This is a genomic window from Streptomyces sp. TSRI0107 (genome assembly GCF_001905845.1).
Taxonomy (GTDB): Bacteria; Actinomycetota; Actinomycetes; order Streptomycetales; family Streptomycetaceae; genus Streptomyces.
In genome coordinates this window covers 1-57,671 of the sequence record NZ_LIVZ01000016.1, presented here as the reverse complement: position 1 = coordinate 57,671, position 57,671 = coordinate 1, and the positions used below count along the sequence as shown (strand labels likewise).

The following is a 57,671-nucleotide window of genomic DNA, read 5'->3' as shown; positions in this document are numbered from 1 at the left end:
ATGACAGCGACGGACCCCGCACTCACCGCCCTCACCCAGGGCTGGTGCGCCCTCTCCTTGCTCCACGGCCGTATCGAGGCGCACATCGAGCGCGCCCTGCAGGCCGGGCACGGACTGAGCGTGCGCGAGTACTCCCTGCTCAACGTGCTCAGCCGACAGCACGATGGGGAGGGCGGGCACCTTCAGATGAAGCAGGTCGCCGACGCGGTAGTACTCAGCCAGAGCGCCACCACCCGCCTGGTCACACGGCTCGAGGCCCGCGGGCTGCTGGAGCGCTACCTGTGCCCCACCGACCGCCGCGGGATCTACACCAACGTCACCGAGACCGGCCTGAAGCTGCTGGAGGAAGCGCGGCCGACCAATGACGCCGCGCTGCGCGAGGCGCTGGACGAAGCCGCCGAGAACCCCGAGCTGGCTCCGTTCGTGCGAGTCGTGGAGTCGCTGAACGTGCCCGCATAGGGTGCGGGCATGGGAGATCTTGAGATACGTGCCGCAGCCGCCGAGGACGTCCCCGCGATCGTCGCCATGCTCGCGGACGACCCGCTGGGCGCCCAGCGCGAGTCCCTGGACGACATGACCCCGTACCTGACCGCGCTGGACCGGCTCGCCGCCGACCCGAACCAGCACCTGGTGGTGGCCGTCCGAGAGGGCAAGGTGGTGGGCACGCTGCAGCTCTCGATCATCCCGGGCCTCTCCCGGCGCGGCACCATCAGGTCGATCATCGAGGCCGTCCGCGTTCACGCCGAGGAACGCGGAAGCGGGCTGGGGACCCAGCTCATCCAGTGGGCCATCGAGAAGTCCCGCAGCGAGGGCTGCCGGCTGGTGCAGCTGACGTCCGACGCCTCACGTGCGGACGCGCACCGCTTCTACGAACGGCTGGGCTTCACGGGGTCCCACGTGGGCTTCAAACTGCAGCTCTGAACGACTGAACCACTGAACGGAGAAGGGGTTCTGTTTCACGTGAAACAGAACCCCTTCTCCCTTGGTGCCCTTCTTCGTCGGCGCCTCTCTCCGGTGCCTACTTGATCCCTCGCCAGCCTTCGGGGTCCACGCCGCCCGGCACATCGGCCGTCTCGTCGTACGGCTGACGCGTGAAGACGAACGAGCCGAGGTCCAGATGGCTCACCGACCCGTCCGGCCGCCGTACGGCCCGCAGCAGCTCGCCCGCGTAGTAGCCCTCCAGCCCGGTCCAGGTGCCGTCGCCGTTCGCCCGGAACCGCGAACGGCGGCCTGCGGCAGTCAGCGGGCCCAGTGAGACCCCGCCGTCGGCGGTGAGCCGCAGGGCGAACACCTGCGTCCCCCAGTACCACTGGCCCGCCAGCTCCAGCACGGACGGGTCGACTTCGGGCAGCGGACGCCAGGGCTCGGGGATCCTCGGCTCCGCCTCGGCGACGATGCGTACGAGATCGGCTCCCACGGAGCCTGGCAGCGGCCCGGAGGTGCAGTTGGTCAGCACCACCGCCGCCACGTCGTCGTCCACGCTCATGGTGAGGTTGGCCAGGAAGCCCGGCAGCGAGCCCGAGTGGCCCGCCAGCAGTCGGCCGTCCCGGTGCTGGATCTGCAGTCCGAGGCCGTACGTGACCCCGTCGGCGACGTCCGCGGGCTCCGCCGGGGCCGCGGGCGCCCGCATCTCCCGTACGCTCTCCGCACTCAGCACCCGCTCGTCGCCGTACATCAGGAAGGCGGCGAACTTGGCCAAGTCACCGGTCGTGGACCACAGTTGCCCGGCCGCGGCCATCCGGCCCAGATCCTCCAAAGGCTCCGGCAGCAGCACGTCGGCCCATGGATGTACCGCCCAGCCACCGGCGTGCGGGGCGGACGGCTGGGCGCTCGTCCGGTTCAGCCCCAGGGGCTCGAGCACCTCCCGCCGCAGCACGTCCTCCCAGGTCGCACCGCGCAGTTTCTCCACGAGTGCGCCGAGCACGGTGTAGCCGGGATTCGAGTAGTGGTGGCGGCGGCCGACCGGATGCCGGAAGGGCTGGTCGCCGAGGACGTCCGAGAGTTCGGGGCGCAGTGATCCGGGGGTCCGTTCCCACCAGGGCGCGGGGCTCTCGGCGGCCAGGCCACTGGTGTGCGCCAGGAGTTCGGCGATGGTGGCCTCCCCCGCGCCGGTGCCCGGCAGGTGCTTCTCCAGCGGGTCACCGAGGTCGAGCACGCCCTCGTCACGCAGCCGGAGGACGAGGACCGCGGTGAAGGTCTTGGTGATCGAACCGATCCGGTACTGCACGTTCTCGTCCGGCGCGTGCCCGTCCACCGAGGTCCGCGCCCCGTGCCACACGACCCGCCCGCCCCTGACCACGGCCGCCACCAGCGACGGAGTCCGCCCTTCGGCCTGCGCCACGGCGATCCGGTGCAACAGCGCCCGCTGTGTGCCGGGCAGGAGCTCTTCCTGAGTTGTCGTCATGCGCCCAGTCCATACCGCGCGGGACCAGGGGTCGAGTTGATTTCCGCGTTCCGGGCGGGCTCTTCGGCGGCCTCCCGGCTCAGAGCGTCTTCACTGTGCCTCCGTCGATGACGTAGTCGGCGCCGGTGATGTTGCCTGCGACATCGGAGAGGAGGAACGCGATCAGGGCCGCCACCTCCTCGGGCTCGGTGATGCGACCGGTGGTGATGGCGAAGGCCTGCGGGATCTGCTGGAGGAACGCGGCGTGCTCCGCACCGGCGCTCGCCGCCACCTTGCCGCCGAAGCCGTCGGGGTCCTCCCAGATGGCGGTGCGGACCACTCCGGGCGAGACGGTGTTCACACGCACGCCCCGCGGCCCGAACTCCTCGGCCAGGGACTTCCCCAGCGCGGCGAGGGCCGCCTTGGCCGCGCTGTAGGCGACGGGGCCGGCGGCGGGCAGCCGGGAGTTGATGGACGAGACGTTGACGATCGCTCCGCGACGTTCGACGAGGCTGGGCAGCGCCGCGCGGCTGGCCCGGACGGCGCTGAGCAGATTGACATCGAAGATGCGCGCCCACTGGGTGTCGTCGGTGTCCAGGAAGCCGACGGGCTGAACGTCGTCCCCGCCTCCGACGTTGTTCACCAGCAGGTCGATGCCGCCGAGTTCGGCGAGAGCGGTGTCCATGAGGGTGGCGACACCGGCGGCGGTGCTCAGGTCGGCGGACACCGCGCGAGCGCCGGTTTCCTTCAGTTCGGGGGTGATGTTCCGGGCTGCTCCGACAACGCGGACGCCTTCGGCCATCAGGGTCCGGACCGTGGCAAGCCCGATGCCCCGGCTGGCTCCGGTGACGACGGCTGTCTTGGACGCGAGGTCGAGGTTCATGACACTCCAGTTCTTTAACTCGAAGTACAAAACATGTGCGGCAGGCGATCAGGGTGAGGTGCGCCGTGTCCGTGTCTTGCGGGGTACGCGTCGGTCAGAGGGAGTCGATGACCGCGTCGATCACTCGGGCGATCCTCTCAGGCCCTTCCGTGACGCGCGCCATGAGACGCAGACCCACGAGCGTGTTCAGGAGCAGGCTGGCCAGGGCCGCCGGGTCCCGCTCCGGTGCGATCTCCCCGGCACGCTGACCTTCCTCGACCAGGGCACGGAGGGCGTCTTCCGTGCGGTCGAACATGCGGCGGACGAGTTCGGTCGCCGACTCGTCGGTTCCGGCCAGCTCCGCAGCCGTGTTGACGGCCATGCAGCCCCGGCGGTACGGGTCGGCGAGGTCCATGCGGGCGAGGAGTTCCAACGCCTTGCGCAGGCGCGCCTTGACCGGCCCCGGTTCTTCCAGCATCTGGATCAGAGCGACGGCCTGGCTGTCGCGATAGCGCCGCAGGGCCTGCTCGAAGAGCGCGTGCTTGCTGCCGAAGGCGTTGTAGAGACTGCCCTTGCCGATGCCGAGCGCGTCGACGAGGTCCTGGGGGGTCGTTCCGGCATAACCCTTGCGCCAGAACACCTCCATGGCCTGCTCGACGGCGGCATCAGGGTCGAACTGCTTGGGCCTTCCCATGCTCAGGACACTAACACGCTTCTTGACCTATGGGTACAGAATTCTTCACCCGCGCGTGGATCAGGTCTGTGCCATGTCCACGAATCGCGAGTAGTGGCCCTGGAAGGCGACGGTGATCGTCGCCGTGGGGCCGTTTCGGTGCTTGGCGACGATCAGGTCGGCCTCGCCCGCGCGGGGCGACTCCTTCTCGTAGGCGTCCTCGCGGTGCAGCAGGATGACCATGTCGGCGTCCTGCTCGATGGAGCCGGACTCCCGGAGGTCCGAGACCATCGGCTTCTTGTCGGTGCGCTGCTCGGGGCCACGGTTCAGCTGGGAGAGCGCGATGACCGGGATCTCCAGCTCCTTGGCGAGGAGCTTGAGGTTACGGGACATGTCCGAGACCTCCTGCTGCCGGCTCTCGGCCCGCTTCGAACCGCCGGACTGCATCAGTTGGAGGTAGTCGATGACGACCAGCCGGAGGTCGTTGCGCTGCTTGAGGCGGCGGCACTTGGCGCGGATCTCCATCATCGACAGGTTCGGGGAGTCGTCGATGTAGAGCGGCGCCGCGGAGACGTCGGGCATCCGGCGGGCCAGGCGGGTCCAGTCCTCGTCGGTCATCGTGCCGGACCGCATGTGGTGCAGCGCGACCCGGGCCTCGGCGGACAGCAGACGCATCGCGATCTCGTTGCGGCCCATCTCGAGGGAGAAGATCACGCTGGGCAGGTTGTGCTTGATCGACGCGGCCCGGGCGAAGTCCAGCGCCAGCGTCGACTTACCCATGGCGGGACGCGCGGCGATGACGATCATCTGGCCCGGGTGCAGGCCGTTGGTCAGCGAGTCGAAGTCGGTGAAGCCGGTGGGGACACCGGTCATCTCGCCGCTGCGCGAGCCGATCGCCTCGATCTCGTCAAGCGCGCCCTCCATGATGTCGCCGAGCGGCAGGTAGTCCTCGCTGGTGCGCTGCTCGGTGACCGCGTAGATCTCGGCCTGGGCGCGGTTGACGATCTCGTCGACGTCGTCGTCCGCGGCGTATCCCATCTGGGTGATCCGGGTGCCGGCCTCGACCAGGCGGCGCAGGACCGCGCGCTCGTGGACGATCTCCGCGTAGTACTCGGCGTTCGCCGCCGTCGGCACCGTCTGGACGAGGGTGTGCAGATAAGCGGCGCCGCCGACCTTGTTGATCTCGCCGCGCTTGGTCAGTTCGGCGGCGATGGTGATGGGGTCGGCCGGCTCACCCTTGGCGTAGACGTCGAGGATGGCCTGGTAGATCGTCTCGTGGGCGGGCTTGTAGAAGTCGTGGCCCTTGAGGATCTCGACGACGTCGGCGATGGCGTCCTTGGACAGCAGCATGCCGCCGAGCACGGACTGTTCGGCGTTCAGGTCCTGCGGCGGCACCCGCTCGAAGGCCGAGCCTCCGCCGTCCCAGGCACCGTTCTCACTGCCGCGGTCGTGCTGCTCGTCGCGCCCCCGGCCGGCGTCGGGACGGCGACGGGAGGGCAGGCGATCGCTGGGACCACTGTCGGCCCACGGATCGTCCAAGGGCTCGGAAATGCTCACCGAGCCACCTCCTCCCGTCCGCGGAGCGGACCTCGCCGCGCCTCTCTTTTCTACGGCACGGCACTGACAAAACGAGAGGCCCAACTCCGGTTCTGGCCCGCCTGTTTTGTGACGGTTTCCCGGTCGGCGGGTGGAGTGGGCGCCGGACCACGGTAGGGCCCCGGGCACCGTCAGCCAATCTGGTTATCCACAGGCCATGTGGACGACGGGCCCGATGCTGTGGAGAACTGCCCGAAACCTGTGCACGACACGGTGGACAGCCCTGTGAACAAGAACTCGCGCGGCCCCGGCAAGCGGCTCTGACCAGCGGCTTTACCATCCACCGGCTGTGCAGAAGAAAAACTTCCTCAGTCGGATCAAGATCACTTCACACGGTGCACAGAACCGCGCGCGACGAGACTCACAGTAAGGGGCGCATTGCCTTTGCATCTCTTACCTGTGGACGATTAGATTGGTGCTCATGACACAGGCTCCCGCGACCCCCGCAGCTACCGCACGACGGCACGATCGGGAGATCGTCGCGCTGGCCGTACCGGCCTTCGGCGCACTGGTCGCCGAGCCCCTGTTCGTCATGGCCGACAGCGCGATCGTCGGCCACCTGGGCACGGCGCAACTCGCCGGTCTGGGCGTCGCCTCCGCCCTCCTGATGACGGCGGTGAGCGTCTTCGTCTTCCTGGCCTACGCCACCACCGCGGCCGTGGCCCGCCGCGTCGGCGCCGGCGAACTCCAGGCCGCCATCCGGCAGGGTATGGACGGCATCTGGCTGGCCCTGCTCCTGGGCGCCGGCGTGATCGCCGTCGTCCTGCCCACGGCACCCGCCCTGGTCGAACTGTTCGGAGCGTCGGACACAGCCGCCCCCTACGCGACCACCTATCTGCGCATCTCGGCGCTGGGCATACCCGCCATGCTCGTCGTCCTCGCGGCGACCGGAGTACTGCGCGGACTGCAGGACACCAAGACACCGCTCTACGTCGCCATCGCGGGCTTCGTCGCCAACGGCGCTCTCAACGCGGGTCTCGTCTACGGCGCCGACCTCGGCATCGCCGGCTCCGCCTGGGGAACCGTGCTGGCCCAGTGCGCCATGGCCGCCGCCTACCTCGTGGTCGTCGTCCGCGGAGCCCGCCGGCACGGAGCCTCTCTGCGACCCGACGCCGCCGGCATCAAGGCCTCCGCCCAGGCGGGCGTCCCGCTGCTGGTGCGCACGCTCTCCCTGCGAGCGATCCTGATGATCGCCACCGCTGTCGCGGCCCGACTCGGTGACGCGGACATCGCCGCCCACCAGATCATCCTGTCGTTGTGGAGCCTGCTGGCCTTCGCACTCGACGCCATCGCCATCGCCGGGCAGGCCATCATCGGCCGCTATCTGGGCGCCGGTGACGGGCAGGGTGCCCGGGACGTCTGCCGCCGCATGGTGCAGTGGGGCATCGCCGTCGGCATCCTGCTGGGTGTTCTGGTGATCGTGTCCCGGCCGCTCTTCCTCCCGCTCTTCACCAGCGACTTCGCCGTGAAGGACGCGGCGCTGCCCGCTCTGCTCGTGGTGGCACTCTCGCAGCCGATCAGCGGCGTGGTCTTCGTCCTGGACGGTGTCCTGATGGGCGCGGGCGACGGACCGTATCTGGCCTGGGCGATGGTCCTCACGCTGGCCGTCTTCACTCCGGTGGCCCTGCTGATCCCCGCATTCGGCGGCGGACTCACCGCCCTGTGGATCGCGATGACGCTGATGATGATCACGCGGATGGCGACCCTGTGGTGGCGAGCCCGCTCGGGCCGCTGGGTCGTCACGGGGGCCGCCCGCTGACACTGCCGGAAACGACCGGACGCGACCGGACGCGACCGGACGCACGGCCACCGACCGTTTCACGTGAAACCGTCGTTCCACGTGAAACGGCACATACGAAGAGGGGCCGCACCCAGCAGGGTGCGGCCCCTCTCTCAGCTGTTCAAGCCGAGCGCGGCGATCAGGCCGCGACGACCTCGATGTTGACCTTGGCGGCAACCTCGGGGTGCAGACGCACGGACGTCTCGTGGGCGCCCAGGGTCTTGATCGGCGCGCCGAGCTCGATGCGGCGCTTGTCGACCTCGGGACCGCCGGCGGCCTTGATCGCCGAAGCGACGTCGGCCGGGGTGACGGAACCGAAGAGACGGCCGGCATCGCCGGACCGAACGGCCAGGCGGACCTTGACGCCCTCGAGCTGGGCCTTCACAGCGTTGGCCTGCTCGATGGTCTGGATCTCGTGGATCTTGCGAGCACGACGGATCTGCTCGACGTCCTTCTCGCCACCCTTGGTCCAGCGGATCGCGAACTTCCGCGGGATCAGGTAGTTGCGAGCGTAGCCGTCCTTGACGTCGACGACGTCGCCGGCGGCACCGAGGCCGGAGACCTCGTGGGTGAGGATGATCTTCATTAGTCGGTCACCCTTCCCTTAGCGCGCGGTGGACGTGTAGGGCAGCAGCGCCATCTCACGGCTGTTCTTGACGGCCGTGGCGACGTCACGCTGGTGCTGCGTGCAGTTGCCGGTCACGCGGCGGGCACGGATCTTGCCGCGGTCGGAAATGAACTTCCGCAGCATGTTCGTGTCCTTGTAGTCCACGTACGTGACCTTGTCCTTGCAGAACGCGCAGACCTTCTTCTTCGGCTTGCGCACAGGCGGCTTCGCCATGGTGTTTCTCCTGTGTGATCAAGAAGTTGGGGTGCGAGCCCGCCCTTAGAAGGGAGGCTCGTCCGAGTAGCCGCCACCGCCACCGGAGCCGCCGCCCCAGCCGCCGCCACCCTGGTTGCCACCGGCGGGAGCGCCGGTCGCCCACGGGTCGTCGGCGGGAGCGCCGCCACCCTGCTGGCCGCCGCCGGGGCCACCGCCCCAGCCGCCGCCCTGCTGGCCGCCGCCGCCGTAACCACCCTGGCCACCCTGGCCGCCTCGGCCGCTGGTCTTGGTGACCTTGGCCGTGGCGTTGCGGAGGCTCGGGCCGACTTCCTCGACGTCCAGCTCGAAGACCGTGCGCTTGACACCCTCACGGTCCTCGTAGGACCGCTGCTTCAGACGGCCCTGCACGATGACGCGCATGCCTCGCTGAAGCGACTCGGCGACGTTCTCCGCCGCCTGACGCCAGACCGAGCAGGTCAGGAAGAGGCTCTCGCCGTCCTTCCACTCGTTGGTCTGACGGTCGAAGGTGCGGGGAGTGGACGCGACACGGAACTTCGCGACCGCCGCACCGGAGGGGGTGAAGCGCAGCTCGGGGTCGTCGACAAGATTGCCGATGACCGTGATGACGGTCTCGCCTGCCATGGGGAACCTCTCGGCGGGTTTGCGGGCTGCTGGTGGTGCTACTCGTTTCCCGAGATCAGCTGAGCGGGAGAGCTCAGTGGGTCTCGGGGCGGAGGACCTTGGTCCGGAGGACCGACTCGTTCAGGTTCATCTGGCGGTCGAGCTCCTTGACGACCGCAGGCTCGGCCTGCAGGTCGATGACCGAGTAGATGCCCTCGGGCTTCTTCTTGATCTCGTACGCGAGACGACGACGGCCCCAGGTGTCGACCTTCTCGACCTTTCCGCCGCCGTCACGGACGACAGAAAGGAAGTTCTCGATCAGCGGGGAGACAGCGCGCTCCTCGAGATCGGGGTCGAGGATGACCATCACCTCGTAGTGACGCATGTGGAACCCACCTCCTTTGGACTCAGCGGCCACGGTCGTTCCGTGGCAGGAGGGTTGTGATGCGTACGCAACGGTATCGGCCGCCACTGACAATCAGAGGTCGGTGAGCGACGTCCCAGGTGGGTCTGGCGTTATCCCCCAGCCGTGCCTGAGCAGACACCGGTGCAGACGGTACAGAGTACCCGCACACGAGCTTCCGGTTGAAATCCGGCCGCGAAGGCCGTCAATCTGTACACATCGGGTGTGTATGGCGCTACAGTGCGCCGCCTTCCGCAAGGAGGTGCCTCATGGCACAGGCATTGCGACCCAACACCGCCGGTTCCCTCTTGGCCACCGACGGCAGGTCCCACCCCGTCCAGGACACACTGATGGTGGTGACCCTGGTACTCGGAGTGGTCTCCTTCGTCACGGCGCAGTTCGACAGCCTGCATCTGCTGGCTTCCTGGACCGGTCTGGCGGGGATCTTCACCGGCGCGTACGGCCAGTGGATCTCGGAAACGACCCGCGAACGCTTCGGACTGATCCTGGGCCTCGGTGCCTCCGGCGTCGGCTTCTTCCTCGGTATGGCGCGCGGCGGCCTCTTCGGCTGACACGACACCCACCCGGCCGCCGGGCCCACACAGCTCGTCCCCACCCCGGCGGCCGGCAGGCCGTGGCCAAGGTGCCGTACGCCCAGCCTGGCCGCTCTGCGGGCGCAGTAGGCTTCGGCGCTAGAGCCGGAGCCCCTGACCCATGGGGACACACCAGCCCGAGGAGCGCCCCGAATGAGCCTGACCCTGAGGACCATCAGTCGCGAGCAGCATCTGGCGTACATCCAGAGCCTGCCGGCGGCGAGTCACATGCAGGTCCCGGCATGGGCTGACGTCAAGGCGGAGTGGCGGTCGGAGAACCTGGGCTGGTTCGACGACCGGACCGGCGAGCTGGTCGGCGCGGGCCTCGTGCTGTACCGCCAGCTGCCGAAGATCAAGCGTTACCTCGCCTATCTGCCCGAGGGTCCGGTCATCAACTGGTTCGCGCCGAACCTCGAGGACTGGATGCAGCCGATGCTGGCGCACCTGAAGCAGCAGGGTGCCTTCTCGGTGAAGATGGGCCCGCCGGTCATCATCCGGCGCTGGGACGCCTCGTCCATCAAGCAGGGCATCCAGAACCCGGACGTGAAGCGCCTGCGCGACATCGAGGCCGACTTCATCGAGCCGCGCGCCTTCGAGGTGGCCGACAAGCTCCGCCGTATGGGCTGGCAGCAGGGCGAGGACGGCGGCGCCGGCTTCGGCGACGTGCAGCCCCGCTATGTCTTCCAGGTGCCGCTGGCCAACCGCTCCCTGGAAGAGGTGCACAAGAACTTCAACCAGTTGTGGCGCCGCAACATCAAGAAGGCCGAGAAGGCCGGGGTCGAGGTCGTCCAGGGCGGATACCACGACCTGGAGGAGTGGCAGCGGCTGTACGAGATCACCGCTGTGCGCGACCACTTCCGGCCCCGCCCGCTGTCCTACTTCCAGCGCATGTGGACGGCCCTCAACAGCGAGGACCCCAACCGCATGCGGCTGTACTTCGCCCGGCACAACGGGGTGAACCTTTCGGCGGCGACGATGCTGATCGTCGGCGGACACGTCTGGTACTCCTACGGCGCCTCCGACAACATCGGTCGTGAGGTCCGGCCCTCGAACGCGATGCAGTGGCGGATGCTGCGCGACGCCTACGCGCTCGGCGCGACCGTCTACGACCTGCGAGGCATCTCCGACTCGCTGGACGAGTCCGACCACCTCTTCGGTCTGATCCAGTTCAAGGTGGGCACGGGCGGCCAGGCCGCCGAGTACCTCGGCGAGTGGGACTTCCCGCTGAACAAGCTGCTCCACAAGGCACTCGACATCTACATGTCGCGCCGCTGAGCCCGGGGCGTTTGCTTCGATAGCTCCGACAGCTTCCATACCTCTGACACACCGCAGCCACGAGAAAGGTTCCAGGTCCGGCCATGGCGCTCACGCTCTACGTCGACACCGCGCGCTGGCGGGCGCACCACAAGCACGTGCAGGAGCAGTTCCCGGGGCTGGTCCCGGTCTGCAAGGGCAACGGCTACGGCTTCGGGCACGAGCGGCTCGCGGAGGAGGCCACCCGGCTGGGCTCCGACATGCTGGCCGTCGGCACCACGTACGAGGCCGCGCGGATCAAGGACTGGTTCGGCGGTGACCTGCTGGTGCTCACGCCCTACCGGCGCGGCGAGGAGCCCGTACCGCTGCCCGACCGCGTCATCCGCTCGGTGTCGTCGATCGACGGCGTGTACGGCCTCGTGGGCGCCCGGGTCGTCATCGAGGTGATGTCCTCGATGAAGCGGCACGGCATCAGCGAGCAGGACCTGCCGCAGCTGCACGCGGCCATCGAGAACGTCCGCCTCGAGGGCTTCGCGATGCACCTGCCGCTGGACCGCACCGACGGCTCGGACGCCGTCGAGGAGGTCATCGGCTGGATGGACCGGCTGCGCGCGGCCCGGCTGCCGCTGCACACCATGTTCGTCAGCCACCTCAAGGCCGACGAACTGGCCCGGCTCCAGCAGCAGTTCCCGCAGACCCGGTTCCGTGCGCGCATCGGCACGCGGCTGTGGCTCGGCGACCACGAGGCCACGGAGTACCGCGGCGCGGTGCTGGACGTGACCCGGGTCGCCAAGGGCGACCGCTTCGGCTACCGGCAGCAGAAGGCCGCCTCCGACGGCTTCCTGGTGGTCGTGGCGGGCGGAACGTCGCACGGGGTGGGTCTGGAGGCCCCCAAGGCGCTGCACGGCGTCATGCCGCGCGCCAAGGGCGTCGCCCGGGCCGGCCTCGCCACGGTCAACCGGAACCTTTCTCCGTTCGTCTGGGCAGGCAAGCAGCGCTGGTTCGCGGAGCCGCCGCACATGCAGGTGTCCATCCTCTTCGTGCCGTCCGACGCCACGGAGCCGCAGGTCGGCGACGAGCTGGTGGCCCATCTGCGGCACACCACCACGCAGTTCGACCGGATCGTCGACCGCTGACCTGGCGGGGCGCGCCCCTCAGTCCTCAGTCGTGCAGAAGGCCGTACGCGGTACCCCCGCGTACGGCCTTCTGCATGACGCCTCTTCCTCGCGTTCGCTCAGGGCGAACCCTCTGCCTACGAACCCCCCGAACCCTCCGCCTTCGAAGCGCCCCACTCCACCTGCGGCCCCTCGAAGTCGGCCGTGTGGTGCGCCGGATGAGCCGCGGCGCCGAGGACGAAGACGTCCTCCGCCCCGTCGAGCACACCCCCGGAGGGGTCGTCGTCACCGTCGCGGCGCACCACGTCCCGTTCCGGCATGAGGATGTCGCGTACGACGATGGCGCACAGGTACAGCGTCCCCACCAGGTGCAGGCCGATCGCCCAGTGGTAACCGTCGGTCGGCAGCCCCTTGTGGGCGTCCCCGCTGGTCGTGTACGCGAGGTACATCCAGATGCCCAGGAAGTACATGACCTCGCACGCCTGCCAGATCAGGAAGTCCCGCCACCGGGGCCGGGCCAGTGCGGCCAGCGGCACCAGCCACAGCACGTACTGCGGCGAGTAGACCTTGTTGGTGACGATGAACGCCGCGACGATCAGGAAGGCCAGCTGGGCGAAGCGCGGACGGCGCGGGGCGGTGAGGGCGAGGGCCGCGACGCCCACGCAGCACAGCGCCATCAGCAGGGTGGCGAGGGTGTTGACCGTCTCGGTGTCGAGCGGGTCGCTGGAGTTCTGCGCCATGATCAGCCAGAAGGAGCCGAAGTCGACCCCGCGTTCCTGGCTGAAGCGGTAGAACTTCGACCAGCCCTCGAAGGCGAAGAGCATCACCGGCCCGTTCACGACGACCCAGGCGACGACGGCGCCGCCCACGGCCTTCCCGAAGTCCCGCCATCTGCCGGCGCGCCAGCACAGCACGAGCAGCGGGCCGAGCAGCAGGAAGGGGTAGAGCTTGGCGGCCGTGGCGAGCCCCAGGAGGACGCCGAAGGCGAGGGAGCGGCCACGGGCCCACATCAGCATGGCCGCGGCCGTCAGGGCGACGGCCAGCAGGTCCCAGTTGATGGTGGCCGTCAGCGCGAAGGCGGGCGCGAGGGCGACGAGCAGGCCGTCCCAGGGGCGACGGGCGTGTGTCCGGGTCACGCACACGGCGATGACGGCCGCGCAGACCATCAGCATCCCGGCGTTGACCATCCAGTACCACTGCTCCTGGTGCTGGATGCTGCCGCTGCCCGTGGTGAGCCACGCGGCGACCTCCATGAAGACTCCGGTCAGCACCGGATACTCCAGGTACTCCATGTCGCCGGGCAGCCGGTCGAAGTACGGCACCAGCCCGTCGGCGAAGCCGCGGCCCTGGTAGAGGTGCGGGATGTCCGAGTAGCACGCGTGCGTGTACTGGGAGCTGGCGCCGAAGAACCAGGCGCCGTCGTAGCAGGGCGCCTTCTGGACCAGGCCGAGGGCGAACACACCGATCGCCACGAGCGCGATCACTCGTACGGGAGTCCACCAGGACGTCCCCAGCAGGGCGTGCCGTCCGACGGGGCCGCCGATCAGCTCGCTGCCGGCTGCGGCGACCTCATCGGCCTTCGTCGGCCGTACCCGGTCCTGCTCGTGCGCGCTCGTCTGCGTCGTTTCTGCACTGGGCATGGGGCACATCCTGCCGTACGCGGCTGAGAGTCCACGGTGACGTCGGCCCACGACAAGAAAAGTGCCCCTGTTTCACGTGAAACGAAGGGTTTCACGTGAAACAGGGGCACTCCGCCACGGTCAGGACGAGCCGTGACGACCGGCGTCACTCGGCTGAGGTTCCTCCGAAGATTCCGCCGTTCCCATTGCCACCGTTGCCGTTGCCGTTGCCGCCGGTGTCGGTCGGCACGGTGGCCGTGGGTGTCGGCGTCACATCGCCGCCTGTGCCCCCCGTGTCCGTTCCGCCGTCGTCACCGCACCACTCGAACGGACGGCACTCCTTGCTCTCCGAGGGACTGGGAGTGGGCGACGTCTCGGACGCGCTGGGCGACGGGGTCGCCTCCTCCGTCTCGGTCTCGCTGGGCTCCACGGTGACGGACGGCGTCGGCGACGGGGCGCCCACCTGGTCGAAGACGTCTCCGATCGGAGTGGGCTCCGGGAAGCCGGGGTCGGACTTCCCCTTCAGCGCGACCTTCATGTACTCGGTCCACACCTGGGTCGGGATGTCACCACCGTGGATGGAGTCCACACCGGCCGTGCCGTTCATGGAGAGCAGCGCATGGCTCTTGGGGTTCTCACGGAACATCGCGATCGAGGTCGACAGCTGCTGGGTGTAACCGACGAACCAGGCGGACTTGTTCTCATCGGTGGTACCGGTCTTGCCGGCCGCCGTCCGCCCCAGGGCCTTGGCGTTCTTACCCGTGCCGTTCTCGATGACGTTCTCGAGGACCTTCGTGACGTTGTTGGCCACGTTGTCGGGCATGGCCTGCGCGACCTTCGGCTTGTCGAAGCCGGACAGCGGCTGCCCGCCCTCCTTGACCTCCTTCACCGAGTACGGGTCGGCCTGCTTGCCGGACGCCGCGAACGTCGCGTAGGCGTCGGCCATGCGGATCGCACTGGGCGTCGAGGTGCCGAGCGCGAACGACGGGTTGATGTCGGAGAAGCTCTGGTCCAGGATGCCCGCCTCCTTGGCGACGTCCCGCACCTTCTCCATGCCGACATCGACGCCGAGCTGCACGAACGGCGTGTTGACGGACTGCTCCATCGCCTTGTGCAGGGTGATGTAGCCCCAGGGATGGTCGCTCTCGTTCTCCTGATAGAAGAGCGAGTTGTCCTTCTTGAGGTAGTAGGTGCCGTCCGGCTTCTGGACCTTGAGGTGGTCGTTGCCGTTGTACTTGCTCATCGGCGAGACGCCGACGCCGTCGCTCTTGTACGTGCCGTACTGCATGGCCGCGGCGAGCACGAACGGCTTCCAGGTCGAACCGACGGGGACACCGGCGGTGTCGGCGTTGTTGGTGAAGTGGCCGTTCTCGTAGCCCGCGCCGCCGTAGAGCGCGACGATCGCGCCGTCGTTGGGCCGCACCGACGCGGCGCCGAACTGGACGTGCTTGTCCAGCTCCCGGTTCTCCGGGTCGATGTGCTCCTTCTCGACCTTCTTGACGGCCTTGGCCAGGGCGTCGACCTTCTTCTTCTCGAAGGTCGTGTAGATCTGGTAGCCGCCCTGGTCGAACTTGGCCTCCGTGATGTCGGAGTGGGCCAGCACGTACTTCTTGGCGGTGTCGACCAGGTAGCTGACCTGGCCGGTCATCCCCTTGATCGCCTTGCGGTCGTCAGGCTCGGGGTACTTGCTGACGGCCTTCTGGTACGCGGCGTCCGAGAGGTGCCCGTCCTTGTTCATCTCGCCGAGGATCCAGCGCCACCGCTTCTCGGAACGCTCGCGGTTGGCGTCTCGGGTCGCCGTCTTGTCGATGCCCTCGTTGCCCGCCGGGTCGTAGTACGTCGGGCCCTTCAGCAGTGCCGCGAGGAAGGCGGACTCACTGGCGGTGAGGTCGACCGCGTCCTTGCTGTAGTACGTCTGGGCCGCGGCCTGGATGCCGTACGCGCCCCGCCCGTAGTACGAGGTGTTCAGGTAGCCCTGCAGGATCTCGTCCTTGGTGAGCTCGTTGCCCACCTTGATCGAGATGAACATCTCCTTGAACTTCCGGGAGACGGTCTGCTCCTGGGACAGGTAGGTGTTCTTGACGAACTGCTGGGTGATCGTCGAACCGCCCTGCGTGTCACCGCCGGTCGCCATGTTGCCCAGAGCACGGACGATGCCCATGGGGTCCACGCCGGAGTCGTCGTAGAACGTCTTGTTCTCGGCCGAGATCACCGCGAACCGCATGTGCTTGGGGATCTGCTCGATGGTGACGTTCTGGCGGTTCTCTCCCGCGCCCGTCGCCACCATCTGGGTGCCGTCCGCCCAGTAGTAGACGTTGTTCTGCGACAGCGCCGCGGCGTTCTCCTCGCTGGGGACGCCCACCATGGCGTAGCCGATGCCGGCGATGGCGACCAGGCTGCCGAAGAACGCCAGGAACAGACCGGAGACGAACTTCCAGGAGGGCACCCATCGCTGCCAGCCGTACTTGCCGGCGCGCGGGTAGTCGATGAACCGCTTCCGGCCGGAGGTGTCGGCCCGCCCGCGGCCCCGTCCGGGACCGCTCGGACCGCCGGGACCTCGGCGGCCGTTCTCGGCCACTCTGCGGCGGCCGCCGGCACTTCTCTGGGCGGCCCGGCGCGCCTCGGCGCGGCCGCCGTACGACTGTTCTCCTTCCGCCCCGTGGGAACCCGACCCAAATGCGTCGGAAGGAGACCCAGTGGCGCCTCGCGGTGCCGCTCGGCGGCCGGAGGACGAGCCGGACTGGCCGCGTCGGGCCGCGGCACGTCCGCCTCCCTGCGGCTGCGGCGGTTTGCGACGGTGCTCGCTCATCGAACGACTACTCCTCGGGCAGGCGCACCCTTGCGCGCCTGGAAACGGCGGCTGGTTTCCGGTCCCCCCGAAGTACGGATGTGGTCGGTTCCGCATTCACCCGTACTGCACCAGGGACAGGGACGCCCCCAGACGCAACTCGGTTCCCGGTGGTGTGCATGCCGCACAGACTACGCAGCGCCAAAACCCACCGAGCCCTGAAGTTCACCCCAAAACAGGCAACTCGCATCCAACGAATCGGTGATGTGACGCCGTTCACGATTCCCCCTCTTGTCGCAGGCAGGGGGCCGTTCTATCGTGCTGATGTATCGAGTCGATACATCAGCGCGACATAAAGACCGTGACGGCACGACCGCGGAAGAGAGGAGGCGACCATGAGCCGGCGTTCCGGCATCCTTGAGTTCGCCGTACTCGGCCTGCTCCGCGAATCTCCGATGCACGGCTATGAGCTGCGCAAACGACTCAATACGTCACTGGGTGTGTTCCGTGCGTTCAGCTACGGGACGCTCTACCCGTGCCTCAAGACGCTGGTCGCAAACGGCTGGTTGATCGAAGAGCCGGGCCAAAGCGCCGAGGAGGCGCCGGCCACCGCGCTCGCGGGGCGCCGCGCCAAGATCGTCTACCGGTTGACGGCCGCGGGTAAGGAGCACTTCGAGCAGCTGCTCTCGCAGACCGGCCCCGACGCGTACGAGGACGAGCACTTCGCCGCGCGGTTCGCCTTCTTCGGGCAGACGTCGCGCGATGTACGCATGCGCGTGCTGGAGGGCCGCCGCAGCCGGCTGGAGGAGCGCCTCGAGAAGATGCGCGCCTCCCTGGCGCGCACCCGAGAGCGCCTCGACGACTACACCCTCGAGCTCCAGCGCCACGGAATGGAGTCCGTGGAGCGCGAAGTGCGCTGGCTGAACGAGCTCATCGAGAGCGAGCGGGCCGGGCGGGACCTCCGGGGTTCCGCCTCCGGGGAGACCGCTCAGCAGGACACCACATCTGGAGCGACGGGCGGCCTGCCCCGGCCCGGGGACGACACCCGGCCGGATACGCCCGGCGACACCGCCACGTGAGGCTCCCGTCAGGGCCTCACCGAGTACACACAGGGAGCAACCGGAATGGGTTCGGTTCGCGTAGCCATCGTCGGCGTGGGCAACTGCGCCGCGTCGCTGGTGCAGGGAGTCGAGTACTACAAGGACGCCGACCCGGCGTCCAAGGTCCCCGGCCTGATGCACGTCCAGTTCGGCGACTACCACGTCCGTGACGTGGAGTTCGTCGCCGCGTTCGATGTCGACGCGAAGAAGGTCGGTCTCGACCTCGCGGACGCCATCGGCGCCTCCGAGAACAACACCATCAAGATCTGCGACGTGCCCAGCACCGGCGTGACCGTGCAGCGCGGCCACACCCTCGACGGCCTCGGCAAGTACTACCGCGAGACCATCGAGGAGTCCGCCGAGGAGCCGGTCGACATCGTCCAGGTCCTCAAGGACAAGCAGGTCGACGTTCTCGTCTGCTACCTGCCCGTCGGCTCCGAGGACGCGGCGAAGTACTACGCCCAGTGCGCCATCGACGCCAAGGTCGCCTTCGTCAACGCCCTCCCGGTCTTCATCGCCGGCACCAAGGAGTGGGCGGACAAGTTCACCGAGGCGGGCGTCCCGATCGTCGGCGACGACATCAAGTCCCAGGTCGGCGCCACCATCACGCACCGCGTCATGGCGAAGCTGTTCGAGGACCGCGGGGTCATCCTGGACCGCACGATGCAGCTGAACGTCGGCGGCAACATGGACTTCAAGAACATGCTCGAGCGCGACCGCCTGGAGTCCAAGAAGATCTCCAAGACGCAGGCCGTCACCTCGCAGATCCCCGACCGGGAGCTCGGCGAGAAGAACGTCCACATCGGCCCGTCCGACTACGTCGCATGGCTCGACGACCGCAAGTGGGCCTACGTCCGCCTCGAGGGCCGCGCCTTCGGTGACGTCCCGCTGAACCTGGAGTACAAGCTCGAGGTCTGGGACTCCCCGAACTCCGCGGGTGTCATCATCGACGCCCTGCGCGCCGCGAAGATCGCCAAGGACCGGGGCATCGGCGGCCCGATCCTGTCGGCGTCCTCGTACTTCATGAAGTCCCCGCCGGTCCAGTACTTCGACGACGAGGCCCGCGAGAACGTCGAGAAGTTCATCAAGGGCGAGGTCGAGCGCTAGCCGGACACGGCGCCGCGCACCAAGGCTCCGCTCTCCCTGGGCTGTTGAGGGTCCCCGAGGCATTGCGCCCGGGGACCCTCCCCATATGTGAGGCTGGCCCCATGGCCGTCGTACGTGATCTGCGCGTCCTGCTCCGCTTCCGGGACTTCCGGCGCCTGCTCGCCGTACGGCTGCTGTCCCAGGGCGCCGACGGCGTCTACCAGGTCGGACTCGCCACCTACGTCGTCTTCTCGCCGGAGAAACAGACCTCGCCCACCGCGATCGCCTCCGCCATGGCGGTCCTGCTGCTCCCGTACTCCCTCGTCGGCCCCTTCGCCGGTGTCCTGCTCGACCGCTGGCGGCGCCGCCAGGTCCTCGTACACGGCAACCTGCTGCGCGCCCTGCTGGCCACGGTCACCGCCCTGTTGATGGTCAGTCACGTCCCGGACTGGCTCTTCTACGTCTCCGCCCTCTGCGTCACCGCGGTCAACCGCTTCGTGCTGTCCGGCCTGTCCGCCGCGCTGCCGCGCGTCGTGGACGCCGAGCGCCTGGTGGTCGCCAACTCCCTCTCGCCGACCGCCGGAACCCTGGCCGCGACCGCCGGCGGGGGCCTCGCCTTCGTCGTACGGCTGCTCGTGTCCGACTCCGACGCCGCGGTGGTGCTGCTGGGTGCCGCCCTGTACCTGTGCGGAGCCGCAGCGTCCCTCCGCATGCCCCGGGAGCTGCTGGGACCGGACCCCGAGCTGGTACGGCCGCGGCTGGCGTCGGCGCTGTCCGGTACCGCCCGCGATCTGGTGGCGGGGGTACGCCACCTCGCCTCGCCACCGCGCCGGGAGGCCGCCTGGGCGCTGACGTCGATGACGCTGATGCGGTTCTGCTACGGCGCCCTCACCGTCATGCTGCTCATGCTCTGCCGATACGCCCTGACCTCGGACCCCGACGACGGGCTCGCCCTGCTGGGGCTGGCGCTGGGCGTGTCCGGCGCCGGGTTCTTCGTCGCGGCCGTGGTGACGCCCTGGGCGGCCGGACGCCTCGGCCCCGGCCGCTGGATCGCGGTGTGCGCGGCGGTTGCCGCCGTGCTGGAACCGGCCCTGGGGCTGCCCTTCGCCACCGCCCCGCTCCTCGTGGCGGCCTTCGTGCTGGGACTGACCACGCAGGGCGCCAAGATCGCCACGGACACCGTCGTGCAGTCCTCGGTCGAGGACGGCTTCCGCGGGCGCACCTTCGCCGTCTACGACGTCCTGTTCAACGTCGCCTTCGTGGGCGCGGCCGGAGTGGCGGCGCTGATGCTGCCGCCGGACGGCCGGTCGGCCGCGCTGGTGGTCGTCGTGGCCTTGATCTACGCGGCGGTTGCGATGGCTATGGCCCGCTTTGAGCGACGGCAAGTGTCACATCAGTGACACAGACCGGCTCCCGGGTGCGGCGATGTCAGTGGGGGCCGATAACTTACGTGGGTCTTATCGGATCTTTATGCGCGTCGTTCTTCCGCGTCACGCACCCAGTTTCTAGGGGGACCCCCAAGTGACCACTCCGCCGCCCCAGGGCAACCCGTTCGCGCAGGGCCAGCCGCAGGGCCAGAACCCGTTCGCCCAGGGGCAGCCCCAGGCCCCGCACGGCCAGCAGCCGGGCTTCCCGCAGCAGGGTGCGTACGCCCCCGCGCCGGCCCAGCCCCGTCGCAAGCTCAGCTTCAAGACGATCAAGAACATCGTCATCGTGATCGCGGTCGCCACCGCGGCCATCGGCGGTTTCATAGCCAGCCGTGACGACGCCAACACCGCCGCGGTCGGCGACTGCATGCACCGCGGCAGCTCCGACGACAACAACCCGGACCTGGAGGTCGTCGACTGCACCGACTCCAAGGCCGAGTACGTGGTGCTGGCCAAGGTCGAGGGTTCGTACTCCGCGCTGACGGCCGAGTCCAAGTGCGCCGAGGAGGCCAAGGACTTCCAGTACTCGTACACGGAGTCCGGCGACGGCAGCGACTTCCTGCTCTGCCTGAAGGACTACAAGAAGTAAGGCAGACAGCGAGAGGGGCGATGTTTCACGTGAAACATCGCCCCTCTTCACATCCGGGAGTCCCCGCGAGCCTCGTGCAGGGGCCATGTTTCACGTGAAACATGACCCCTGTTTCACACGCTCAGCCCTGCGCGGCCCACCACTCCTTGAGCGCCGCGACCGCCTCGTCGTGCCCCATCGGCCCGTTCTCGAGCCGCAGCTCCAGCATGTGCTTGTAGGCCTGGCCGACCTCCGGGCCCGGCTTGATGCCCAGGATCTCCATGATCTGGTTGCCATCGAGGTCGGGCCGGATGGAGTCCAGCTCTTCCTGCTCCTTCAGCTGGGCGATGCGGTCCTCCAGACCGTCGTACGCCCGGGAGAGCGCGGCCGCCTTGCGCTTGTTCCGCGTGGTGCAGTCCGAGCGGGTCAGCTTGTGCAGCCGGTCAAGGAGCGGGCCCGCGTCCCGGACGTAACGGCGCACCGCGGAGTCCGTCCACTCGCCGGTGCCGTAGCCGTGAAAACGCAGATGCAGCTCGACGAGGCGGGAGACGTCCTTGACCAGCTCGTTGGAGTACTTCAGCGCTGTCATGCGCTTCTTGGTCATCTTCGCCCCGACCACCTCGTGGTGGTGGAACGAGACCCGGCCGTCCTTCTCGAAGCGGCGGGTGCGCGGCTTGCCGATGTCGTGCAGCAGCGCGGCCAGGCGGAGCGTCAGGTCGGGGCCTTCCTGCTCCAGCGCGATCGCCTGCTCCAGGACGATCAGCGTGTGCTCGTAGACGTCCTTGTGGCGGTGGTGCTCGTCCCGCTCCAGACGGAGGGCCGGCAGCTCGGGCAGGACATGCCGGGCCAGCCCGGTGTCGACCAGCAGCGTCAGTCCCTTGCGGGGGTTCGCGGACAGAAGCAGCTTGTTCAGCTCGTCCCGGACCCGCTCGGCCGAGACGATCTCGACCCGCCCAGCCATCTCCGTCATCGCGGTGACGACCTCGGGGGCCACCTCGAAGTCGAGCTGTGCGGCGAACCTCGCCGCACGCATCATCCGCAGCGGATCGTCCGAGAAGGAGTCCTCGGGCGTGCCCGGGGTGCGCAGTATCCGTGCCGCGAGATCGTCGAGACCGCCGTGCGGATCGATGAACTTCTTCTCCGGCAGGGCCACCGCCATCGCGTTCACCGTGAAGTCACGCCGGACGAGGTCTTCCTCGATGGAGTCGCCGTACGACACCTCCGGCTTGCGCGAGGTCCGGTCGTAGGCCTCCGACCGGTAGGTGGTCACCTCGATCTGGTAGCCGTCCTTCTGCGCGCCGACCGTACCGAAGGCGATACCGACGTCCCATACGGCGTCGGCCCACGGCCGTACGATCTTCAGCACGTCCTCGGGGCGGGCATCCGTCGTGAAGTCCAGATCGTTGCCGAGCCGGCCGAGCAGCGCGTCCCGGACCGAACCGCCGACCAGGGCGAGTGAGAACCCGGCCTCCTGGAAGCGGCGGGCGAGGTCGTCGGCGACAGGGGCGACCCGCAGCGGCTCGCTCACCGCGCGGTGCTTCTCCTGGCTGAGGGCGCTGGTGGTTTCTTCGTTGGCGTTCGGCACAACAGAAGAGGGTACGTGCCCCGGACGGCCTCGGGCGCCCCGATAAACACCGCGACGATCTCTCCGCCGATACCTGCCCAAGGCCAGCCCTTGTGACGTATTCCACCGCTCCCCTTTATACGTGCACATACGGGGCGGCGGAGCGGAGTCCCCCGATCTTGTGGCGCAGTCCGCGGCACTTACTCTCAGCGCACCTCGTTACCATGCGTGGACGCACATTCCGACGACCACTGACGACGACGAGGGACGGGCGAGCGCGTGGCCGAGGCGGCAGACTTCCAGGGGACGTGTCCCTCACCTGCCCGCCGGTGGCTGCTGCGCACCGGAGCGCTGCTGGCGGGGGCACCCCTGCTGGCCGGGCTGTTCCAGCTGCCCGCCGCGCCGGCCGCGGACGCCGCCGGGCGGACCTCCGCGAAGGCGGACTCCGGCTCCGGCTCGGTGGCGGTCGCTCTCGACTCGTTCAGCCCCGCCGTCCCGACGGACGGCGACACCCTGACCGTCTCGGGCACGGTGACCAACAACGGCAAGGACACGGTCACCGACGCCCATGTGGATCTGCGTGTCGGCCCCGAGCTGAACACCCGCTCGGCGATCGACGACGCCGCCAAGAACACCGGCTACGTCGACGGCACCGTGGTCGGCGACGACTACACGCAGGAGTTCGACAAGCTCGCCCCGGGCGTCGCCCAGCACTTCAGCATCTCCGTGCCGGTCGACGAGCTGGACCTCGGCGGCGACGGCGTCTACCCGTTCACGGTCGCCCTGAGCGGTGAGACCTCCGCGCAGTCCTGGGAGCAGGTGCTGGGCTTCCAGCGGACCCTCCTGCCGTGGCAGCCCGACGATGCGGACCCGGCGACGAAGACGACGGTCATGTGGCCGCTGGTCTCCTCCGCTCATATGACGGCGGAGACGGGATCCAACGAGCAGCAGACGCCGGTCTTCCTCGACGACCGCGACCTCGCCAAGGAGATCTCGCCGGGCGGCCGCCTGGCGCAGATGGTCGCGCTCGGCAAGGACCTCGACATCACCTGGGTCATCGACCCGGACCTGCTGGCGTCCGTCGACGCCATGACCCGTGGCTACGAGGTGCGGGACGGAGACGACACCAGGCCGGGCGGCCACCAGCAGGTCGCCCGGCAGTGGCTCGCCGACCTGCAGCGCGCAGTGGCCGGCGAGGAGGTCGTCGCACTGCCCTTCGCCGACCCGGATCTGGCCTCCCTGGCGCACAACGGCACGGATGTCACCGGCTCGCTGAACCAGTTCAAGGCGGCCACGGAGGTCGCCGCCACCACCGTCGACGCGATCCTCCATGTGCAGCCGAACACCGACTTCGCCTGGCCGATCGACGGGGCGGTCGATCCGTCGATCGTGAAGGTGGCCACCTCCGCGGGCGCCGACAAGGTGATCGCGCGCAGCGACAGCCTCCAGGAGACCAGCGGCCTGCCGTACACGCCGTCCGCTGCCCGTCCCATCGGCAGCGGCACCACCGCGGTGGTCGCTGACGAACGGCTGTCGACGGCGTTCGAGGGTGATCTGACGAAGGCGTCCGCGAGCACGCTCGCCGTGCAGCGGTTCCTCGCCCAGAGCCTCGCCCTGAACCTCCAGACGGGCAAGCAGCGCAGCATCGTCGTCGCCCCGCAGCGCATGCCGACCGCGAGCCAGGCCCAGGCGATGGCGGAGGCGGTCACGGCCCTCCAGGGCGGCACCTGGACCGAGACCCAGGAGCTGTCGGCCGCCGCGGAGGCCAAGCCGGACTCCGCCGCCACCACCAAGGTCCCGCCGGCCTCCGCGTACCCCTCCGCGCTGCGCAAGCGGGAGCTGCCCCGCGAGGCCTTCGAGCAGATCGCGACCACGCAGGACAAGCTGGACGACTTCAAGGTGATCCTCAGCTTCCCGCTGCGCGTGGTGACCCCCTTCGGGCGGGCCATAAACCGTGAGATGTCCACGTCGTGGCACGGCCGCTCCGCCGAGGCGCAGAGCTACCGCAACGGGGTGGAGGGCTACCTCGACGAGCTGGCCGAGCAGGTCAAGCTGATCGAGAAGTCGGAGACGAAGCTCTCCGGCCGCAGCGCGACCATCCCGGTGACCGTCCAGAACAACCTGGTGCAGGGCGTCGACAACCTGGTGCTGCGCCTCACCTCCACCAGCCCGACCCGTCTGGAGATCGGCGGCAAGACCTACGACGAGCAGCCCGTGTCCGTCTCCGGCGGGCACAGCCAGTCGGTGAAGTTCGACACGTCCGCCAACGCCAACGGCCGGGTCACGGTGATCGCCCAGCTGTTCACGGAGGACGGGCAGCCATACGGTGAGGCCGTCACGTTCGACGTGAAGGTCACCGAGATCACGGCCACCGTGATGCTCGTCATCGGCGGCGGTGTCCTGCTGCTGGTCCTCGCCGGCTTCCGGATGTACACCCAGCGCAAGCGCGCGGCGGCCCGGGAAGCCGAGGAGGACGGCCCGCACGGGAACGACGGGCCGGCCGACGCCGAGAAGCCCGCCGACGCGTCCGAGAACCCAGAAGACCCCGACGACCGTCTCACTGAAGAGTCCGGCAACCGGCCCGGGGAAGACGACCCGGAGCAGCCGAGTGACCCGACACCGGACACCGCAGCGGAAAACGCAGACCCGTCCGGCACGGGTGAGAGAGTGGACCGTTGAGGATGTCGTGGCCGGTGGGCCCGGGACGATGAGGTGGGGTAAGCATGAACGCGCCGTATGACGGTGACCACGGCCAGGCCGTGGGCAGCTCGGGCTACCCCGAGGGCCCGCCGCCCGAGCACGGCCAGGTGCCGCCGCAGCACCCCGCGGACATGTACCTCCAGGACGCCTACGACCAGGACCCCTACCGGGCACAGGACCTCACCGCCCAGGACCCGGTCGCCGAGGCGCTGTACGACCGTGCCGCGCACCCCCCGCCCCCTCCGGGCACCTACCCGCCCCAGCAGCCGCTGTACGCCCAGCCGCCGCAGTCGCCGTACGCCCCCGACCCGCAGGTCTGGGCGCAGCCCCCGGCCCCCGAGCCGGACGGCGCCACCCAGTACCTGCCCTACGGCGACGACCCGCGCACCACCCACTACGTGGGCGTCGACGACCTGGTCACCCAGGCCGGCGAGGAGGCCCCGCAGCACGACGCGTTCGCGCACCTCTTCCGCGACCAGCAGCACACCGGCGCCCCCGCGATGGACCACCCCGCGGTGCCGGGTCCGGCCGCCGCGCCGGCCATGGGCCACGCACCGGCACAGCAGTACGCCGCGCCCGGGCACCACCAGGAGCCCACGGAGCAGTACCCGCGCCACGAGGAGCAGGCGCCCGAGCCCGAGACTCCGCCGGCACCGGCCCAGAAGAAGGGCGGCCGCGCGGCCGGCCTGCTGAAGTCGAGCGCCGTGATGGCGGCGGGCACGATGGTCTCCCGCCTCACCGGCTTCATCCGCTCCGCGATGATCGTCTCGGCGCTGGGCCTGATGCTCCTCGGCGAGTCCTTCCAGGTGGCCTACCAGCTGCCGACGATGATCTACGTCCTGACCGTCGGCGGCGGCCTCAACTCGGTGTTCGTGCCGCAGCTCGTGCGGGCCATGAAGAACGACGAGGACGGCGGCGAGGCCTACGCCAACCGGCTGCTGACCCTGGTCATGGTGAGCCTCGGAGTCCTCACCGGCCTGGCGATGCTCGGCGCCCCGCTGCTCGTCCGCGCGCTGTCGAACCCGCTGGCCTCGGACCCCGCCGCGTTCGACACCGCCGTCACCTTCACCCGGTACTTCCTGCCCTCGATCTTCTTCATGGGCATCCACGTGGTGATGGGCCAGATCCTCAACGTCCGGGGCCGCTTCGGCGCGATGATGTGGACCCCGGTCCTGAACAACATCGTCATCATCGTCACGCTGGCCCTGTTCCTGTGGGTGTACGGCACCGCCGAGCACTCCGGCATGACCGTCGAGAACATCCCGCCGCAGGGCGTCCGCCTGCTGGGCATCGGCGTCCTGCTCGGCCTCGTCGTCCAGGCCCTCGCGATGATCCCGTACCTGCGGGAGACCGGGTTCAGGCTGCGCCTGCGCTTCGACTGGCGGGGACACGGCCTCGGCAAGGCCGCGATGCTCGCCAAGTGGACCATCCTGTTCGTCCTCGCCAACCAGGCGGGCGCCCTGGTCGTCACCCAGCTGGCCACCGCCTCGGTCGTGGACACCAAGATCGACGGCACCGGCTTCAGCGCCTACGCCAACGCACAGCTGATCTGGGGCCTGCCGCAGGCCATCATCACCGTCTCCCTCATGGCCGCGCTGCTGCCGCGGATCTCCCGCTCGGCGGTCGAGAACGACAGCGGCGCCATCCGCGACGACATCTCCCAGGGCCTGCGCACGACCGCCGTCGCGATCGTGCCCATCGCCTTCGGCTTCGTCGCCCTCGGCGTCCCGATGTGCACCCTGATCTTCGGCACCTCGGGCACGAGCGCGGCCACGAACATGGGCTACATGCTGATGGCGTTCGGCCTCGGCCTGATCCCGTACTCGGTGCAGTACGTCGTCCTGCGGGCCTTCTACGCCTACGAGGACACCCGCACGCCCTTCTACAACACGGTCATCGTCGCCGCGGTCAACGCGAGCGCGTCCGCGCTCTGCTACCTGCTGCTGCCCGCCCGATGGGCGGTGGTCGGCATGGCCGCCTCGTACGGCCTGGCCTACGTCATCGGCGTCGGCGTCGCCTGGCGGCGGCTGCGCAAGCGGCTGGGCGGCGACCTGGACGGCTCGCGCGTGCTGCGGACCTACGCCCGGCTGAGCATCGCCTCGGTCCCGGCGGCGCTGCTCAGCGGCGCGGCCTGCTACGGCATCACCCAGGTCCTCGGTCAGGGCGTCCTCGGCTCGTTCGCCGCGCTGCTGGCCGGCGGAGCCGTCCTGCTCGGGATCTTCTACATCGGTGCCCGCCGGATGCGCATCGAGGAGCTGAACTCGCTGGTCGGCATGGTGCGCGGACGCCTGGGCCGCTGAGACGGGGGGTACGCGCACAACCATCGTCCGCCGCCGTGTGTCGTGCATAGCGGCGGACTGTGGGCACAATTGGTTTCGGCGTCGGACGGCGCGCACGGGGTCGTACGGCGCGCGATGGATGGGGAGGCAGGAACGACGGTGGCGGAACGGAGCACGGCTGCCGTCGACGTGGCAGACAACAGCGGCGAAGAGTCGCTGACCGCCAAGGCGGACCAGGCGGACCAGTCCACGGCCGACGGGGTGGCCCAGAAGCGGGAGCGGAACACGGAACCGGACGAGGCACAGGGGAGTGGAGGGACCGAGGGTCCCGGGAAGAAGGCCTCGCCGCCCGAGCTGCACAGCGGCCACAAGCTCGCCAGACGCTACCGGCTGGAGGAGTGCGTCACCCGACTGGACGGTTTCAGCAGCTGGCGCGCGGTCGACGAGAAACTTCGCCGAGCCGTCGGCGTTCACGTGCTGCCCGCGGACCACACACGGGCCCGTTCCGTCCTGGCCGCCGCCCGCTCCTCCGCCCTGCTGGGCGACCCCCGGTTCGTCCAGGTCCTGGACGCCGTCGAGGAGAACGATCTCGTCTACGTCGTCCATGAATGGCTGCCCGACGCGACGGAGCTGACCACGCTGCTCTCCGCCGGACCGCTGGAGCCGCACGACGCGTACCAGATGGTCAGCCAGCTCTCCTCGGCCATGGCCGCCGCGCACCGCGAGGGCCTCGCCCATCTGCGCCTGAACCCGAACGCCGTGCTGCGCACGTCCACCGGGCAGTGGCGCATCCGCGGCCTCGCCGTGAACGCCGCCCTGCGCGGCATCAGCTCCGACACCCCGCAGCGCTCCGACACCGAGGCCATCGGCGCCCTTCTGTACGCCACGCTCACCCAGCGCTGGCCGTACGAGAGCGACGCCTACGGCCTGTCCGGGCTGCCCAAGGACATCGGGCTGATCCCGCCGGACCAGGTGCGCGCCGGTGTCCACCGCGGCCTGTCGGAGCTCGCCATGCGCGCGCTCGCCAACGACGGCGCGACCGCGTCCCGGCACGAGTCGCCCTGCACCACGCCCGAGGAACTGGTCAAGGCGATCAGCGAGATGCCTCGCATCCGCCCGCCGGAGCCGGCGTTCACCGCGCCGCCCGAGTACCAGCGGACGACCTACCAGCAGGGCACGTACGGCCGCACCGCGCCGCACCCGGGCGTCACCCAGCCGGTCCCCGCCCCGCCGCCCCCGCTGCAGAGCCGTACCGGAAAGGCGCTGAAGTGGGCCGTCTCGGCCCTGCTGATCGCCGCCCTGGGACTGGGCAGCTGGCAGCTCGCGGACGCCCTGATGGACCAGGGCGGCAAGGCCGACGACCCGAACCAGACACAGACCACGGACGGCGACGACAACAACGTCGAGAAGCCGAAGAAGCCGCAGCCCATCGCGATCCAGGGCGCCAAGGACTTCGACCCGTTCGGCTCCGACGGTTCCGAGAAGCCCGGCGACATAGGCAAGGTCTACGACAGCGCTTCCGGCACCTACTGGCAGACGGACTACTACCTGGGCGCCAAGTTCGGCAACCTGAAGTCCGGCGTCGGCGTCATCCTCGACCTCGGCAAGGTCCAGGAGGTCGGGAACGTCACCGTCACCTTCGTGGGCAGCACGTCGGTCGAACTGCGCGCCGCGGACGGGGAGACGCAGCCGCAGAGCTTCGACGGTTACACGAAGGTCGCCGACGGCACCGGCACCACGGTCCAGCTGAAGCCGGACAAGAAGCTCGAGTCCCGGTACCTGCTGGTCTGGCTGACCGAGCTGCCGCTCCAGGCGGACACCGGCGAGTACCGCGGCAGGGTCGTCGACATCAAGGTGACCAGCTGAAAGGGCGGGGGCGGGGGCGTGCAGAGCGACCATCACGATGCACCTGACGAGGTCCTCCTGGCGCGTCACGTCGCCGGCGACCCCGACGCCTTCGGCGAGCTCGTCCGCCGCCACCGTGACCGGCTGTGGGCTGTAGCCCTGCGCACCCTGGGCGACCGCGAGGAGGCGGCCGACGCGGTGCAGGACGCCCTCGTCTCCGCCTTCCGGGCCGCCCACACCTTCCAGGGCAAGTCGGCCGTCACGACCTGGCTGCACCGGATCACGGTGAACGCCTGCCTGGACCGCGTCCGCAAGGCCGCCTCACGCAAGACCGCTCCTGTCGACGACACCGAGCGGCTGGAGCAACTGCTGGAGCCGCACGAGTCGGCCTCGGAACCGGCGGAGCGCAACGATCTGCACCGCCAGCTCCTGGAGGCACTCGGCACGCTCCCCGCCGAGCAGCGGGCCGCCCTCGTCCTCGTCGACATGCAGGGCTACCCGGTCGCCGAGGCGGCCCGCGTCCTCGATGTGCCGACCGGCACGGTGAAGAGCCGCTGTGCTCGTGGCAGAGCGAGACTTCTGCCGCTGCTCACCCATCTGAGGCCGGAAAACACCGGTTCCGGCAGGCAACCGGGTGAGGAGCGGAACCGGACGCAGGGGACATCCGTCCCACCGGCAGCGGGACCGCACGATGCGGGACCACAGGATGCCGGGCCGAGCGATTCAGCTGCTGTGAAGGGCGGAGGTGGGCGAGCGTGACATCAACGACGGACACGGCCGGGCACCCGGACGTCACCGAGATCTCCGACCTCGCCGAAGGCCTGCTCCCCCCGTCCCGCACAACGGACGTCCGACGGCATCTGGACGACTGCGAGCTGTGTGCCGACGTCTACGCCTCCCTGGAGGAGATCCGGGGTCTGCTCGGCACGCTGCCGGGGCCTCCGCGCATGCCCGCGGATGTCGCCGGCCGGATCGATGCCGCCCTCGCCGCGGAGGCACTGCTCAGCGCCACGGCGTCCGAAGCACCCGAGGAAGCCGGCAGCAGCGCTGCACAGCAGGAGGCGGTGGACGTGCCTCACGGCCCGTCCGAGGCCGATGGCAGCACCCATGTTTCACGTGAAACATCGGCAGCGGCAGACCGTCCGGCCGGGCGCGCCCGCGCCGCCTCCACAGGTCCGGGCCGCAAGGAACGCAAGCGGAGCGGCCGTCGCAGGACCGTTGCCCTGGGCGCCGTCCTCTCGGCGGCTGCTCTCGGTTTGGGCTCCGTGCTGTGGACTTCGCTGACCGGTACCCAGCCGGACACGCCTGCCCAGGAACGGCAGACCACCGCCGTGGACACCTTCTCCGAGGGACGGCTGGAGAACCAGGTCGCCGATCTCCTGACGCAGAAGCACACGCCGCGGGACGGCTCCCGCACTCCGGAGTGGGGCGTCGCGTCGGCCCCCGGCTCCGAGCAGCCCCGTGTCCTCAAGAAGCCCACGGTCGACGTCCCCGAGTGCGTCCAGCAGGGCATCGGACGCGACGAGCCGGCCCTGGCGAGCAAGCCAGGCGTCTACAAGGGGACGGACGTCCTCCTCGTCGTCCTGACCGACCCCGGCGACTCCTCACGGGTGACCGCCTACATCGTGGAGTCCACCTGTGTGGACCAGCCTTCACCGGCCACGGCGAAGGTCCTGCTGGAGCACTCCTACGAGCGTTCCTGACGTCCACTGCTCCACACGGCCCTGATCTTCACGGCTCGTGGAGCCCGTCTCGTATAGCGGTCACCCGCCCGTGTGCCCGGACACAACGGGAATGCGCGCCCCTTAGGATCCGTTGGGTGGGGTGAGAGTTCTGAAAGGAGCTCCCACCGGTCAAACGACGCCGTCCAGAGACGAGGAATCAAGCCGTGAGCGACGTCCGTAACGTGATCATCATCGGCTCGGGGCCCGCCGGCTACACCGCGGCGCTGTACACCGCGCGCGCGTCGCTGAAGCCGCTGGTCTTCGAGGGCGCCGTCACCGCGGGCGGTGCGCTGATGAACACCACCGAGGTGGAGAACTTCCCGGGCTTCCAGGACGGCATCATGGGCCCTGAGCTCATGGACAACATGCGCGCCCAGGCCGAGCGCTTCGGCGCCGAGCTCGTCCCGGACGACATCGTCTCCGTCGACCTGACCGGTGAGATCAAGACCGTCACCGACACCGCCGGTACGGTCCACCAGGCGAAGGCCGTCATCGTCGCCACCGGCTCCCAGCACCGCAAGCTCGGGCTGCCCAACGAGGACGCGCTCTCCGGCCGCGGTGTCTCCTGGTGCGCCACCTGTGACGGCTTCTTCTTCAAGGACCAGGACATCGCCGTCATCGGCGGCGGCGACACCGCGATGGAGGAGGCCACCTTCCTGTCGCGCTTCGCCAAGTCCGTGACGATCGTCCACCGCCGGGACACCCTGCGCGCCTCCAAGGCGATGCAGGAGCGCGCCTTCGCCGACCCGAAGATCACGTTCGTCTGGGACAGCGAGGTCGCCGAGGTCCAGGGCGACCAGAAGCTGTCCGGCCTGAAGCTGCGCAACGTCAAGACCGGCGAGCTCTCGGACCTGCCGGTGACCGGCCTGTTCATCGCGATCGGCCACGACCCGCGAACGGAGCTGTTCAAGGGCCAGCTCGACCTGGACGAGGAGGGCTACCTGAAGGTGGACGCTCCGTCCACCCGGACCAACCTCACCGGTGTCTTCGGCGCCGGTGACGTGGTGGACCACACCTACCGCCAGGCGATCACCGCGGCCGGCACCGGCTGCTCCGCCGCCCTCGACGCCGAGCGCTTCCTGGCCGCCCTCGCGGACACCGAGCAGCAGGCCGAGCCCGAGAAGACCACTGTCTGACCCTCATCCCCACGCACAATCAGTTAAGGAGCCCGCCGTGGCCGGCACCCTCAAGAACGTGACCGACGACTCCTTCGAGCAGGACGTCCTCAAGAACGACAAGCCCGTCCTGGTGGACTTCTGGGCCGCCTGGTGCGGTCCGTGCCGCCAGATCGCCCCGTCCCTTGAGGCGATCGCCGCCGAGTACGGCGACAAGATCGAGGTCGTCAAGCTCAACATCGACGAGAACCCGGGTACGGCGGCCAAGTACGGCGTCATGTCGATCCCGACCCTGAACGTCTACCAGGGCGGCGAGGTCGCCAAGACCATCGTCGGCGCCAAGCCGAAGGCCGCGATCATCCGCGACCTCGAGGACTTCATCGCCGAGTGACCTCCCACGGGAACGAGCGACGTTTCACGTGAAACACGAATGGGCCAGCCCGAAAGGGCTGGCCCATTCGTATGGTCGAAGCACCGCTGAGAGAAGCCCCCCGTCGGGAGCCCGCCCTACAACGGCCTCAGCACCGGCTCCTTCTGTACGGCCCCCAGAAGCCGGTCCAACGCCATCTCCACGTCTTCCTTCCAGGAGAGCGTCGTCCTCAGCTCCAGCCGCAGCCGGGGATGCGCGGGGTGCGGCCGGACGGTCTTGAAGCCCACGGCCAGAAGATGGTCGGCGGGCAGGAGACAGGCCGGCTCCTTCCAGCGCGCGTCACCGAACGCCTCGATCGCCTTGAAGCCGCGTCTCAGCAGATCCTTGGCCACCGTCTGCACCATCACCCGGCCCAGCCCCTGCCCCTGGTAGCCCGGCATGATGAACGCCGTCATCAGCTGCACCGCGTCAGGCGACACCGGGCTGGTGGGGAAGGCCGTGGAGCGGGGCACATAGGCCGGAGGCGCGTAGAGCACGTAGCCCACCGGAACGTCGTCGACATACACGACCCGGCCGCAGGAGCCCCAGTCCAGCAGGACCGCGGAGATCCAGGACTCCTTCTCCGTCGCGGCGGTACCCGCCCTGACCGCGGCCTCGCCGCTGACCGGGTCCAACTCCCAGAAGACACACGTGCGGCAGCGCTGGGGAAGATCCTGAAGGTTGTCCAGCGTGAGCGGTACGAGCCGACGCCCCATGAAGGCTGTTCCTCGCTTCCTATACCCGAACGCATCGTATCCACGAAGCGATTCCATCGATACCGCCAAAAAGCAAAGTGCGGGCCGTGTTCCGGTACACACCGGACACGGCCCGCACGCGCACGATCAAAGAACGCACTTGGCGAAGGCTCAGGCCTCCGACTCCTCGTCGTCGCTCTCCAGCAGGCTCTTCTGCAGCACCGGTCCCTCACCCGGAGCCAGCGTGCCGAGGATCCGCTCAAGGTCCTCCACCGAGGCGAACTCGACGGTGATCTTGCCCTTCTTCTGACCGAGGTCGACCTTCACCCGCGTCTCGAAGCGATCGGACAACCGGGTCGCGAGATCATTCAGCGCCGGGGACACCAGCGAGCCGGCCCGAGGGCCCTTCGGCCGCTGAGCGGTCTTAGGGTGAGATCCCATCAGGGTCACGATCTCCTCGACGGCCCGCACGGACAGCCCCTCGGCCACGATCCGGTGAGCCAGCCGGTCCTGCTCCTCCGAGTCCTCGACCGAGAGCAGAGCCCGGGCATGACCGGCGGAGAGCACCCCCGCGGCCACCCGGCGCTGGACCGCCGGGGAGAGCTTCAGCAGACGCAGCGTGTTGGAGACCTGCGGGCGGGACCGGCCGATACGGTCCGCCAGCTGGTCGTGCGTGCAGTTGAAGTCCTTCAGCAGCTGATCGTAGGCAGCCGCCTCCTCCAGCGGGTTCAGCTGGGCCCGGTGCAGGTTCTCCAGCAGCGCGTCCAGGAGGAGCTTCTCGTCCTCGGTCGCCCGCACGATCGCCGGGATCGCTTCCAGGCCGGCCTCGCGACAGGCACGCCAGCGCCGCTCACCCATGATGAGCTCGTAACGCCCGGCGCCCAGCTGCCGCACCACGACCGGCTGGAGCAGCCCGACCTCCTTGATGGAGGTGACCAGCTCGGCCAGCGCGTCCTCGTCGAAGACCTCACGCGGCTGCCGCGGGTTCGGCTTGATGGCATCGAGCGGGATCTCGGCGAAGTGGGCGCCCATGGGAGGAGCGGGCACGTCCACGGCGCCGTTGATCGACGGCTCTTCGGTTTCACGTGAAACAGGCGGCAGCGTGGCCACCTTCGCAGCGGCCACCCCGCGGTCGGTGGTGAGTACCGGCACCGCCGTGGGAGACGTCGACGCGGCACCCCCCACCGCGGCCTGCGCCGGCGTCTTCTCGGTCGGGGCCGCAGGGATCAGTGCGCCGAGACCGCGGCCCAGCCCCCTCCGTCGCTCACTCACTGGATCCCCTCCACCATGCTCTGGTCGTTCTGAGCGCCGACGTGGCCGTGCATCCCGTCATAGCTGATGCCCACACCCCTCAGCGCGATTTCCCGTGCCGCCTCAAGATAGGAGAGGGCACCGCTCGATCCCGGATCGTAGGTCAGCACCGTCTGCCCATAGCTCGGCGCCTCGGAGATACGGACCGAGCGGGGGATGCTCGTCCGCAGCACCTCGTCACCGAAGTGGGTGCGCACCTCTTCGGCGACCTGGGACGCAAGTCGCGTCCGGCCGTCGTACATGGTGAGCAGAATCGTCGATACATGCAGGACGGGGTTGAGGTGCCCCCGCACCAGATCGACATTGCGCAGCAGCTGGCCCAGCCCCTCCAGCGCGTAGTACTCGCACTGGATCGGGATCAGGACTTCCTGCCCGGCGACCAGCGCGTTGACCGTCAGCAGACCGAGTGAGGGCGGGCAGTCGATGAGGATGTAGTCCAGCGGCTGCTCATAAGCCTGGATCGCCCGCTGCAGACGGCTCTCTCGTGCCACCAGGGACACCAGCTCGATCTCCGCACCGGCGAGATCGATCGTGGCGGGGGCACAGAAGAGACCTTCGACATCGGGGACCGGCTGGACGACCTCCGAGAGCGGCTTGCTGTCGACCAGGACGTCGTAGATGGACGGAACCTCGGCGTGATGGTCGATGCCCAGAGCAGTGGAGGCGTTGCCCTGCGGATCGAGGTCGATCACCAGAACCCGGGCACCGTGCAGAGCCAGCGAGGCGGCAAGGTTGACGGTGGTCGTCGTCTTGCCCACGCCGCCCTTCTGGTTGGCGACCACGATGACTCGCGTCTGCTCAGGCCGTGGCAGGCCTTCACCGGCGCGGCCCAGAGCCTCCACCGCCAGTTGGGCAGCACGACCGATGGGAGTGTCGTCCATCGGAGGCGGTGTTTCACGTGAAACATCCGCCCCCGTCGACTCGGTACGGGGACCGGGGACCGGATCGGTCATCGGTCCCGCGATGTTGGCGTCGGACCGCAAGGATTCACTCTCCTCGACTTCAGGCTCGCAATGAACAGAGCCTCCCATGCCTTCGGGGTCGTGAACCAGTGAGGCCTGGTCTTCTGTGGAGAAATCCACCTCTGTGGACAACTTCGTGCCACTCCCGAGGGATGAGGCGTCGGGGAGATCGGGAGCCTCGCCAAGAGACCCGAGAGGCTTACGGTCGCGGGGTTCGGCCGCGGCGCGGCCCCGGCTGATGATGCCGTGCAGCAGTGAGCGACGTTTCACGTGAAACACGATGCACAGCGGCCGAGGCCGAACTGCCGCGACACTCCGGCATGCGTAGGTTTGGCACCTTGTGTGGAGTAGGCGTTGTTGCGCGGTGATCAGCGCCGGCGGCGAGCACGCCCCGTCCGGGCCGCCTTGGCCCGCTTGGCCGCGAAGCGCACACCGCCGGGGCTCTCCCCGACCTCCACCCGCACGACGGTCGACAGCGGGTCGACGACCCCTTCTCCCACATGCAGGATCGAGGTCTCCACAGCACCGAGCTTGCTCAGGGCCGTCGCCGCGGCCTTCAGCTCCTCCTCGGCGGTGTCGCCCTTCAGGGCCAGCATCTCGCCGTAGGGACGCAGCAGCGGGATGCCCCAGGTGGCCAGCCGGTCGAGCGGCGCCACGGCGCGGGCCGTCACCACGTGGACCGGGGGCAGCTTGCCCATGACCTCCTCGGCGCGGCCGCGGACGACGGTCACATGGTCAAGACCCAGCAGTTCCACGACCTCCGTGAGGAAGTTCGTCCGCCGCAGCAGCGGCTCCAGGAGCGTGATCTTCAGGTCCTCCCGGACCAGAGCCAACGGGATACCGGGCAGGCCGGCACCCGACCCGACGTCGCACACCGTCACCCCCTCGGGCACCACCTCGGAGAGCACCGCGCAGTTCAGCAGGTGCCTCTCCCACAGGCGAGGCACTTCACGCGGGCCGATGAGCCCCCGCTGCACTCCTGCATCGGCCAGCAGCTCCGCGTACCGGACCGCGTCGGTGAAGCGATCGCCGAATACGTCACGAGCCTGTTCGGGCGCAGGGGGGAGCTCAGCTGCCTCCGTCACGGGGACCGTCCTTCCGTACCGCATCGGCGCGACGAGCGCCGACCTCCAGAACTACCAGGCTGACAAAGTTCGGCCCCGCCTGCGCAACAGACGGGGCCGGAGGAAATGTGCTTACCGAATCAGTTGGGCAACACGACGACGAAGCGCTGCGGCTCCTCGCCCTCGGATTCGCTGCGCAGACCGGCGGCCTTGACCGCGTCGTGCACGACCTTGCGCTCGAACGGCGTCATCGGCTTCATCTTGACCGGGGAACCGCTGCTCTTCGCCTCAGCGGCGGCCTTGGCGCCCAGCTCGGACAGCTCGGCGCGCTTCTTGGCCCGGTAGCCCGCGATGTCCAGCATCAGCCGGCTGCGGTCGCCGGTCTCCCGGTGCACGGCCAGGCGGGTGAGCTCCTGGAGCGCCTCCAGCACCTCGCCGTCCCGGCCGACCAGCTTCTGCAGATCGCGGCTGCCGCTGTCGCTGATGATCGAGACAGAGGCGCGGTCGCCCTCGACGTCCATGTCGATATCGCCGTCGAGGTCGGCGATGTCCAGCAGACCCTCGAGGTAGTCCGCCGCGATCTCGCCTTCCTGCTCCAGGCGGGACAGGGTGTCTGCACCCTCGGCAGCGGCGGAGGTGGTGCCTTCCGTCACGGGATGGACTCCTTCTTACTTCTTGGACGGGGACTTGGGCCGCTGCGGACCCTTGCGCTGGCCGGACTGGGCCCGGCTGCGGGTGCCGCCGGACTTGGGCGCCTTGCCGGTGGATTCCCCGGCCTCGCTGTCCTGCGGTTCGTCGGACTTGCTCAGCGAGGTCTTCTCGCCGCCGCCCGCCGGCTTGGGGCCGCCGGTCTGCCGCTGGGCCTTCGTCTGCCGCTTGGGCTGCTGCCGCCTGCCGGCCGCGGTGGTGGTGGTCGTACCGTCCTCGTTCTCGGCGACGACGGTGCTCTCGCCCTTCACCACGGTGCCGTCGGCCTGAGCCGCGAGCCCGGCCTTGCTGAGGCCGTTGATGAACTTGCGCTCGTGCTCGTTGCGGTCACGGCCCTTGGCGACGATGGCCTTGACGATGGCGCGCTCACGGCGGTTGCGGGTCTTGCCGTGGTGGGTGACGTGCTTGTACAGGCGCTCCAGGTACGCGGCCTGGGCCTTGGAACCCGGGGTCGGGTTGTTGTGGATGACGTACATCTGCTGGCCCATGGTCCACACGTTGGTGGTCAGCCAGTAGACGAGGACACCGACCGGGAAGTTGATGCCGAAGACGGCGAAGATCACCGGGAAGACGTACATCAGCATCTTCTGCTGCTGCATGAAGGGCGTCTTCACCGTCGTGTCGACGTTCTTCATCATCAGCTGGCGCTGCGTGTAGAACTGCGACAGCGACATCAGGACGATCATGAGCGCGGTGACGACCCGCACGTCCGTGATGGTGGAACCGAGCGCTTCGACCTTCTCGGAGCTGTCGGTGAACTTCGCGGCGAGCGGGGCGCCGAAGATGTGGGCCTTCTGCGCGCTCTCCAGCAGCCGCTCGTTGATCACACCGATGGTGTCGTTCGACGCGATGCTGTTGAGCACGTGGTAGAGGGCGAAGAAGAACGGCGACTGCGCCAGGATGGGAAGGCACGAGGACAGCGGGTTGGTGCCCGTGTCCTTGTAGAGCTTCATCATCTCTTCGGACTGGCGCTGCCGGTCGTTCTTGTAGCGCTCCTGGATCTTCTTCATCTCCGGCTGGAGCGTCTGCATGGCTCGCGTCGCCTTGATCTGCTTCACGAAGAGCGGGATCAGGCAGATGCGGATCAGGATCACCAGAGACACGATGGACAGGCCCCAGGCCCAGCCCGTGTCAGGGCCGAAGATCGCACCGTACAGCGAGTGGAACTGGACGATGACCCACGAGACGGGTGTGGTGATGAAGCTGAAGAGGCTGGCAATCGTGTCCACTAATCATGCTCCTTGGGCATGGGACGGGGTCTCTGCGGCCGGGCTCGAAGGGGCGTTGCTCCGAGGAGCATTCTCTTCGGTGGCCGTTTCGGCGGCGGAGGGCCCGCCCTTGCGTGCGCTCCAGGCGTTGCGCAGCATTTCGTGCCACCGCGGACGCTTGCGCGGCGGGACATGGTCCACGCCGCCCAGTGACCACGGATTGCAACGCAGGATGCGCCAGGCCGTGAGTGCGGTGCCCTTGAGAGCCCCGTGCCGGTCGATGGCCGTGTAGCCGTAGTGGGAACACGACGGGTAGTACTTGCACACCGGCCCGAGCAGCGGGCTGATGGTCCACTGGTAGAGCTTGATCAGCGCCAGCAGCGGGTACTTCATCGCGCGCCCCCTCCCAGCAGCCGCTGAAGGGCGGCGTCCAGGTCTCGGGCCAGTTGGGCGTATTCGGCGTCACCCGCACCGGGCAACGCTCGTACGACTACCAGGCTACCGGGGGGAACCTGAGCGACTCGGTCGCGCATCAGATGGCGAAGTCTGCGCTTCACCTTGTTGCGCACGACCGCACCGCCCACGGCCTTGCTCACGACGAAACCCGCACGCGTCGGGGGAGCGCTCTCCCCAGGCGCGTGCGGGTCCGTGGCACCGCTTCGAAGGTGGACGACGAGGAGCGGGCGTCCGGCCCGGCGCCCTCGTCGTACCGCGGTCGCGAAGTCCTCGCGCCGCCTCAGCCGGTTCTCGGTGGGCAGCACGACGTCATGACCTGACCGGGATCAGGCGGACAGACGGGCGCGACCCTTGCTACGGCGGGACGCGAGAATCGCGCGGCCGGCACGGGTGCGCATACGCAGCCGGAAGCCGTGGGTCTTCGCGCGACGACGGTTGTTCGGCTGGAAGGTGCGCTTGCTCACTCGGGGGCTCCAGAAAAGAATCGGTGGTGGCGGGGTGCCGTCCTGGCTGTCACCGTGCGCCCACGAGTAGCTCGCGTTACGCCCGAGTGCACCGCTTTCCGATCACCGGACTACCCCCACACTGGCGGGGACGTGATCTGTGCCCATCGGAGGCAGGCGGCAGCAGCCATCGACAACTCGACCTGGTTACGGTACGCGGGGCTACGCCATCCGGTCAAACCGACAGCACCTGAGGGACACTATCCACAGGCTGGGGACAACAACTTGAACCGCACGGGTCGCCCTGACTACCGTGACTGGACTCCGATTCGTTCCCTTATCCCTACCCACCCCGATTTACATCCCGACCCGTCCCACAACCACACGTTCGTGGGACCTGTGAGAGAGCGTGCCCTGTGGCTGACGTACCTGCCGATCTTGCCGCAGTGTGGCCACGAGTACTCGAGCAGCTTCTCGGTGAGGGCCGCGGACAGGGTGTCGAGGCCAAGGACGAGCACTGGATCCGGCGCTGCCAGCCGCTCGCGCTGGTCGCCGACACCGCGCTGCTGGCCGTACCGAACGAGTTTGCGAAAGGCGTGCTCGAAGGCCGCCTCGCGCCGATCGTGAGCGAGACGCTGAGCCGCGAGTGCGGCCGCCCGATCCGTATCGCGATCACCGTGGACGACTCCGCCGGCGAGCCCCCGGCCCCGTCGGCGCCGCCCGCCCCGCAGCGCTACGAGGAGCCCGAGCCCCCGTCCGGCCAGTACGAGGGCTACGGCCGCCACCGCGCGGAGCCGCTCCCCGGCACCGACGACCAGCTCCCCACCGCCCGCCCGGCCTACCCGGGGGAGTACCAGCGCCCCGAGCCGGGCGCCTGGCCGCGGCCCACCCAGGACGACTACGGCTGGCAGCAGCAGCGCCTGGGCTTCCCCGACCGGGACCCGTACGCGACCCCGCCGCAGGAGTCGTACCGTTCCCACGGCCAGGACTCCTACGGTCCGCCGGCCAAGGAGTCGTACGGGTCCTCCGGGAACGACACCTACGGGCCGTCCGGCGGTGACAGCTACGGCGCGCCGTCCCAGGACTACCGGCCGGGCGTGGACCGCCCGGGCATGGACCGCCCGCCGTACGACCAGCGGCAGCAGCGCTCCGACTACGAGCCGTCCCGCGGCGACTACGACCAGCAGGGCGCCCGGCGCGAGCTGCCCGAGCCGCCGTCCGGCGGCGGCCCCGCGCACCGCGGTCCGGGCGGCGTCCAGCCGCCCTCCGCGGGCGGCGCCCCCGGCCCGCTGGCCGCGCAGCCCGCCCCGGCGACCGGCCCCGGCGAGCCGACCGCGCGGCTGAACCCGAAGTACCTCTTCGACACGTTCGTGATCGGCGCGTCGAACCGTTTCGCCCACGCGGCGGCGGTGGCCGTCGCCGAGGCGCCCGCGAAGGCGTACAACCCGCTGTTCATCTACGGCGAGTCCGGCCTCGGCAAGACGCACCTGCTGCACGCGATCGGGCACTACGCGCGGAGCCTCTACCCGGGTACGCGGGTGCGGTACGTGAGCTCGGAGGAGTTCACCAACGAATTCATCAACTCCATCCGCGACGGCAAGGGCGACAGCTTCCGCAAGCGCTACCGCGAGATGGACATCCTGCTCGTCGACGACATCCAGTTCCTGGCGGACAAGGAGTCGACGCAGGAGGAGTTCTTCCACACCTTCAACACGCTCCACAACGCCAACAAGCAGATCGTGCTCTCCAGCGACCGGCCGCCCAAGCAGCTGGTGACCCTGGAGGACCGGCTGAGGAACCGTTTCGAGTGGGGTCTGATCACGGACGTCCAGCCGCCCGAGCTGGAGACGCGGATCGCGATCCTGCGCAAGAAGGCGGTCCAGGAGCAGCTGAACGCGCCGCCGGAGGTGCTGGAGTTCATCGCCTCCCGCATCTCACGCAACATCCGCGAGCTGGAGGGCGCGCTGATCCGGGTGACGGCGTTCGCGTCGCTCAACCGGCAGCCGGTGGACCTGGGCCTGACGGAGATCGTCCTCAAGGACCTGATCCCCGGTGGCGAGGACTCGGCGCCCGAGATCACCTCGACGGCCATCATGAGCGCCACGGCCGACTACTTCGGGCTGACCGTCGAGGACCTGTGCGGCACCTCGCGCGGCCGCGCGCTGGTCACCGCGCGGCAGATCGCCATGTACCTGTGCCGTGAGCTGACGGACCTGTCGCTGCCGAAGATCGGCGCGCTGTTCGGCGGCCGCGACCACACGACCGTGATGCACGCCGACCGCAAGATCCGCAATCTGATGGCCGAGCGGCGCTCCATCTACAACCAGGTCACCGAGCTGACCAACCGCATCAAGAACGGCTGACAGGCCCACCCGTACGGCACCGAGGGCGCCCCTGGAGACGATCCGGGGGCGCCCTTCGTCATGCCGGCGCCGCTCAGCGCCGCTCCTGCCGGTCACCCGGTGTTCGATTTTCTGCCTGGTTACGGCCACTCTCCACAGATTCGGTGACTTTCTTCCGTCCACACGCTGGGGACTGCGGAGTTGTCCAGATCGTGTCCACAGGCAACCCTGTTGAAAGACGATCAGACCAGGTCAGCCGCTTGTGGATTGGTGGACGAACGATCTCCACAGCTTGTGGACAACGCGGCGGTCCACAAGCTGTGCACGAAGTTGTCCACGGGCAACCCACAGGCTGGGGGTGGTTGTCCCCAGTGATCCCCAGCTTCTCCACATGGCTGTCCACTGTTCGGCAACGTGACGCACCTGCTCACCGCGTCGAGTGAAAGCCGTCACACAAAGCTGCCGGGTTGGGCTGTGGGAAAGGCGGGTAAAGCTGGGGACGGCGCTGGGGAGAACTCGCCCTCGCCTGTGCACGGGGTGTGCAGAACTTTCCGTTCTCCACAGAGACCGCTGGTTGTCCACCGGCGCCACCCACAGGGCCCGTGGACAAAATCTCCGCGCTGAGCTGGGCAAACGTGGTTATCCACGGTATCCACAGGCCCTACTACTACCAACGACTAGAGAGAGCGCGGAATTCGTTTCGAAGAGGGCCCTGTGCACAACTCGCTCTTCGCTGCCCGGCTGCCCCTCGTCACGACTTGACCCCGAGAGGCACCTACTGTCAGTGCGGTGCGTCAGACTGGACCCCGGTGTCCTTCCCCTCACCGGGGCCGGTGACACCGAGACAGACGACGAAGGCGAAGCAGGGCGAGAAGCGCCGGCAACAGCAGGAGGCGGCTTACGGTGAAGATCCGGGTGGAACGCGACGTACTCGCGGAGGCAGTGGCCTGGGCGGCGCGCAGCCTCCCGGCCCGTCCGCCGGCGCCTGTCCTCGCCGGCCTGCTGCTGAAGGCCGAGGACGGTCAGCTGAGCCTGTCGAGCTTCGACTACGAGGTCTCCGCGCGGGTGAGCGTCGAGGCCGAGGTCGAGGAGGAGGGCACGGTCCTGGTCTCCGGCCGCCTGCTCGCCGACATCTCGCGCGCCCTCCCCAACCGGCCGGTGGAGATTTCCACAGACGGTGTACGGGCGACCGTGGTCTGCGGCTCCTCCCGCTTCACCCTCCACACACTGCCTGTGGAGGAGTACCCGTCGCTGCCGCAGATGCCGAACGCCACGGGCACCGTTCCCGGCGAGGTCTTCGCCTCCGCCGTGCAGCAGGTGGCCATCGCGGCCGGCCGTGACGACACGCTGCCCGTGCTCACCGGTGTGCGCATCGAGATCGAGGGCGACACGGTCACGCTGGCCTCCACCGACCGCTACCGCTTCGCGGTCCGCGAGTTCCTGTGGAAGCCGGAGAACCCGGACGCCTCCGCGGTCGCCCTGGTGCCCGCCAAGACGCTCCTGGACACCGCCAAGGCGCTCACCAGCGGCGACAGCGTCATCCTGGCGCTTTCCGGCTCCGGCGCGGGCGAGGGCCTGATCGGTTTCGAGGGCGCGGGCCGGCGGACGACCACCCGCCTGCTGGAGGGTGACCTCCCGAAGTACCGCACGCTGTTCCCGACGGAGTTCAACAGCGTCGCCGTGATCGAGACCGCCCCGTTCGTGGAGGCCGTCAAGCGTGTGGCGCTGGTCGCCGAGCGCAACACCCCGGTGCGGCTCAGCTTCGAGCAGGGCGTGCTGATCCTGGAGGCGGGATCCAGCGACGACGCACAGGCTGTGGAAAGGGTCGACGCCCAGCTGGAGGGCGACGACATCTCGATCGCCTTCAACCCGACCTTCCTGCTGGACGGTCTGAGCGCGATCGACTCCCCGGTGGCCCAGCTGTCCTTCACCACGTCCACCAAGCCCGCGCTGCTCAGCGGCAAGCCGGCGCTGGACGCGGAGGCGGACGAGGCCTACAAGTACCTGATCATGCCGGTGCGTCTCAGCGGCTGATCGCCTTCGGCAGCGGTCGGCGGCAGCGGGAAACCGCAGCTCAGGGCATGTGTGCGTATGAGCGCGTATGCCCACAGGTGTGCACGAGAATCCGGGTTTAGGCTCGGACACAGGTACGCCGGTGCCGGGGCGGGAAACCGCCCGGCACGGCCGTGCCGTCACGCCACCTCGGACACCTAAGGAACACAACTGATGGAGCTCGGTCTCGTCGGCCTCGGCAAGATGGGCGGCAACATGCGCGAGCGGATCCGCCGCGCGGGCCACACCGTCGTCGGATACGACCGCAATGCGGACCTCGCCGATGTCCACAGCCTGGAAGAGCTTGTGGGCAAGCTCAAGGGCCCGCGCGTCGTATGGGTCATGGTGCCGGCCGGTGAGGCCACCCAGCAGACCGTCGACCAGCTCGCCGAGCTGCTGGAGCCCGGTGACATCGTCGTGGACGGCGGCAACTCGCGCTGGACGGACGACGAGAAGCACGCCGCCCAGCTGGCCGCCAAGGGCATCGGTTTCGTGGACTGCGGCGTCTCCGGCGGTGTGTGGGGCCTGGAGAACGGCTACGCGCTGATGTACGGCGGCGACGCCGAGCACGTCGCCAAGGTGCAGCCGATCTTCGACGCGCTGAAGCCGGAGGGCGACTTCGGCGCGGTGCACGCCGGCAAGGTCGGCGCGGGCCACTTCGCGAAGATGGTCCACAACGGCATCGAGTACGCCATGATGCAGGCCTACGCCGAGGGCTGGGAGCTGCTGGAGAAGGTCGACTCCGTGGAGAACGTCCGCGAGGTCTTCCGCTCCTGGCAGGAGGGCACGGTCATCCGTTCCTGGCTGCTGGACCTGGCGGTCAACGCCCTCGACGAGGACGAGCACCTGGACGAGCTGCGCGGTTATGCACAGGACTCCGGCGAGGGCCGCTGGACTGTGGAAGCCGCCATCGACAACGCCGTGCCGCTGCCCGCGATCACGGCCTCCCTGTTCGCGCGGTTCGCCTCGCGTCAGGACGACTCGCCGCAGATGAAGATGATCGCCGCGCTGCGCAACCAGTTCGGTGGCCACGCGGTCGAGAAGAAGTAATCCACACCCTGGGGAAACCCCGGGACGCACGTCCCGGGGAACTCCGGGACACACTGCCCGGGGAAACCCGGGAACCCCCGGGTACCACCCGGGGAGACCACGCCGGGGAGGTCGGCGAAACGACCATGCACGTCACGCATCTGTCGCTGGCCGACTTCCGCTCGTACGCCCGGGCCGAGGTCCCGCTCGACGCGGGCGTCACCGCGTTCGTCGGCCCCAACGGCCAGGGCAAGACGAACCTCGTCGAGGCCGTCGGCTATCTCGCGACCCTCGGCAGCCACCGCGTCTCCTCCGACGCACCCTTGGTCCGCATGGGCGCCGAGCGGGCGATCATCCGCGCCCAGGTCCGGCAGGGCGACCGGCAGCAGCTGGTCGAGCTGGAGCTGAACCCCGGCAAGGCCAACCGCGCCCGCATCAACCGGTCGTCGCAGGTCAGGCCCCGCGATGTGCTCGGCATCCTGCGTACCGTCCTGTTCGCGCCGGAGGACCTGGCGCTGGTGAAGGGCGACCCCGGTGAGCGGCGCCGCTTCCTCGACGAGCTGATCACCGCCCGCTCTCCGCGCATGGCCGGTGTGCGCTCGGACTACGACCGGGTCCTCAAGCAGCGCAACACCCTGCTGAAGACGGCCGCGCTGGCCCGCCGGCACGGCGGCCGGTCCATGGACCTGTCCACCCTCGACGTCTGGGACCAGCACCTCGCCCGCGCGGGTGCCGAACTGCTGGCCCAGCGCGTCGATCTGATCAACGCGATCCAGCCGCTCGCCGACAAGGCGTACGAGCAGCTTGCTCCCGGCGGCGGCCCGATCACCCTGGACTACAAGCCGTCCGCCCCCGGCGAGGCCCACACCCGCGAGGCGCTGTTCGAACAGCTGATGGCGGCGCTCGCCGACGTCCGCAAGCAGGAGATCGAGCGGGGCGTCACTCTCGTCGGCCCGCACCGCGACGACCTGCTGCTCAAGCTCGGCGAACTCCCCGCCAAGGGCTACGCCTCGCACGGCGAGTCCTGGTCGTACGCGCTGGCCCTGCGCCTCGCCTCCTATGACCTGCTGCGCGCCGAGGGCAACGAGCCGGTGCTGATCCTGGACGACGTGTTCGCCGAGCTGGACGCCCGCCGCCGTGAGCGGCTGGCCGAGCTGGTCGCGCCCGGGGAGCAGGTGCTGGTGACGGCCGCGGTCGACGACGACGTACCCGGCGTACTGACCGGGACGCGGTACGCCGTGTCCGGCGGGACGGTGGAGCGCGTATGAACGAGTCCGACAAGCGCGACGGCCCCGAGCGGCCGAAGCAGCCCGAGCCGTCCGGCGTCGACCTCGCGCGCGTGGCGCTGCGCGCGGCGAAGGAGGCGGCACGCGCGCGTGGGGACGCGGCGCAGCAGAAGAAGCAGGCCCGGCGCGGCGGTGGCCTGCGCTCCGGCGCGCGCGCCGACGGCCGCGATCCGATGGCGCTCGGCGCGGCGATCAACCGGCTGCTCACCGAGCGCGGCTGGGAGGCGCCGGCCGCGGTGGGCGGGGTCATGGGCCGCTGGCCGGAGATCGTCGGCGAGGACCTGGCCAAGCACTGCGTGCCGGACCGGTACGACGAGGACGAGCGGGTGCTCGTGGTGCGCTGCGACTCCACGGCCTGGGCGACGAACCTGCGGCTGCTCGCCCCGCAGCTGGTGGCCCGGCTGAACGAGGACCTGGGCCACGGCACGGTCCGGATGATCAAGGTCTTGGGTCCGGGTGGCCCCGCCCGCCGCTACGGCCCCCTGCGCGCTCCGGGCAGCACCGGGCCCGGCGACACCTACGGCTGAGCGCCGGTACCTGGGTCTGAGGGCCGGCACCTGGGTCTGAGCGCCCCGCGAGCGCGTCCGCGGCCGGGCGCGGACCTTCACCGGGCTCACGTGACCGACCTCACGTTCACTCGCCCCAGAGCCCCCCTTTTCCACAGCGGTCACTGTCTTGTCATACAACCGCACGCGCATGCGAATTTCGACCTGACCGGGGAGTAGCTATGGGTTGACACCTCGAAGCGCTGGGTGCCGCTGTGAGCCTCTTGGAGCCCCCATCCGCATATCGGGACCCGATCGAGGACGGTTCAGGGCGGCACATGCGGACTCAGGTACCGGCAAACCCCCATCACTGTCAGTGCTACCGGTAGACTGGAAGACAATCCCGCCCCGAACGTGGGGACCGCCCGGGAAACGCTGAGCAACGCTGATCAAGGCTTACCAACGCAACATGCCGCAGCCGCTCCGGCAGCCCTCCAAGAGGGGGTACTCCCAGGAGCCCGGCTCGTGCTGTGCCAGAAAGGGCGCTTCGTGGCCGATTCCGGCAACCCCAACGAGAACATCCCGTCCACCGAGGCCATGGCAGAAGGTGCCGAGGCCTCCGTCACTGCGTCCTACGACGCCAGTGCCATCACCGTCCTCGAGGGTCTGGACGCGGTCCGCAAGCGACCCGGTATGTACATCGGCTCCACCGGTGAGCGTGGCCTGCATCACCTCGTGTACGAGGTCGTCGACAACTCCGTCGACGAGGCGCTGGCCGGGCACGCGGACACGATCGAGGTGACGATCCTCGCCGACGGCGGCGTCCGTGTCGTCGACAACGGCCGTGGCATCCCGGTGGGCATCGTCCCGTCCGAGGGCAAGCCGGCCGTCGAGGTCGTGCTGACCGTGCTCCACGCGGGCGGCAAGTTCGGCGGCGGCGGCTACGCGGTCTCCGGTGGTCTGCACGGCGTCGGCGTCTCGGTGGTGAACGCCCTGTCCAGCAAGGTCTCCGTCGAGGTGAAGACGGACGGCCACCGCTGGACGCAGGACTACAAGATGGGCGTTCCGACGGCCCCCCTCGCCCAGCACGAGGCCACGGACGAGACCGGCACCTCGGTCACCTTCTGGGCCGACGGCGACATCTTCGAGACCACGGAGTACTCCTTCGAGACGCTGTCGCGGCGTTTCCAGGAGATGGCGTTCCTGAACAAGGGACTGACCATCAAGCTCACCGACGAGCGCGAGTCGGCGAAGGCCACGGCCGGCGCGGACGAGGCGGGCGCGGACGAGAAGGACGAGCCCAAGACCGTCACGTACCACTACGAGGGCGGCATCGTCGACTTCGTGAAGTACCTCAACTCCCGCAAGGGAGACGTGGTGCACCCCACCGTCATCGACCTGGAGGCGGAGGACAAGGACAAGAGCCTCTCCCTCGAAGTCGCGATGCAGTGGAACAGCGGCTACAGCGAGGGCGTCTACTCCTTCGCCAACATCATCCACACCCACGAGGGCGGCACCCACGAAGAGGGCTTCCGCGCGGCGCTGACGAACCTGATCAACAAGTACGCGCGCGACAAGAAGCTGCTCCGCGAGAAGGACGACAACCTCACGGGTGACGACATCCGCGAGGGTCTGACCGCGATCATCTCGGTCAAGCTGAGCGAGCCCCAGTTCGAGGGCCAGACCAAGACCAAGCTGGGCAACACGGAGGCCAAGACCTTCGTGCAGAAGGCGGTCTACGAGCACCTCACCGACTGGCTGGACCGCAACCCCAACGAGGCCGCGGACATCGTCCGCAAGGGCATCCAGGCGGCCACCGCGCGCGTGGCGGCCCGCAAGGCCCGCGACCTGACCCGCCGCAAGGGCCTGCTGGAGACCGCGTCGCTGCCGGGCAAGCTGTCCGACTGCCAGTCGAACGACCCGACCAAGTGCGAGATCTTCATCGTCGAGGGTGACTCCGCCGGCGGTTCGGCCAAGTCCGGCCGCAACCCGGAGTACCAGGCGATCCTCCCGATCCGGGGCAAGATCCTCAACGTCGAGAAGGCGCGGATCGACAAGATCCTGCAGAACCAGGAGATCCAGGCGCTGATCTCCGCCTTCGGCACCGGGGTCCACGAGGACTTCGACATCGAGAAGCTCCGGTATCACAAGATCATCCTGATGGCGGACGCCGACGTCGACGGCCAGCACATCAACACCCTGCTGCTGACCTTCCTGTTCCGCTTCATGCGGCCGCTGGTCGAGGCGGGCCATGTGTTCCTGTCCCGTCCCCCGCTGTACAAGATCAAGTGGGGCCGGGAGGACGTCGAGTACGCGTACTCCGACCGCGAGCGCGACGCACTGCTCGAGATGGGCCGCCAGCGCGGCAAGCGGGTCCGCGAGGACTCGATCCAGCGCTTCAAGGGCCTCGGCGAGATGAACGCCGAGGAGCTGCGCGTGACGACCATGGACCAGGAGCACCGCGTCCTCGGCCAGGTCACCCTCGACGACGCCGCCCAGGCCGACGAGCTGTTCTCGGTCCTGATGGGCGAGGACGTCGAGGCCCGCCGCGCGTTCATCCAGCGCAACGCCAAGGACGTCCGCTTCCTCGACATCTGAGTCGGTCTCAGCTGACCGCACCAGGAAGGATCCTCACCAGCAATGGCCGACGAGAACACCCCCGTCACCCCTGAAGAGGGCGGCGACATCGCCATGCGGATCGAGCCCGTCGGGCTCGAGACGGAGATGCAGCGCTCGTACCTCGACTACGCGATGTCCGTCATCGTCTCGCGTGCGCTGCCGGACGTCCGGGACGGCCTCAAGCCCGTCCACCGCCGCGTGCTGTACGCGATGTACGACGGCGGCTACCGCCCCGAGCGCGGCTTCTACAAGTGCGCGCGCGTGGTCGGCGACGTCATGGGCAACTACCACCCCCACGGCGACAGCTCCATCTACGACGCCCTGGTCCGCCTCGCCCAGCCGTGGGCGATGCGCATGCCGCTCGTCGACTCCAACGGCAACTTCGGTTCCCCGGGCAACGACCCGGCCGCGGCCATGCGGTACACCGAGTGCAAGATGGCGCCACTGTCGATGGAGATGGTCCGCGACATCGACGAGGAGACCGTCGACTTCACGGACAACTACGACGGCCGCTCCCAGGAGCCGACCGTCCTGCCCTCCCGCTTCCCGAACCTGCTGATCAACGGCTCCGCCGGTATCGCGGTCGGCATGGCGACCAACATCCCGCCGCACAACCTGCGCGAGGTCGCCGCCGGCGCCCAGTGGTACCTGGAGAACCCCGAGGCCTCGCACGAGGAGCTGCTGGACGCGCTCATCGAGCGCATCAAGGGCCCCGACTTCCCGACCGGCGCCCTCGTCGTCGGCCGCAAGGGCATCGAGGAGGCCTACCGCACCGGCCGCGGCTCGATCACCATGCGCGCGGTCGTCGAGGTCGAGGAGATCCAGAACCGCCAGTGCCTGGTGGTCACGGAGCTGCCGTACCAGACCAACCCGGACAACCTCGCGCAGAAGATCGCCGACCTGGTGAAGGACGGCAAGATCGGCGGCATCGCGGACGTCCGCGACGAGACGTCGTCCCGTACGGGCCAGCGCCTGGTGATCGTCCTGAAGCGGGACGCGGTCGCCAAGGTCGTCCTGAACAACCTGTACAAGCACACCGACCTGCAGACCAACTTCGGCGCGAACATGCTGGCGCTGGTGGACGGCGTGCCCCGCACCCTCTCGCTGGACGCGTTCATCCGTCACTGGGTGACGCACCAGATCGAGGTCATCGTCCGCCGTACGCGTTTCCGGCTGCGCAAGGCCGAGGAGCGCGCGCACATCCTGCGCGGCCTCCTGAAGGCCCTGGACGCCATCGACGAGGTCATCGCGCTGATCCGGCGCAGCGAGACCGTCGAGATCGCCCGCGGCGGCCTGATGGACCTGCTGGAGATCGACGAGATCCAGGCCAACGCGATCCTGGAGATGCAGCTCCGCCGTCTCGCGGCCCTGGAGCGGCAGAAGATCGTCCAGGAGCACGACGAGCTCCAGGCGAAGATCAGCGAGTACAACGAGATCCTGGCCTCCCCGGTCCGCCAGCGCGGCATCGTCAGCGAGGAGCTCGCCGCGATCGTCGAGAAGTACGGCGACGACCGCAAGACCCAGCTGGTGCCCTACGACGGTGACATGTCCATCGAGGACCTGATCGCCGAGGAGGACATCGTCGTCACCGTCACGCGCGGCGGCTACGTCAAGCGCACCAAGACGGACGACTACCGCGCCCAGAAGCGCGGCGGCAAGGGCGTACGCGGCGCGAAGCTGAAGGAAGACGACATCGTCGACCACTTCTTCGTCTCGACCACGCACCACTGGCTGCTGTTCTTCACCAACAAGGGCCGGGTGTACCGCGCGAAGGCGTACGAGCTGCCGGACGCCGGCCGGGACGCGCGCGGTCAGCACGTCGCCAACCTGCTGGCCTTCCAGCCGGACGAGGCGATCGCCGAGATCCTCGCGATCCGCGACTACGACGCGGCGCCGTACCTGGTCCTGGCCACCAAGGCCGGCCTGGTGAAGAAGACCTCGCTGAAGGACTACGACTCCCCTCGCTCGGGTGGCGTCATCGCCATCAACCTGCGGGAGCGGGAGGACGGCTCCGACGACGAGCTGATCGGCGCCGAGCTGGTTTCGGCCGACGACGATCTGCTGCTGATCAGCAAGAAGGCGCAGTCGATCCGATTCACGGCAACGGACGAGTCGCTGCGGCCCATGGGCCGTGCCACCTCGGGCGTCAAGGGCATGAGTTTCCGTGAGGGAGACGAACTGCTCTCGATGAATGTTGTTCGACCCGGTACGTTCGTGTTCACTGCCACCGACGGCGGGTACGCGAAGCGGACCGCTGTCGACGAGTACCGCGTTCAGGGACGCGGCGGCCTCGGCATCAAGGCCGCCAAGATCGTCGAAGACCGCGGTTCGCTCGTCGGTGCGCTGGTGGTCGAGGAGACCGACGAGATCCTCGCCATCACGCTGTCGGGCGGTGTGATTCGTACGCGAGTCAACGAGGTCAGGGAGACGGGCCGTGACACCATGGGCGTCCAACTGATCAATCTGGGCAAGCGCGATGCCGTCGTCGGCATCGCACGTAACGCCGAGGCGGGGCGCGAGGCGGAGGAGGTCGACGGCGACGTGGCCGTCGACGAGACCGCCGAGGACGCCGTGACCAGCGGCACGGACGAGGGTGAGGCGCCCTCGGCCGAGTAGCACGAGGAGTGAGTCAGCGTGAGCGGAGCCACGGGCGCCGGATCGGCCGGTACCTCGACGGGTCGTACGACCGGTCAGGAAACGGACGGCGGCGCCCGTGGCTCCGCCGCGCCGGCGACGGATCCGCACACGACCAACCTCCAGGCGGTCAAGCCGTCGGAGCGGAAGACGAAGCCCTCGCCCTCGCCTGACACTCATGGATCCCAGGGGGGAACTGTGACGGACACCCGAGGCCCGCAGACCCAGCAGCAGGGGGCCTCGCCGCTGCCCGGGGAACGGCAGCCGCAGCAGCCCTCCGGGCCGTACCACCCGCCGCAGGCCTACCCCGCGCAGGGGCAGGGCGGTCAGGCGGGCGGTGCCGTACGCCGCCCGCGCACCGGCGCGCGCACCACTCCGCGCGTCCGCAAGGCACGGCTGCGGGTGGCCAAGGCCGACCCGTGGTCGGTGATGAAGGTCAGCTTCCTGCTGTCGATCGCGCTGGGCATCTGCACCATCGTCGCGGCGGCCGTGCTGTGGATGGTCATGGACGCGATGGGCGTCTTCTCGACCGTCGGCGGCACCATCTCCGAGGCGACCGGCTCCAACGAGTCGAACGGCTTCGACCTGCAGGCGTTCCTGTCCCTGCCGAACGTCCTGCTCTTCACGTCGATCATCGCGGTCATCGACGTCGTCCTCGCGACGGCCCTCGCCACCCTCGGAGCGTTCATCTACAACCTCTCCGCGGGCTTCGTGGGCGGTGTGGAACTGACGCTCGCCGAGGACGAGTGAGCCGCCGGTCCCCATCGAATCCCCATCGATTTTGGGACTGCCCCGGTCGTGCGCTAATCTTCAGGAGTCAGCGCGCGGGACACACACCGCAGAGCGCGGCGGGGCTATAGCTCAGTTGGTTAGAGCGCATCCCTGATAAGGATGAGGCCACAGGTTCAAATCCTGTTAGCCCCACAGCGAGAAGACCCCCGGTCCGGATGGATCGGGGGTCTTCTGTGTCGTCAGGCGATCGGCTGCGGGGTGTTCTCCGGGTTCTTCTCCGGGGTCTCGGGGGCGTCTTCGGCGGGCTGCTCGGGCTTGTTGTCGCGCATCACCAGGGTGGCGACGACCGCGGCGGCGAGGACGCCGATCGCGCTGAGGGTGAAGGTCGTGGACATAGAGGTGGTGAAGGCCTCGCGGGCGGCGGGCAGCAGGCCGCTGTCGGGTTCGGCGACGGCCAGGGCGCCCGCGATGGACTCCTTGGCCTGCTCAGGGGCGTCGGAGGGCATCTCGGCGGTGTAGGAGCTGGTCAGCAGCGAGCCGAGGATGGCGATGCCGAGGGCGGTTCCCGCCTGCTGGATGGTGTCGTTGAGGGCGGAGCCGACGCCGGCCTTGTCGGCCGGGATGGTGCCCATCAGCGCGGCGACCGCGGCCGGCATCGCCATGCCGGCGCCGAGGCCCAGCAGGCCCAGGGCCACCGCCGGGACGGTGAAGCCGGAGTCGGTGGTGACCGTGGCCAGCAGGCCGAAGGAGCCCGCCATCACGAGCATGCCGGCCAGGATGACGAACCGGTTGCCGATCTTCTGCGCGAGCTTCACTCCGCCGCCGTTGCCGACGAGGGCCGCGACCGCCATCGGCAGGAAGGCCAGACCGGCCTTGACCGGCGAGTAGCCGAGCACGAACTGCAGGTACTGGGTGAGGACCAGCAGCAGACCGCCGTTGCCGATCTGGACGAGCGCCAGGGAGAGCGAGCCGCCGCTGAAGTTGCGGTGCTTGAACAGGACCAGCGGGACCATCGGGGACGAGGTGACGTTCTCCCAGATCACGAAGGAGATGAGCGCGACCGCCGCGACGGCCGACGTGATCAGGGAGTCGCCGCCGAACGCGCCGTGCTGCGGGATCTCGATGATCCACCAGACCAGCGCGGTCATACCGGTGGCGGACAGCAGCGCGCCGAGCGGATCGGGCTTCTGCCAGGGCGCCCTGGACTCCGGCATCAGGGTGCGGCCGGCGATGAGGGCGAGGACGACGATCGGCACGTTGATCAGGAAGATCGACTGCCAGGAGAAGTGGTCGATGAGGACGCCGCCCAGGACCGGGCTGCCGACCAGGCCGAGCATCGACACCGAACCCCAGGCGGCCATCGCCTTGCCGCGCTCCTCCTCGTCGAAGACGGTGATGAGGATCGACAGCGTGGACGGCATGATCAGCGCCCCGCCGACACCCATGGCGACCCGTACGGCGATCACCTCGCCGGGGCTGGAGCAGAAGACCGCCCCCAGTGACGCCGCCCCGAAGAGGAGCAGGCCGATCAGCATCACCTTCCGCCGGCCGAAGCGGTCGCCGAGGCTGCCGGAGGTCAGCAGGAGGCCCGCGAAGACCAGGATGTAGGAGTCGAGGATCCACTGGGTGTCCTGGGCGGTGGCCTCGATGTCCTCGGTCATCGCCGGCACCGCGACGGTCAGCGCCATGTTGTCGACGACCAGGACGAGCGTGCTCAGGCAGAGCACCACGAGGATCCACCAGCGGCGCGGGTCGCGGCTCTGCGACTGAGGTTGTTCGGTGCGGGCGTTCATGAGGCTGCTCCCCCTGCGTTCTCATCCGTTGCGAACTCTTGCGAACACTGTTCCTTCGTTGCGAACACTGTACGCAGAGCGGAACAGTGTGCGCAAGAGTCGAACTCTGTACGCTGGATGCGAACGATGTACGCATCGATGCGCGAGGAGAGCCCATGGCCCCGAGGTCCAAGCAGGACGAGAACCCGATCCCCTCAGTCTGGGCCCGCCGCCGCAGCGAACCCGACCAGCCCGCCCTCAGCCGCGCGGTGATCGTCCGCGAGGCCGTCGCGATGCTGGACGCCGAGGGTGTCGAGGCGCTCAGCATGCGCAAGCTCGCCGCCCGCCTGAACGCCGGCGCGACCTCCCTCTACCGGCATGTCGCCACCAAGGACGAGCTGATGGAGCTGGCCGTGGACGAGGTCGCCGCCGAGATCCACGTACGGCCCGCCGGTGGCGCCGACTGGCGGGCCGCCGTCACCGAGGCCGCCACCTCCTTCCGCGCGACCTCCCTGCGCCACCCCTGGCTGTCGTCCGTGCTCGGTCAGGCGGGTCTGGCCTACCTCGGCCCCAATCTGATGTCCTTCTCCGAGCGCCTGGCCGCCCTGTTCACGGCCGTCGGCTTCCCGGAGCCGAGCCGCGCCATCGACACCGTGCTGTCGTACGTCATCGGCATGAGCACCACGGAGAGCGCCTGGCTCGTCACCGTGGCCCGGTCCGGCGAGAGCGAGGCCGACTTCATCGCCCGCCTCATGCCCGCCGCTCAGCAGGCGGCCTCCGAGCACGACCATCTGTCGACCTCGTACGGCAAGGCCATGGAGGCGGCCGGCGACCCCGTGGCCCTGCGCGACACCAAGTTCGCCTACGGCCTGGAGGTCGTCCTCGACGGACTGGCGCTGCGGCTCCCGCAGTAGGGCACACACGCGCACGAAGGCCCGGCCACCTAGGGGTGACCGGGCCACTTCGTGAGGGCGTGTACGCAGTTCGCCGTTCTGACAGGTTGGATCCAGGGGGGAAGGAGGATCAGGCCTTACGGGGTGGATTGGGTTTTGTTCGGTCTGATCTGGTCTGGGCTGGGCTGAGGGTTCGGCGGTCACCCTCAGCGCTGCAGTGGCGGTGCGATGGGCTCGGTCAGTTCGGCCGGTTCTGCCTGGGACGCGGGGGCCGGTGGGGCGCAGTCGGTGGTCGCCGGGGCGGCGTCAGCGAGGGGGCGGTGCCGGCAGCTCGGGGACTTTCCGTGGGCCTCGGCCCGGATCCGTTGCTTCATCGTGGGGGGCAGTGACCTGGCGTAGGACCAGGACCAGGACCAGGGGGCCATCGCCGGTGTCGTGACCGGGGCGGTCGTGTCGTCGCTGCTGTTGCGGCTGGACTCGGTCTGCGGTACCGCCGCGGCGGCGGTCGTGGTGATGAGTCCGAGCGCCGTGCACAGCGCGAGGAAGGCGGTGACGAGTGCGGTCCACAGATTCATGACCTTGTTGCGGGCCATGGCCCCTCACTTTCGGGTCGGGCGATTTGCGTACTTTCCTCATGATGTGTATGAGGGTCGCGAAGTGGTGGACCGACGCCCGTGGCGCGGCGATGTTCAGATCAACACCACTCGAATGGGCGCAAGAGCTCAGAAGAAGCCCTATAGAGGAAGAAAAGTTGCGAAAAGCGGCAAGGTGTGACGCTCGGTGCTGATGTGATCACCCTCGGATCGGAGTGGCCGCGTCCGCTTCTAAAGCGGTACCCCAGGCGGCAGTTGAGCCCGGGGCGCAGGTCACCGATCGATATCGGTCGGTGTGTATAGTCGGGCGCCAGAGGTCCCCTACGTCAAGGAAAGACGAGGTCGCGCGGTGAAGAAGCTTCTCCTGGTCGCACTGGCCGCCATCGGCGGGCTCCTCGTGTACCGCCAGATCCAGGCGGATCGCGCCGAGCAGGATCTGTGGACGGAGGCGACTGACTCCGTGCCCACGGGTTCGTGACCACCGACATACCCTTCCGGGCACTCGGGACAGCCCGAGCACTCGGAACAGTCTGAACAGACCCCGGCCGCCGTTGCGGTCGGGGTTTCGTGTGTGGACGGTGAGGACGCCTGGGTAAGGGGGCCCGCGTGAGGTGGTGTCGTTCATCGGCGGTACGCGCGCGCGTGACCGTCACCGGAGTGGTATTAGGGGCACTGGCCGCACTGACGGCGTCACCCGCCTCCCCCGCTCCCCGCACGTCGGCCGATGCCGACGACCACTCGTACGCCTTCGCGGAGGACGCCCGGCGCGTACCCGGCGCGACGACCACCACCGGCGCGGCCCCTCTGCGCCCCGGCGGCACCTACCGCAGCACCCTCCCCGCCGACGGGACCGCCTACTACCGACTCGACCTCGACGCCACATCGAACGCGTACGTCGCCGCCACCGCCGTACCCGGCCCCGACGCCGGCGTCTCGGCCTCCGACGGCGTCGACGTGTCCGTGCAGGACGGCGACGGCCGCTCCTGCTCCTACGACAGGAAGATCATCGGCTCCTCCCGCAGCCCGCGTCCGATCACCGCCTGGGGCGCGCGTGAGACGGGCGGAACGCGGTGCGCGGACTCCGGGACGTACTACGTCGTCGTCGAACGCGTCCGACCCGGTGGAGCCACGGCCGGCTCGGCGCCGGAACCCTGGGAGCTGGAACTCACCGTCGTCACCGAACCCCAGCCGGCCCGGCCCGGCGCCACCGACGCGCCCCGGGCGTGGGACTCCGCCTCCCCCGTGCCGCCCGCGGACGAACCCGAGCGGCGACCGGGCGGTGCCGGGTTCGACACGGCGGCGACCGTGGGGCAGGGCGGGTGGAGCGCCGAGATCGAACCCGGACAGACCCTGTTCTACGAGGTTCCCGTCGACTGGGGACAACAGCTGTCGGCCACCGCCGAACTGGGCAGCGCGGGCGGCGACGACCGCCACGACTACGCCGTCGGCGCGCTGAACCTGGCCCTCCACAACCCCGTGCGTGCCCTCGTCGTCGACGACGGCACCGGCTACGACGGCAGACAGCAGTCCGCCTCGCTCGATCCCCTGCCGCCCGTCGACTTCGCCAATCGGTACGCCACCGCAGACCGGGTGAGCGGCATGCGGTTCGCCGGCTCCTACTACCTCGTCGTCCACCTCGCCGCCCAGGTCGCCGAGAAGGTCGGCCCCGGGCCGTTCGGGCTGACGCTGCGGGTGCGGGTGAAGGGTGACCCCCAGGACGGTCCCCTCTACGCCGACCGGTCCGTGCCCGAAGGGCTCTTCGACCTCACGGAGGGGGAGCGGGAGGCTTCGGCAGACAGCGCCGGGGGAGACGGCGTCGCGATGAAGGCGGTCGCGGCGGGCGGATTCGGCGCGGGGACGCTGATTCTGGTGGGGCTGGCGGTGTGGACGGTGCGGGGGCGGCGGCGGTCTGGGGCGGTCGCGGGCTAGGGGGTGTCTCGTCGATCAGGCCGGATCAGGGAGCGGTGCCAGACGCCGCGAGCCCGGCATGATCGGCGAGACACCCCCTAGGTGTATTGATCACGAGCGTTGTTGACACTCGTCAGTGCTTGATCATGGCG

At 69.0% G+C, this 57,671-nt stretch carries 50 protein-coding genes and 1 tRNA gene; 29 read left to right on the top strand and 22 right to left on the bottom strand.

Features of this window, described 5'->3' with window-relative positions; translation table 11 throughout:
* The gene (locus tag AMK31_RS34790; RefSeq protein WP_073944747.1) at positions 1-459 is read left to right on the top strand and encodes a MarR family winged helix-turn-helix transcriptional regulator; all 459 of its coding nucleotides are present in this window, start codon (positions 1-3) and stop codon (positions 457-459) included.
* Positions 460-468: 9 nt separating this feature from the next.
* Entirely contained in the window at positions 469-921 is a 453-nt protein-coding gene (locus AMK31_RS34785) for a GNAT family N-acetyltransferase (RefSeq protein ID WP_073944746.1), read from the top strand.
* Between the two features lie 97 nt (positions 922-1,018).
* Here AMK31_RS34785 and AMK31_RS34780 read toward each other — a convergent pair whose 3' ends face one another.
* The 4 genes from AMK31_RS34780 to dnaB form a co-directional block, all read right to left on the bottom strand.
* Positions 1,019-2,404, bottom strand: a complete 1,386-nt coding sequence (locus tag AMK31_RS34780; RefSeq protein ID WP_073944745.1) for a serine hydrolase domain-containing protein — start codon at positions 2,402-2,404, stop codon at positions 1,019-1,021.
* Between the two features lie 79 nt (positions 2,405-2,483).
* Entirely contained in the window at positions 2,484-3,266 is a 783-nt protein-coding gene (locus AMK31_RS34775; RefSeq protein WP_073944744.1) for an oxidoreductase, read from the bottom strand.
* A gap of 94 nt (positions 3,267-3,360) precedes the next feature.
* Positions 3,361-3,939, bottom strand: coding sequence for a TetR/AcrR family transcriptional regulator (locus tag AMK31_RS34770; protein WP_073944743.1), 579 nt, complete (start codon positions 3,937-3,939; stop codon positions 3,361-3,363).
* 60 nt (positions 3,940-3,999) lie between these two features.
* Complete coding sequence (gene dnaB, locus AMK31_RS34765) at positions 4,000-5,475, bottom strand: replicative DNA helicase (RefSeq protein ID WP_073944742.1); 1,476 nt, start codon at positions 5,473-5,475, stop codon at positions 4,000-4,002.
* A gap of 460 nt (positions 5,476-5,935) precedes the next feature.
* Here dnaB and AMK31_RS34760 point away from each other — a divergent pair, with 460 nt between their 5' ends.
* Positions 5,936-7,273, top strand: coding sequence for an MATE family efflux transporter (locus tag AMK31_RS34760; protein ID WP_073944818.1), 1,338 nt, complete (start codon positions 5,936-5,938; stop codon positions 7,271-7,273).
* A gap of 160 nt (positions 7,274-7,433) precedes the next feature.
* Here the strand turns inward: AMK31_RS34760 and rplI are convergent, their stop codons facing one another.
* From rplI to rpsF, 4 genes are all read right to left on the bottom strand, one after another.
* Positions 7,434-7,880, bottom strand: a complete 447-nt coding sequence (gene rplI, locus AMK31_RS34755; protein WP_073944741.1) for a 50S ribosomal protein L9 — start codon at positions 7,878-7,880, stop codon at positions 7,434-7,436.
* Positions 7,881-7,898: 18 nt separating this feature from the next.
* The gene (gene rpsR / locus AMK31_RS34750; protein WP_003949403.1) at positions 7,899-8,135 is read right to left on the bottom strand and encodes a 30S ribosomal protein S18; all 237 of its coding nucleotides are present in this window, start codon (positions 8,133-8,135) and stop codon (positions 7,899-7,901) included.
* A 45-nt stretch (positions 8,136-8,180) separates the two neighbouring features.
* Complete coding sequence (locus AMK31_RS34745) at positions 8,181-8,759, bottom strand: single-stranded DNA-binding protein (protein WP_073944740.1); 579 nt, start codon at positions 8,757-8,759, stop codon at positions 8,181-8,183.
* Positions 8,760-8,832: 73 nt separating this feature from the next.
* A complete protein-coding gene (gene rpsF, locus AMK31_RS34740; protein WP_014673750.1) occupies positions 8,833-9,123 on the bottom strand; it encodes a 30S ribosomal protein S6 in 291 nt (96 codons plus the stop codon).
* Between the two features lie 287 nt (positions 9,124-9,410).
* Here rpsF and AMK31_RS34735 point away from each other — a divergent pair, with 287 nt between their 5' ends.
* From AMK31_RS34735 to AMK31_RS34725, 3 genes are all read left to right on the top strand, one after another.
* On the top strand, positions 9,411-9,713 hold the full coding sequence (locus AMK31_RS34735) for a hypothetical protein (RefSeq protein ID WP_073944739.1): 303 nt from the start codon (positions 9,411-9,413) through the stop codon (positions 9,711-9,713).
* A gap of 174 nt (positions 9,714-9,887) precedes the next feature.
* Positions 9,888-11,009 carry a peptidoglycan bridge formation glycyltransferase FemX gene (gene femX, locus AMK31_RS34730; RefSeq protein WP_073944738.1) on the top strand — a complete coding sequence of 374 codons (1,122 nt, stop codon included), beginning with the start codon at positions 9,888-9,890 and terminating at the stop codon, positions 11,007-11,009.
* 83 nt (positions 11,010-11,092) lie between these two features.
* On the top strand, positions 11,093-12,124 hold the full coding sequence (locus tag AMK31_RS34725) for an alanine racemase (RefSeq protein WP_073944737.1): 1,032 nt from the start codon (positions 11,093-11,095) through the stop codon (positions 12,122-12,124).
* A 116-nt stretch (positions 12,125-12,240) separates the two neighbouring features.
* Here AMK31_RS34725 and AMK31_RS34720 read toward each other — a convergent pair whose 3' ends face one another.
* Positions 12,241-13,743 (bottom strand): glycosyltransferase family 87 protein, encoded by a 1,503-nt coding sequence (locus tag AMK31_RS34720; RefSeq protein ID WP_073944736.1) that lies wholly within the window; start codon positions 13,741-13,743, stop codon positions 12,241-12,243.
* Positions 13,744-13,888: 145 nt separating this feature from the next.
* Positions 13,889-16,531: a transglycosylase domain-containing protein gene (locus AMK31_RS34715; protein ID WP_198948632.1), complete on the bottom strand. Its 2,643-nt coding sequence runs from the start codon at positions 16,529-16,531 to the stop codon at positions 13,889-13,891.
* Positions 16,532-16,905: 374 nt separating this feature from the next.
* On the opposite strand from AMK31_RS34715, the gene AMK31_RS34710 reads away from it, so the two are divergent.
* The 4 genes from AMK31_RS34710 to AMK31_RS34695 all read left to right on the top strand — a co-directional run bounded on the left by AMK31_RS34710 (position 16,906) and on the right by AMK31_RS34695 (position 20,712).
* Positions 16,906-17,589: a PadR family transcriptional regulator gene (locus AMK31_RS34710; RefSeq protein ID WP_073944735.1), complete on the top strand. Its 684-nt coding sequence runs from the start codon at positions 16,906-16,908 to the stop codon at positions 17,587-17,589.
* A gap of 45 nt (positions 17,590-17,634) precedes the next feature.
* Positions 17,635-18,717: an inositol-3-phosphate synthase gene (locus AMK31_RS34705; RefSeq protein WP_073944734.1), complete on the top strand. Its 1,083-nt coding sequence runs from the start codon at positions 17,635-17,637 to the stop codon at positions 18,715-18,717.
* A gap of 101 nt (positions 18,718-18,818) precedes the next feature.
* Positions 18,819-20,096: an MFS transporter gene (locus AMK31_RS34700; protein WP_073944733.1), complete on the top strand. Its 1,278-nt coding sequence runs from the start codon at positions 18,819-18,821 to the stop codon at positions 20,094-20,096.
* A 121-nt stretch (positions 20,097-20,217) separates the two neighbouring features.
* Positions 20,218-20,712 (top strand): LppU/SCO3897 family protein, encoded by a 495-nt coding sequence (locus AMK31_RS34695; protein WP_073944732.1) that lies wholly within the window; start codon positions 20,218-20,220, stop codon positions 20,710-20,712.
* Between the two features lie 121 nt (positions 20,713-20,833).
* On the opposite strand, the gene AMK31_RS34690 is transcribed toward AMK31_RS34695, so the two are convergent.
* Positions 20,834-22,276, bottom strand: a complete 1,443-nt coding sequence (locus AMK31_RS34690) for a CCA tRNA nucleotidyltransferase (protein WP_073944731.1) — start codon at positions 22,274-22,276, stop codon at positions 20,834-20,836.
* Positions 22,277-22,534: 258 nt separating this feature from the next.
* Between AMK31_RS34690 and AMK31_RS34685 the strand changes: the two genes are divergently transcribed.
* From AMK31_RS34685 to trxA, 7 genes are all read left to right on the top strand, one after another.
* Positions 22,535-24,934 carry a DUF6049 family protein gene (locus tag AMK31_RS34685; protein ID WP_073944730.1) on the top strand — a complete coding sequence of 800 codons (2,400 nt, stop codon included), beginning with the start codon at positions 22,535-22,537 and terminating at the stop codon, positions 24,932-24,934.
* Between the two features lie 44 nt (positions 24,935-24,978).
* Positions 24,979-27,255, top strand: a complete 2,277-nt coding sequence (murJ, locus tag AMK31_RS34680; protein ID WP_073944729.1) for a murein biosynthesis integral membrane protein MurJ — start codon at positions 24,979-24,981, stop codon at positions 27,253-27,255.
* A gap of 138 nt (positions 27,256-27,393) precedes the next feature.
* Complete coding sequence (locus tag AMK31_RS34675; RefSeq protein WP_073944728.1) at positions 27,394-29,100, top strand: protein kinase family protein; 1,707 nt, start codon at positions 27,394-27,396, stop codon at positions 29,098-29,100.
* An 18-nt stretch (positions 29,101-29,118) separates the two neighbouring features.
* Positions 29,119-29,838, top strand: coding sequence for an RNA polymerase sigma factor SigM (sigM, locus tag AMK31_RS34670; protein ID WP_073944727.1), 720 nt, complete (start codon positions 29,119-29,121; stop codon positions 29,836-29,838).
* Entirely contained in the window at positions 29,835-30,782 is a 948-nt protein-coding gene (locus AMK31_RS34665; RefSeq protein WP_073944726.1) for an anti-sigma factor family protein, read from the top strand. The genes sigM and AMK31_RS34665 overlap by 4 nt, the downstream gene beginning before the upstream one ends.
* Positions 30,783-30,967: 185 nt before the next feature.
* On the top strand, positions 30,968-31,939 hold the full coding sequence (gene trxB, locus AMK31_RS34660) for a thioredoxin-disulfide reductase (protein ID WP_073944725.1): 972 nt from the start codon (positions 30,968-30,970) through the stop codon (positions 31,937-31,939).
* Between the two features lie 37 nt (positions 31,940-31,976).
* Complete coding sequence (gene trxA / locus AMK31_RS34655) at positions 31,977-32,309, top strand: thioredoxin (RefSeq protein ID WP_073944724.1); 333 nt, start codon at positions 31,977-31,979, stop codon at positions 32,307-32,309.
* 116 nt (positions 32,310-32,425) lie between these two features.
* Here the strand turns inward: trxA and AMK31_RS34650 are convergent, their stop codons facing one another.
* The 9 genes from AMK31_RS34650 to rpmH form a co-directional block, all read right to left on the bottom strand.
* Positions 32,426-33,043, bottom strand: a complete 618-nt coding sequence (locus tag AMK31_RS34650; RefSeq protein ID WP_073944723.1) for a GNAT family N-acetyltransferase — start codon at positions 33,041-33,043, stop codon at positions 32,426-32,428.
* Positions 33,044-33,193: 150 nt separating this feature from the next.
* Entirely contained in the window at positions 33,194-34,294 is a 1,101-nt protein-coding gene (locus AMK31_RS34645; protein WP_073944722.1) for a ParB/RepB/Spo0J family partition protein, read from the bottom strand.
* Positions 34,291-35,364, bottom strand: a complete 1,074-nt coding sequence (locus tag AMK31_RS34640) for a ParA family protein (RefSeq protein WP_073944816.1) — start codon at positions 35,362-35,364, stop codon at positions 34,291-34,293. Before AMK31_RS34640 ends, AMK31_RS34645 begins: the two co-directional genes overlap by 4 nt.
* A gap of 299 nt (positions 35,365-35,663) precedes the next feature.
* Entirely contained in the window at positions 35,664-36,380 is a 717-nt protein-coding gene (gene rsmG, locus AMK31_RS34635; protein ID WP_073944721.1) for a 16S rRNA (guanine(527)-N(7))-methyltransferase RsmG, read from the bottom strand.
* 119 nt (positions 36,381-36,499) lie between these two features.
* Positions 36,500-37,012: a Jag family protein gene (locus tag AMK31_RS34630; protein WP_073944720.1), complete on the bottom strand. Its 513-nt coding sequence runs from the start codon at positions 37,010-37,012 to the stop codon at positions 36,500-36,502.
* Between the two features lie 15 nt (positions 37,013-37,027).
* Positions 37,028-38,296 (bottom strand): membrane protein insertase YidC, encoded by a 1,269-nt coding sequence (gene yidC / locus AMK31_RS34625; RefSeq protein ID WP_073944719.1) that lies wholly within the window; start codon positions 38,294-38,296, stop codon positions 37,028-37,030.
* Positions 38,297-38,299: 3 nt separating this feature from the next.
* On the bottom strand, positions 38,300-38,668 hold the full coding sequence (gene yidD / locus AMK31_RS34620) for a membrane protein insertion efficiency factor YidD (protein WP_073944718.1): 369 nt from the start codon (positions 38,666-38,668) through the stop codon (positions 38,300-38,302).
* Positions 38,665-39,036: a ribonuclease P protein component gene (gene rnpA, locus AMK31_RS34615; protein ID WP_073944717.1), complete on the bottom strand. Its 372-nt coding sequence runs from the start codon at positions 39,034-39,036 to the stop codon at positions 38,665-38,667. The genes yidD and rnpA overlap by 4 nt, the downstream gene beginning before the upstream one ends.
* 21 nt (positions 39,037-39,057) lie before the next feature.
* Positions 39,058-39,195 carry a 50S ribosomal protein L34 gene (gene rpmH, locus AMK31_RS34610; protein WP_003956500.1) on the bottom strand — a complete coding sequence of 46 codons (138 nt, stop codon included), beginning with the start codon at positions 39,193-39,195 and terminating at the stop codon, positions 39,058-39,060.
* A 395-nt stretch (positions 39,196-39,590) separates the two neighbouring features.
* Here rpmH and dnaA point away from each other — a divergent pair, with 395 nt between their 5' ends.
* From dnaA to AMK31_RS34560, 9 genes are all read left to right on the top strand, one after another.
* Positions 39,591-41,537 carry a chromosomal replication initiator protein DnaA gene (dnaA, locus tag AMK31_RS34605; protein WP_073944716.1) on the top strand — a complete coding sequence of 649 codons (1,947 nt, stop codon included), beginning with the start codon at positions 39,591-39,593 and terminating at the stop codon, positions 41,535-41,537.
* 882 nt (positions 41,538-42,419) lie between these two features.
* Positions 42,420-43,550 carry a DNA polymerase III subunit beta gene (dnaN, locus tag AMK31_RS34595; protein ID WP_073944715.1) on the top strand — a complete coding sequence of 377 codons (1,131 nt, stop codon included), beginning with the start codon at positions 42,420-42,422 and terminating at the stop codon, positions 43,548-43,550.
* A gap of 192 nt (positions 43,551-43,742) precedes the next feature.
* Complete coding sequence (gene gnd / locus AMK31_RS34590; RefSeq protein WP_073944714.1) at positions 43,743-44,618, top strand: phosphogluconate dehydrogenase (NAD(+)-dependent, decarboxylating); 876 nt, start codon at positions 43,743-43,745, stop codon at positions 44,616-44,618.
* A gap of 125 nt (positions 44,619-44,743) precedes the next feature.
* Positions 44,744-45,865 carry a DNA replication/repair protein RecF gene (gene recF, locus AMK31_RS34585; RefSeq protein WP_073944713.1) on the top strand — a complete coding sequence of 374 codons (1,122 nt, stop codon included), beginning with the start codon at positions 44,744-44,746 and terminating at the stop codon, positions 45,863-45,865.
* Entirely contained in the window at positions 45,862-46,410 is a 549-nt protein-coding gene (locus AMK31_RS34580) for a DUF721 domain-containing protein (RefSeq protein ID WP_073944712.1), read from the top strand. Before recF ends, AMK31_RS34580 begins: the two co-directional genes overlap by 4 nt.
* A 483-nt stretch (positions 46,411-46,893) precedes the next feature.
* Positions 46,894-48,966, top strand: coding sequence for a DNA topoisomerase (ATP-hydrolyzing) subunit B (gyrB, locus tag AMK31_RS34575; RefSeq protein WP_198948631.1), 2,073 nt, complete (start codon positions 46,894-46,896; stop codon positions 48,964-48,966).
* Between the two features lie 42 nt (positions 48,967-49,008).
* Complete coding sequence (gene gyrA / locus AMK31_RS34570; RefSeq protein ID WP_073944711.1) at positions 49,009-51,603, top strand: DNA gyrase subunit A; 2,595 nt, start codon at positions 49,009-49,011, stop codon at positions 51,601-51,603.
* A gap of 18 nt (positions 51,604-51,621) precedes the next feature.
* Positions 51,622-52,371 carry a DUF3566 domain-containing protein gene (locus AMK31_RS34565; protein WP_073944710.1) on the top strand — a complete coding sequence of 250 codons (750 nt, stop codon included), beginning with the start codon at positions 51,622-51,624 and terminating at the stop codon, positions 52,369-52,371.
* 100 nt (positions 52,372-52,471) lie between these two features.
* Positions 52,472-52,545 (top strand) — tRNA-Ile (locus tag AMK31_RS34560).
* Between the two features lie 47 nt (positions 52,546-52,592).
* Here AMK31_RS34560 and AMK31_RS34555 read toward each other — a convergent pair.
* Positions 52,593-54,146: an MFS transporter gene (locus AMK31_RS34555; protein ID WP_073944709.1), complete on the bottom strand. Its 1,554-nt coding sequence runs from the start codon at positions 54,144-54,146 to the stop codon at positions 52,593-52,595.
* Positions 54,147-54,301: 155 nt separating this feature from the next.
* On the opposite strand from AMK31_RS34555, the gene AMK31_RS34550 reads away from it, so the two are divergent.
* The gene (locus AMK31_RS34550; protein WP_073944708.1) at positions 54,302-55,039 is read left to right on the top strand and encodes a TetR/AcrR family transcriptional regulator; all 738 of its coding nucleotides are present in this window, start codon (positions 54,302-54,304) and stop codon (positions 55,037-55,039) included.
* Between the two features lie 185 nt (positions 55,040-55,224).
* Here the strand turns inward: AMK31_RS34550 and AMK31_RS34545 are convergent, their stop codons facing one another.
* Entirely contained in the window at positions 55,225-55,611 is a 387-nt protein-coding gene (locus AMK31_RS34545; RefSeq protein WP_073944707.1) for a DUF6344 domain-containing protein, read from the bottom strand.
* A 349-nt stretch (positions 55,612-55,960) separates the two neighbouring features.
* Here AMK31_RS34545 and AMK31_RS34540 point away from each other — a divergent pair, with 349 nt between their 5' ends.
* Both AMK31_RS34540 and AMK31_RS34535 read left to right on the top strand, forming a co-directional pair.
* The gene (locus AMK31_RS34540) at positions 55,961-56,089 is read left to right on the top strand and encodes a DLW-39 family protein (protein ID WP_003999697.1); all 129 of its coding nucleotides are present in this window, start codon (positions 55,961-55,963) and stop codon (positions 56,087-56,089) included.
* 164 nt (positions 56,090-56,253) lie between these two features.
* Positions 56,254-57,540 (top strand): hypothetical protein, encoded by a 1,287-nt coding sequence (locus tag AMK31_RS34535; protein ID WP_241842821.1) that lies wholly within the window; start codon positions 56,254-56,256, stop codon positions 57,538-57,540.
* Positions 57,541-57,671 lie beyond the last annotated feature (131 nt).

What these genes read in the sequence shown, in the direction of transcription:
- AMK31_RS34770 (WP_073944743.1), bottom strand. Translation starts at nt 3,939, where the DNA reads ATGGGAAGGCCCAAGCAGTTCGACCCTGATGCCGCCGTCGAGCAGGCC.
- AMK31_RS34650 (WP_073944723.1), bottom strand. Translation starts at nt 33,043, where the DNA reads ATGGGGCGTCGGCTCGTACCGCTCACGCTGGACAACCTTCAGGATCTT.
- yidD (WP_073944718.1), bottom strand. Translation starts at nt 38,668, where the DNA reads ATGAAGTACCCGCTGCTGGCGCTGATCAAGCTCTACCAGTGGACCATC.
- rplI (WP_073944741.1), bottom strand. Translation starts at nt 7,880, where the DNA reads ATGAAGATCATCCTCACCCACGAGGTCTCCGGCCTCGGTGCCGCCGGC.
- AMK31_RS34545 (WP_073944707.1), bottom strand. Translation starts at nt 55,611, where the DNA reads ATGGCCCGCAACAAGGTCATGAATCTGTGGACCGCACTCGTCACCGCC.
- AMK31_RS34745 (WP_073944740.1), bottom strand. Translation starts at nt 8,759, where the DNA reads ATGGCAGGCGAGACCGTCATCACGGTCATCGGCAATCTTGTCGACGAC.
- AMK31_RS34725 (WP_073944737.1), top strand. Translation starts at nt 11,093, where the DNA reads ATGGCGCTCACGCTCTACGTCGACACCGCGCGCTGGCGGGCGCACCAC.
- gnd (WP_073944714.1), top strand. Translation starts at nt 43,743, where the DNA reads ATGGAGCTCGGTCTCGTCGGCCTCGGCAAGATGGGCGGCAACATGCGC.
- AMK31_RS34720 (WP_073944736.1), bottom strand. Translation starts at nt 13,743, where the DNA reads ATGCCCAGTGCAGAAACGACGCAGACGAGCGCGCACGAGCAGGACCGG.
- femX (WP_073944738.1), top strand. Translation starts at nt 9,888, where the DNA reads ATGAGCCTGACCCTGAGGACCATCAGTCGCGAGCAGCATCTGGCGTAC.
- recF (WP_073944713.1), top strand. Translation starts at nt 44,744, where the DNA reads ATGCACGTCACGCATCTGTCGCTGGCCGACTTCCGCTCGTACGCCCGG.
- rpsF (WP_014673750.1), bottom strand. Translation starts at nt 9,123, where the DNA reads ATGCGTCACTACGAGGTGATGGTCATCCTCGACCCCGATCTCGAGGAG.
- AMK31_RS34555 (WP_073944709.1), bottom strand. Translation starts at nt 54,146, where the DNA reads ATGAACGCCCGCACCGAACAACCTCAGTCGCAGAGCCGCGACCCGCGC.
- gyrA (WP_073944711.1), top strand. Translation starts at nt 49,009, where the DNA reads ATGGCCGACGAGAACACCCCCGTCACCCCTGAAGAGGGCGGCGACATC.
- AMK31_RS34760 (WP_073944818.1), top strand. Translation starts at nt 5,936, where the DNA reads ATGACACAGGCTCCCGCGACCCCCGCAGCTACCGCACGACGGCACGAT.
- AMK31_RS34715 (WP_198948632.1), bottom strand. Translation starts at nt 16,531, where the DNA reads ATGAGCGAGCACCGTCGCAAACCGCCGCAGCCGCAGGGAGGCGGACGT.
- murJ (WP_073944729.1), top strand. Translation starts at nt 24,979, where the DNA reads ATGAACGCGCCGTATGACGGTGACCACGGCCAGGCCGTGGGCAGCTCG.
- AMK31_RS34790 (WP_073944747.1), top strand. Translation starts at nt 1, where the DNA reads ATGACAGCGACGGACCCCGCACTCACCGCCCTCACCCAGGGCTGGTGC.
- AMK31_RS34780 (WP_073944745.1), bottom strand. Translation starts at nt 2,404, where the DNA reads ATGACGACAACTCAGGAAGAGCTCCTGCCCGGCACACAGCGGGCGCTG.
- rpsR (WP_003949403.1), bottom strand. Translation starts at nt 8,135, where the DNA reads ATGGCGAAGCCGCCTGTGCGCAAGCCGAAGAAGAAGGTCTGCGCGTTC.
- AMK31_RS34550 (WP_073944708.1), top strand. Translation starts at nt 54,302, where the DNA reads ATGGCCCCGAGGTCCAAGCAGGACGAGAACCCGATCCCCTCAGTCTGG.
- AMK31_RS34710 (WP_073944735.1), top strand. Translation starts at nt 16,906, where the DNA reads ATGAGCCGGCGTTCCGGCATCCTTGAGTTCGCCGTACTCGGCCTGCTC.
- AMK31_RS34700 (WP_073944733.1), top strand. Translation starts at nt 18,819, where the DNA reads ATGGCCGTCGTACGTGATCTGCGCGTCCTGCTCCGCTTCCGGGACTTC.
- AMK31_RS34785 (WP_073944746.1), top strand. Translation starts at nt 469, where the DNA reads ATGGGAGATCTTGAGATACGTGCCGCAGCCGCCGAGGACGTCCCCGCG.
- AMK31_RS34640 (WP_073944816.1), bottom strand. Translation starts at nt 35,364, where the DNA reads ATGGGAGGCTCTGTTCATTGCGAGCCTGAAGTCGAGGAGAGTGAATCC.
- AMK31_RS34705 (WP_073944734.1), top strand. Translation starts at nt 17,635, where the DNA reads ATGGGTTCGGTTCGCGTAGCCATCGTCGGCGTGGGCAACTGCGCCGCG.
- AMK31_RS34735 (WP_073944739.1), top strand. Translation starts at nt 9,411, where the DNA reads ATGGCACAGGCATTGCGACCCAACACCGCCGGTTCCCTCTTGGCCACC.
- AMK31_RS34580 (WP_073944712.1), top strand. Translation starts at nt 45,862, where the DNA reads ATGAACGAGTCCGACAAGCGCGACGGCCCCGAGCGGCCGAAGCAGCCC.
- AMK31_RS34775 (WP_073944744.1), bottom strand. Translation starts at nt 3,266, where the DNA reads ATGAACCTCGACCTCGCGTCCAAGACAGCCGTCGTCACCGGAGCCAGC.